The organism is Deltaproteobacteria bacterium HGW-Deltaproteobacteria-6, assembly GCA_002840435.1.
In the GTDB taxonomy this organism is placed as follows: Bacteria; Desulfobacterota; Syntrophia; order Syntrophales; family Smithellaceae; genus UBA8904.
The window spans coordinates 57,672-115,342 of the sequence record PHAT01000009.1; the positions used below are offsets into that span (position 1 = coordinate 57,672).

Below are 57,671 nucleotides of genomic sequence, written 5' to 3' on the forward strand. Positions count from 1 at the left end.
GAAAGCATAAGATCTGTTTGTCGAAAAATCCGCGATATCGTTGAAATAGAAAAGGCCGCCGCGATTATTCGCGGCGGCCTTTTCTATTGTGTTTTTATTTTTGCGCAAAAAACGTTTCAACTTTTTTGAAATTCTCATCCGCAGCGGCCTTGAATTCTTCACGGCCCTTCTTGTAGGTTTTGATCCAGTCATTGATCAGTTTCTTGCCTTCTTCCGGGAAAAAAGCCGTCTGCTGCATCATGCTGTTCACCATTTTTTCAGTCTGATCCTGAATAACGGCCATCGCTTCAAATGAATTATCAAAAGCTGTTTTGTTAAAATCCACCATTTGTTTTGCCATCTGTTTGGGTTCCATAATTTCCTCCTTGCTTAGTTTATCGTTTATTATTGTTTGCCAGTTTTCCTGCGGCTGATCTTTTCTTTCCTAACCGGCGGCTTTCGCTTCGCGGCGGCATTAAGATCGGCAGCAACCTTTTTCGTCAGCTGATCATCGGCAGCTGCATACTGCCCTGCTGGTTTGACAATGGTGTTGAACGACGATTCCATCTGATCCGCGGCGCACAAAAGATATTTTTCAACAAGCTCAAACCGGCTGTCTACATTTGTCCGGAATTCATCCAACCCGTTTCTGTAGGTATGAACCCAGTCCTCGACAATTTTCTTACCTTCTTCCGGGAAAAACGAAGACTTTTCAAAGAATATGCGCGCCATTTTTTCCGCATGCTCCTGAACAGTCACGACAGCGTTAAAGCTGTCGTCAAAAGCCTTTTTGTTGAAATCCAGAATTTGTTTGATCATTGTGGAATCCATGTTCATCACCCTTTATTTAATTTTTTGATTTTGTTTTGACTGTTTCAAGACTGGACGTTAAAACCTCTTCCAGTTTTGAATAACTCTTATCCGCTGCTTCCTTGAAATCCATCGCACCCTTCTTATAGATACTGGTCCATTCAGTGATCATTGACTTGGTTTGAACCGGAATCCACGGGGACTGTTTCAGTAAATTATCTACCGCTTTGGATGTGTGCTCCTGCAACATGACCATCGAATTAAACCCGGTCTCAAATGCCTTCTTGTGTCCATCAATCATTTTCTTAGTTATTTCTTTGTTATCCATAACGAATTCTCCCTTTTTTGTTTTGTCTTGAAGCTAATTATAATCAGTATTCTTCCTTTGTCAATAATATTTTTGTTGCAGTGCAATATTTCTTATTAGTCGCATTATTTATGGCGAAATTTATTTAGCATAATATTTACATATACTTAAAAAACTTTCACCATCAACACCAATGCCGATAATTATTTTATGTTGCAATATTCATTATAATTACGTAAGAAAAGGGAAAGGAATTCCCTAATGGATAAAAACACGCTGCTGCTCAAAAAATACACCAACCGCAGACTTTACGATACGGAAAAAAGTATTTACGTTACACTGGATTACGTAACAGAAACCATCCGTCATGGCCGGAAGATTCAGGTAACGGACGCCAAAACCGGCGAAGATGTCACCCCGGCCATTCTCACGCAAATTGTTTTAGAAGAGGCCCGTAAAAAGAAATTTCTTTTACCCCCTCCCCTGCTCTATCTGATTATTCAATATGGTGAAAATGTGCTCACGGATTTCTTCGAAAAGTATCTCGAGCAGACGATTCGTAATTATCTGTTGTTCCGCAATGTGGCTGATGACCAGTTCAAAAAGTGGCTCGAGTATGGCGAAAATTACCCCAAAATGGATCCACAGGCCATGGCCGGTCTTTCACCATTCAAACCTCTTTTTGATCTGTTTGGCGCCGATGCGCAAAAAAAACAACAGGAAGACAAGTCATAACCCCGGCGCCTGCTTGCACGAAAATGTTAGTTCAAGACAACGGGATACTAATGTACGTCAATAGATTGCAAAGCAATCAGATCAACCATCTTGCCGCAAATTGTCGAGTCATAAATTGACGCACGTCTTGCAGCAGCGGGAATTAATATGCAAGTTCATGCGCATGACACAATTATTGCCTTGACATTATGCCGTGCATTTCTTAACATGCCGCAAATTTAGAAGGTTTCCACTTTTCAGGCTATGTACTCGAAAAAAATAGTTATTCGCTATACACCGGAGGTTGTCCAGCAACCGGTCATTTATCTTTTGTCTCAAAAACACAATCTGGTCTTTAATATTCTTAAAGCAAGAATCTATCCACGCCGCGAAGGCGTGATCGTACTGGAACTATCCGGGCAGAAAGAAGATTTCGACCGTGGCATCCATTTTCTAAAAGAAATGGGATTGAAAGTTGAGTCTCTTTCCAAAAGCGTGAGTCAGAATTGCGATAAGTGCGTTCATTGCGGCGCCTGCACCGGGTTTTGCCCGACCGGCGCCTTATCCTTCGAAAAACAGACGCAAAAAGTTTTGTTTGATCCTGAAAAGTGCAACGGCTGCGAACTTTGTGTTTCCGCCTGCCCCGTGCGCGCCATGGAAATCAATTTAATGTAATCAGAACAACATCTTTAACCGGATGACCTTTCCCGTCTTCATTGGTCCGTATCGACAACATTTCATTTATCAAATGATTTGACCATTTTCTTTTGGATAAAATTATTCAATTGATATATGAAGCAAAAATGTATTTTTAAAATACATCTTTGTTATCTATGCAGACATTTTCGTACAAAATTAAAACCATCATCCAATCTCAGGGAGGCGCTGAAACTTCTTATGGCAACAGGCAAAAATGGATTCGATAATGAAAAATACATCTCACAGCAGACTGAATCAATATTAAAACGCGTTGAAAAATTCAACAACAAACTCTATCTGGAATTCGGCGGCAAGCTGCTCTATGACTATCATGCAGCCCGGGTACTGCCCGGCTATGATCCCAACGTCAAAATGCGTCTCATCAAAGAACTGAAAGACCGGGCGGATATATTACTTTGCATCTATGCAGGCGACATTGAACGAAAAAAAATCCGTGCGGACTTCGGCATCACTTACGATTCGGACGCAATGAAACTGATTGATGATCTGCGGGGCTGGGATATTAATGTAATGGGCGTTGTCATTACCCGGTTTGAGAATCAGCCTTCAGCCATTTTATTCAAAAACAAGCTGGAACGACGCGGTATCCGGGTCTTCACGCATCGCTTTACAAAGGGGTACCCGACCCATGTGGATTTAATCGTCAGCGATGAAGGCTACGGCGCCAACGAACATATTCCCACCGAGAAACCACTGGTGATTGTCACGGGACCGGGGCCGGGCAGCGGGAAGCTGGCGACCTGCCTTTCCCAGCTTTATCACGACTACAAAAGAGGCGTCAAATCCGGCTACGCCAAGTTTGAAACCTTTCCGATCTGGAATCTGCCGCTCAAACATCCCGTGAACGTCGCCTATGAAGCGGCCACCGCCGATATTCGCGATTTCAACCAGATCGATCCGCTGCATCTGGAGGCATACGGCGAAGCCTGGGTCAATTACAATCGTGATGTGGAAGTCTTTCCGGTGTTAAAGAGAATTCTGGAAAAAATCACCGGCGAGGAGTCCTTCTATAAGTCTCCCACCGATATGGGCGTTAATCGCGCCGGATTTGCCATTATTAATGACGACGTCACAAAAGAAGCAGCCAAACAGGAAATCATCCGCCGTTATTTCCGTTACCGCTGCGAATATGCCATGGGATTTTCCGATAAGGAAACGGTGCAACGCGTTGAATTGTTTCTCAGCGATTTCAATCTGAAACCGGAGGACAGACGCGTGGTAATGCCTGCGCGCAGGGCAGCCGAGGAAGCAATGGAACGCGACAGGGGGAATGAAGGAATCTTCTGCGGCGCGGCCATCGAGCTTGCCGACGGATCGATTATCACGGGCAACAACTCCCCCTTGATGCACGCGGCATCCAGTGTGGTGATCCACGCGATCAAACATCTGGCGGATATTCCCGAAAAAATCAAACTACTGCCGGCCAACATAACGGATTCGATCCGCAGGCTGAAAACTGAAATGCTGCACGAAAAGAATGTGAGTCTTGACCTGGAAGAAGCGCTCATCGCGCTTGCCATCAGCGCCACAACCAATCCGGCGGCGGAACTGGCCCTGGAAAAATTAAAGGAATTGCAAAATTGCGAAGTTCACATGACCCACATTCCCACACCCGGCGATGAAGCGGGGCTGAGGAGAATGGGCGTGAATCTGACGACCGATCCGAATTTTTCGACCAACGATCTTTTTATTACATAGCCAATATTATTTGCCGGCGTCTTTCTTTGCGGTATCCAGCAATTTATTGATGTCCCCCGGTGCTTTTTTGGCTTTATCGGCTATGTTTTTGGTATCACGCCATAAACTGCTGAACTTATCCCACACCTGCTCTCCGCCGGTTTTGAAAGTCTGGACGGATTGCTTGATTTTGTCGGACATGGGTGCCGGGTCTTTGAAAAAATTAACCCCGCCAACCAGCAAAATGACGATTAAAAGAACGATCGCTAATTTAACAAATTTACTCAAAATAAAATACAGAATCATGATAACGGCAAAAATCGTCAGCAGCGTAAAAACCGTCGGATGCGCCGTAAAATAAGCTGATATGGTTTCCATGTTGAAAGCTCCCTTCCCTTATTGTTGCTAGTTGTAATTGATAATTTAACTCATTTTTATCATAAAATCCATTTTTTGTTTATCTTGACAAAGAGCAAGTTGCCTCATAGATAAAACGCCGGAATAAAATTAACAAAGGAAACAAACACCATTGAACAACGACGGAACGATCAGGAATGTCGGTCTGGCCACCTTAGGCTGCAAGGTTAATCAGTGTGACGCGGCGGCACTGACGCTTGATTTGCAATCTGCCGGTTTTACGACGGTGCCTTTTAATACCGTCGCCGACGCCTATATCATCAACACATGCAGCGTTACGGCTTTTGCGGATTTTCAGGCGCGTCAGCTCATCCGCAGGGCGCTGCGTTTAAATCCCCGCGCCCGCGTCATCGTGACCGGATGCTATGCACAGACACAGGCCGGAATGCTGTCTCAAATCGACGGCGTCACCTGCGTTGTGGGCAATGATCAGAAGCATCGGATCGTCGAACTGCTGAATTATCCGGACCCCGGCCCGCCGGGCATCCTTGTCGGTGACATTGCGCTGCAAAAGCAATTTCTTTCCGCCCCGGCACCCGGGCTTGCCGGAAGAACCCGCGCATTTTTCAAGATTCAGGACGGCTGCAACGCCTTTTGCAGCTATTGCATCGTGCCTTTCGCCCGCGGCAAAAGCCGCAGCCTGCCCGTGCCTGATTTGCTCGAAGGCGCGCAAAACTTTACCCGGCAGGACTATCAGGAAATTGTGCTCACCGGCATTCATCTGGGGTACTATGGTCATGACCTGCAGCCCGAAACCGATCTGCCCCGGACGCTTGCGACGTTGCTGTCTCAGAATCCAAAGGCAAGATTCCGGCTCAGTTCCATCGAACCAAACGAGATATCGGACGAGTTGCTTCACCTTTTTGGCGTGCACGAAAATCTTTGCCCTCACCTGCATATTCCATTGCAAAGCGGCGATGATGACATTCTGAGAATGATGAAGCGCCGCTATGATACGGCATTCTATCGTTCGCTGATTGAGAAAGTGGCTCGCCGGGTAGCCGATGTCGCCATTGGAATTGACGTCATGGTCGGTTTTCCCGGTGAAGGGGAAAAGGAATTCGGCCACACCTTGCAGCTTCTATCCGATTTACCCTTAGCTTATCTGCACGTCTTCCCCTATTCTGAACGGCCCGGCACCGCCGCGCTCGCCATCCAGCCCAAAGTTCCGGAAAAAGTTAAAAAAGAACGCGCCGCAATCCTGCGGGAACTGGGCGCAAAAAAAAGAGAAGCATTCGCCCTGCGGTTTCTGGGAAAGACTCTGCCGGTGCTGGTAGAACAAACCAAAGACAAAAAAACCGGTCTCGCCAAAGGTTTCTCACACAACTATCTTCCGGTAATACTGGACAAACACCCCTCTTCTTTAGTAAATAAGATCGTCGGGGTCGGGATCGAACATTACCGGGAAGGTAAACTTACAGGCAGGGTTGTTCATGAGTAAAGACAGAGAAAAAAGATTAACCGCTCTTCAGGAAAAGCTGCACTATGTTTTCCGCAATCCCGATCTGCTTTCGACCGCTCTGACACACCGTTCCTATATCAATGAAAATCCGCAGCCGGGCGCAAGCGATAACGAAAGGCTCGAATTTCTGGGTGACGCGGTTCTGGGGCTTTGCGTCAGCGACCTGCTGATGAAAAAGCATGCCGATTCCGACGAAGGCACCCTTTCCAAAATCCGTTCTTTGCTGGTCAACGAAAAACCGCTGGCGGATCTGGCCGTAAAACTTAATCTGGGAGAATGCCTGCTCTTGGGAAAAGGTGAAGAAAACTCCGGCGGGCGCGCCAAAGAATCCCTTCTGGCCAACGCGCTCGAAGCGGTCATTGCCGCAATTTACCTCGATTCCGGTTTCAGCAAAACAAAAACTTTCCTCAAGCAGCTTATGAAGCCTCTCTTGAATGACGAAACCCTGAATTTACAATGTTTCGATTATAAAACAGCTTTACAGGAACTGTGTCAGAGGAAATACAAATCCGCACCGCTCTATACCGTCCTTGACTCAAGCGGCCCTGATCACGACAAAACCTTTGAAGTGGAGGTAGTCGCAGGCGGCGATATCCGGCAAATCGGCCGGGGAAAAAACAAAAAAGACGCGCAAAAACAGGCGGCGCAAAAAGCCTGGGAAAGTCTGCATGAGTGAAGGCAGCGGCTGAAGTCCAAAATCCTGCGAAACCACTGATTATTCCGATCTTTATTATGAACGGCGGGTGTCCGCAGCACTGCATCTTCTGCAATGAAAAGATTGCCGCGGGAGATTTCGCTCCGGAAATTATCAGAAGTTTCTTCGACGCCGAAGTCGCCTCCTATCTGCGCTGGAACAAAGACAAGCGCAGGCGCGTGGAAATCGCCTTTTACGGCGGCAATTTTACCGGCCTGGCCATTGACTATCAAAAGCGGCTCTTATCATGGGCCGACACTTATCTGCAAACAGGGCAGGCAGACTCCATCCGGATTTCCACCAGACCGGACTACATTGATGACAACCACCTGGCTTTTTTACACGCCGCAGGCGTCAGAACCGTTGAAATCGGCGCTCAATCCTTCAATGATGACGTTCTCCGTACCGCTAATCGAGGTCATGACGGGCAAGCCACCATCCGGGCCATGCAATTGCTCAAGGCCCGCGGCTTCCAGGCAGGCCTGCACCTGATGGCCGGCCTGCCCGGCGACACGCGCGAAAGCTTTATGGAAACATTGCTGCGTACGGCTGAACTTCGACCAGATACCGCACGCATCCATCCGGTGCTCGTTTTTAAGGACACACCGCTCGCCTATGAATACCGTCTCGGACGCTATCAACCGCTCAGCCTGACCGAAGCGGTGAAGTGGTGTCATCTGGCCTGGGAGACGCTGACGCCAGCCGGCATCCATATCATCCGTTTCGGCCTGCAAATGACGTCTGAAATGCATCAAGAGGGGGCTGTGCCGGCAGGCCCGATGCATCCGGCTTTCGGCAGCCTGGTCTATTCCGCAATCTTTTTTTCATATACGCTGAGATTGCTGCGGGATGTACCGAAACATACCGGGGTATTACACTTCAGTGTGGCCCAGCGTGACCTGTCCAATTTTCGCGGCCCGGGCAATAAGAATGTCGACGCAATAAAAAAGCTTTACCCTGACGCACGAATTGTTATAGACTCCGTCCGCGAAGGCCTTCTTGGGCACCTGTCGCTGAACACCGAAACAGAGGAATCTTTGTCTCTCGATATTCCAGGAATCGCATAAAATCATTGGAGAATACTTGTGTTTAAATCCGGCTTTATCGCCATTTTAGGACGCCCGAATGTGGGCAAATCAACCTTTTTTAACGCGATTGTCGGCGACAAAATTTCCATCGTCGCCAACAAACCGCAAACCACGCGCAACCGCATCACAGGCATCAAGAACTTACCTGACGCACAGTTGATCTTCCTGGACACGCCGGGAATGCACAAACCGAAAACGCCGCTCAACCGCGCCATGGTTCAGGCGGCACAGGATACAATCGGTGACACCGATCTTCTGCTCATGATCGTCGAAGCGGACAGCGCGATCGGCCCGCACGATCTTTTTCTGATCGAAGCGCTCGCCCCGGCCAGGGCGCCGGTGTTTCTGGCCATCAACAAGATCGACCGGGTTGAAAAACCCGCGCTGCTGCCACTGATCGATCAATACAGCAAACTTCATGACTTCGCCGGCATTTTCCCGATCTCCGCACTGAAAGGCAACGGCATCGACGAGTTGCTTTCCTGCCTGAAAGAGGCTCTCCCGGAAGGTCCGCAACTGTTCCCCGACGATATAGCGACTGACGCCACTGAAAGGTTTATCGCCGGAGAGTTTATCCGGGAGCAGATTACGCTGCTGACGTCGCAGGAGATCCCGTACGTAACCGCTGTAACCATTGACGCGTTCAAGGAAGATGAAGAAAAAAATCTGATTCGCATCAGCGCCACCATTCATGTGGAAAAAGATTCGCAAAAAGCAATCATGATCGGCAAACAGGGCGGCATGCTGAAAAAAATCGGGACGCAGGCCCGGCTGGCGATGGAAAAACTTTTCGGCGCGAAGGTTTTTCTGGAATTGTTTGTACGCGTCAAGAAAGACTGGACCAGCTCCGACAAAATGTTACGTGAGTTCGGACTTATCAAATAGAGGTTTCCATGCAGGCAAAACCCGTCATCGCCATTGTCGGCCGCCCCAATGTGGGCAAATCAACGCTTTTCAACCGTATTGCGGGAAAGCAGAAAGCCATCGTCATCGACGAACCGGGCGCCACACGTGACCGCAACTATATGGATTGCGTCTGGAACGATAAGGCTTTCACCCTGATTGACACCGGCGGATTTGAACCCGTCACGGAAGAGCGCATTTTGATCCAGATGCGCGAACAGACGAACCTGGCCATTGAAGAAGCGGACGTGATCATTTTCCTGATGGACGGCAAAGCCGGCCTCACTCCGACGGACATCGAAATAGCGCGTCAACTGCGCAGCAGAAGCAAAAATGTATTTTACGCCGCCAACAAAGTGGACGGCGCGCGGCATGAAGAATTGCTCACCGAATTCTACCGGCTGGGCATCGATGAAATTTATCCGATCTCCGCTCAACACGGATTAGGCGTCGATGAACTGCTGGCGGTGCTGACGGAGGGTTTTCCCCAGGCTATTGAGAGCAAAGGCGATGAGGAAGAGCCCATTGCGGTGGCGATTGTCGGCAAGCCCAACGTCGGCAAATCATCACTCATCAATCTGATTTCCGGCAAGGAAAGAAGCATCGCCAACCCCACACCCGGCACTACGCGCGACGCCATCGACACGACCATCAAGGTACACGGCAAACAATATCTCCTGATTGACACGGCAGGGATCCGCCGGAAAAACAAGATCAGCCTGACGCTGGAGCAATACAGCGTCGTCCAGGCGTTAAAGACAATCAACCGCTGTGACATCGCCCTCGTGTTGATTGACGCGGAAGAAGGCATCACCGAACAGGACGCTAAAATTGTCGGTCTGGCTTACGAACGCGGGAAGGCCTGTATTATTGTCGTCAACAAATGGGATAAAATCGAAAAAGACAATGCCACCGTGGGCAAGTTTGTTGAAAAAATTCATGATCAAATCAAGTTCATGGATTTTGCTCCGATCATTTTTATTTCCGCGCTGACCGGACAACGGGCGCCGAAAATATTTGACGTCATCAATGACGTTTATGCACAATATACCAAACGGGTGGGAACCTCGCCGCTCAATGATCTGGTGGAAAAATCCGTCCGGAAAAATCCGATGGCGCGTTTTCAGAACCGGGCCATGGGCATTTCTTACGCGACGCAAACCGGCATTAAACCGCCCACCTTTGTTTTCTTTGTCCCCCACGCCAAAGGCGTCCATTTTTCCTATGAACGCTATCTGATGAATTCCATCCGCGAAGAATTCGGCTTCGACAAAGTGCCGCTCAAACTGATCTTCCGCAAAAAGAGATAATACCGGTCATTTTGCCCAACGGAGTAAATGTTTGTGAGCAGCGCGCTTGCCGCTCAATTTAATCGATACGTCACGGCCATTCTTATTTCCGCTCTGACGGGAGGTTTGGGGAAAGGCGCAACATTTTTCACCGTGTCAATCGCATTACGATCCAGCATGGAAAATCCTGAACCATCGATGACTCTTACGTCGCGGACGCCGCCGTCTTCGCAAACAACGAAAGCGATCCTGACCTGTCCGCGCCAGCCCATCTTTCGCGCAATCTCCGGATATAAAATGCTGCCCGTGATCTTGTCACGTATATAAACGAAATGTTCTTTGAGATATACCGCTCTCGATTGTTCTATGCTATCCGGGCGTCCCGGTGAAGATTGAACGGCCCTTGAGGTATCGGCGCCGCTCCGGGATGAATCGGCTGCTGCCGTCCGGTCAGAACCATCCACTGCCGGACGGTCTCCTGAACCGCTCGCCGAAACCGGCAAAAGCGTTTGCACCGCAGTCTCCCGGTTGGTGTTTTCAAAGGCCTGCGCCACATGATCAGCCCGGGATAATTCCGCCAAAGCGGCTTTATGGGGCTGGGAACGAGGAACGCTCTGTTGCCGGGTAATCGCTTTTTGCGGCAGAGCTTCGTCCGGCGGCTGTCGCACGCTTGTCTTCTGATGCAATGAAGACTGATCCATCGCGGAAGATTCATGAACGCCGGCAAAGGTGAAGTCAATAATCATGGTCTTGTTCTTTACGACGGTGAAATATTGCAACAGGAAAAAAGCCAGGATAACTATTCCGTGAATACCGATCGACCAGACAACACCTTTTATTTGTAATGTCATTTTTTCACTTCCGTTTGCAGACTTATTTTTTTGAACCCCCTATTCTTGATCACATCCATCACATCAACGAATACCTGCAGGGCAATTCCCCTGTCGGCATGAATCAGGACGGGCATCTCCGCGCTGAATGACCGGATTTCATCGGTAAGTTTAGTGAGCGGAACAGGTTTCGTGTTTAAATAAACAGCCCCCCGGCGGTCAATCTCAATTGATATGGTTTTAAGGGCGCCTGTTTCACGACTGGTTGAACCGGGCAGTTCCAGTGGGATAGCCCCCCGGGCAATGAACGTTGATGTCGTCAGAACAATGGTCAGCAGCACCAGCATGATATCAATAAACGGAATAACGTTGATGTAATCAAATTCCTTTTCTTCCATTTTTAATCTCCCATTCAAAGACGAGTTCTTTGGCCTGTCTCACCAGAAAATTGTAAAAGGTTAAAATCGGGATAGCCACCATGAGTCCGACTGCCGTCGCTTTCATCGCCAGGGCGAGCCCCACCATAATCTTGCCGGTATCCATAAAACCGTCATGACCCATCGTGTAAAAAGTCAGCATGATACCCAGAACCGTCCCGAGCAGGCCGATATACGGTGCATTGCTCGCAATGGTCGCCAGAATATGAAGCTTTCGGGTAAGCGCCAGCTCCAGGGATTTTTTGTCCGTAAACTCATCGAGGATCAGCCTTCTATAGTAAAGGCGTCTCTCGATAGCGACAGCCAGAGCAATGAGACTCATCGTCACCAGAAGACCGATCACGCCATAATCAACAACCCCTTTCAGCCATTCCATATTTTTTCTCCATGATATTCATTATTATGAGGCGGATTCGGGGGCCTGCAGCATGCAGGACGCAGCCCCCGGGACCATGCCTGTTTCCTGCATTTCCCGCGGTTCACCGCCTCATGTTCATTTTGAGTCAATATTATTTGCATAGGTCCAATGTCATTTGTTTATCCGACCCTCAATGCATCCTTGTTTCGGCGGAATCGCGCAAGTCGTCGCCCTGCTTTTTCTTCCCATCGCACCCATGGCCATCAGAATGGCTGCAGCACCGCCAAAGCCCGCGCACTGAAAGCAGTTTGCGCAGCCACCGGTACAGCCGGCGGCAGGGAAAATGGCCGCAAAGGTTGTACCCAGCGCCGTCAGAAAAACCAGAATTTTACGCCCCCATTTTTTCATACGGCAAAATCCTTTCCGTCAGGATGGATTAGAGAATAGGGCGGAGCATCCTGGACGCGGTCTGCACCAATCTCTTTTTTCAATCCATATCGAATGGCCTGCTGCGGGCATGCTTTCAGGCATGAGCCGCACGGCAGACAGGAAAACTGGTTGATGCGGGCTTTTGCACCGACATCAATAGCCCAGACCGGGCAGGCGCCCCTACAAAGACCGCAGCCATTGCAACGATCCGGGATTACCCGAAATCTCCGGCCATATTTATCTCCCAGCCTGTTGATGAGAGAATCGAGTGCTCCCACGGGGCACAGGAGATTACAGTAGCCTCTGCCTCCTTTGGCCATAAAGCCCAGGCCCACCAGGAGTCCCAGATTGATCACACCGGCGGAACGAAAAAAGAAGGCCATGTCCGCCTGAGAAAAGGCCGCGCCGAACATCCTTGGAACCGTTGCAAAATTACAATACGAACAGCAGAGGCTTCCCAGACCGAGGGCGGGGAGAAGAAGATAAGCCGTCAGATAACCATAGCGCACCGGGGATGCGGGAATGGCATCCAGACGGATTTTAATTTTTTGTGGAACAAGCCGGCTGCCCAGTTCCGATGCGCCGCCCACCGGACAGAGGTGACTGCACCAGATGCGCCCCAGGAAGAATGTGCTGACCAGAACACCCATGACCAGGGCGACACCCATGAAGCTCCTGGCCATCCCCATCAGAAACGCGCCGCCGGTTATGCCGTTACGCCACGTAAAAAACATGCGCGGACACCAGCTCCCGCAGAAGCTGCTGTCCTGAGTGATCTGAAACAGAAACGAAAGAGGCGGCATAAACAGAATGATGCCAAGAATCAATATCCAGGTCCTTTTATTGACGAAAAATAATTTCTTAGTGGTCGTGAGATCCGGCATGTTTTGCTCCCTCCTTTCCCTGGAAGATGATCGGCACATTGAGCACCAACCGGTTGGTGCTTGTGTCGTAAAAGGCCAGGCTGTAACGCCCCCTGACGCCGCTGTTCCCGGCGTACTTTACCGGATTATTTTTGAACGCATTGGCGCAGCCTTCCGAGCAAAAGACATATTCGCGGCCTTCATAAAAGTGCTTCGTGAAGCCTTCCGCATACGCCATACCGCAGACCGGGTCTATCCGGGGCGGCTTCATAGACACCCACAGGGCAACTCTGTCTTTCGGTTCAAGATGATAGAGGATATTATTTTTGAATTCCGGACTCCGGCGAAGACCGAGATCCACGACAGGCGCCGAAAAATAAATCTGATGGTCCATGGAGGGTTCGCCTTCCAGAATGACCCTCGCATTACCTCTGTATGACCCGATGACGGTGGCCGTGGCAATCAGCATGTACCCGTCCTCCCCGCTCTCGAGATAGGCCGGATGCCTAGCTTTGCCGCCTGCCTGCGTGATAAGCCCGATGGAGTGAGCCGAATCACCCCACTTGTAAGTCGCCGCCAGAAACGATATCGCGAAGGCCACAATAAAGAAAATAATGGTTTTGGTTTTCACTGGACCTCCTCAAAATTTATAGCTGATTCTGGCCATTAATGTGCAGGGGCCACCCGGTCGATACCTCGCCGCTCCCCCAGAGTCCTTGGTGACTTCAACGGCATAGCGTGTATTGAAAATATTATAGGCATCCAGCGTCATATCCAAACCCTTCCATTCATAACCGACCAGTGCATTGGTAATGAGGGAATAGCCCTTGTAGGTTTCCGAATTGGCGTTATCCACTTCATATTCTCCCCAGGTGTTTGTTTCCATCCTGGCCCGGAATCCCGATGAATGCTTGTACGCAGTAAACAGAGCGTACTGGTGCCTGGGAATGTAAGGAAGCCGGTTGCCGTCCCTGCGGAAGTTCGTCCCGTTGATTACCTCATTGAATTCCGCAAAGGTGAAATCGCTGTAAGTATAGGCGCCTCCGAAATGCAGGCCTTTAAGCGCCTGAACCTGCGCCGATAATTCCAGTCCTTTTTTCCTCGTTTCACCCGCGTTGCTGTATGAGGATTGGTTATCAGGCAGTTGCGTCTGAACGATGTCATCCTTCACATTAATATAGAAGAGGGCCAAATCGATGCTGTGGCCGCCCTTAAACCGTGCCTTAAAACCGGTTTCATAATTGTAGGTTTCGGACGGCACAAGATCGGGATTTAAACTCAACTCAGACGTCTGAGGCGTCTGGAAACCTGTCGATATGTTACTGTACAGGTTAATGATTGGCGTCAGTTTATAGACAACACCGATTCGTGGACTTATGTGCTCAAAAGATTTATCCCTGATAATCGTTTCACGATTGGTTACATACCGGGCTGTCGCGTAATTGTATTCGCGGAATTGCTCCGTATGGAGGTCAAAGAGGACCTGGTCATACCGGATACCGGTGTCGATGATCCATTTGTCGGTTGGCCTTAATGATTCCTGCAGGTACACACCCCATTTGCTGATGGTGTCTTTTCCATTTTCCGCAAAATTCCCTTTTTCATCCGAGGTCGTATAGAGCAACCGTCCGGTCGGACTTGTCACAAAATCTCTATAGGTATATTTATCACTGTCGGTCTTGTCCATCTGCCCGGCGATGCCCATCGTGGCGATACCTTTCATCCCCCAGATCGTATGTTTAATGTCGGTTTGAAGATCGGCACCATAAACGCTGGCGCCCCCGTCATTGATCAGGCCGGTTACCGGATGGTAGTGGTCCCATTTCTGGAAATAAGCGAGCGGTTTGAATTTGATATTATCCACTGCTATTTCCGCTTTAAGACTGGAATAAAGAATATTGCTGTACCTGCCCGAATTTCTCCATTGTTCGGAGGTGAGCTGACTGATATCGTTATCGTATTGGGCTTTCGTGAGCGTTCCCGGCAATTGCAGATCCGCCTTGGTCAGTGAAATATTTCCTTCCACCATAACTTTTTCACTGAAGACCTGTCCTACTTTCAGGCTGCCCTGATTCGTGCTGAATTCATTCCATTGCCGCCAGGAATCGTTGGACCGGCGGCTCCCGGTAGCGGAAATATAGGTATTCTTGAAATGCGTCCCATATGTTCCATTATACAATTGCGTATTATTGCTTCCGTATCCAACCTTGACGCTTTTGGTCTCTTCAAAAAGACTTTTGGTAATGATGTTGATAACACCTCCGGTGGCGTTTGCCCCGTAAAGCGTTGAATTCGGTCCTTTCACAACGTCGATCCTCTCGACCATCTCGGAATCAACAAAATCCAGCCGGGACATACCGTCGGGGTCGGTAATCGGTACGCCGTCGAGCAGGATCATAATCTCCCGGACACCGTATCTGGCCTTTAGACCGGCGCCCCGGATGATCAGTCGGGCATCATATCCTCCGTTTTTCGATTCGGACTGCACACCGGGAATTCCTGTCAGGGCCTCTTTCAGGTTGAACATTCTCGTGTCATTTATTTTTTCTTTGGTGACCACACTCACGCCTGCGGGAATTTCTTCAGTTGTCCTTTCTGTCCTGGTTGCGGTAACTACAACTTCCTCAAGATCCATCTGCTTATTCCCGGGCTCTGCGGCGTAAGCGTAAAAGAAAGCATGCATCAATATAAAGACAATGAAAGGGCAGAATAGTGCCTTCATGAACTATAACCTCCTTGTTGGAGGCGACGAAAGGTATTTCCCGCAGGAAGAACCGACAGGACTTGCAGCGCAAAGCTGATTGGAAGGCACAACACAAGCGGCAAAGCCACTCTGGGCGGCTTCGATTCGTTGCGTTGAATATATTTTTATCTTGAGAAGGGCGTCTCTTTTAAAAGATCCCTTCTTTACCTTCCATGAATCAGCTTCACCTGAAATCCAACGCCGCTGTACAAAACAGCCGGAACGAGTGAAACCTTCAGCGCCCTATTACTTTTTTGTTAGAAGAAACGCTTTCTCACGACCGGAAACTGCTACATAAACCCTGCCGTCCCTGATCCGGGAAACGGTCCCCAGCTTCAAAGGAACATTGCAGGAACAACGCCCCGGACTGCGGGAAATGCTATTGCAGCACATCATGGGGCAGCCGCAGACATAAACCGCTTCGCCGATTTTTACTTCGTTTAAAACGACTTCCGGTTTATTATTTTGTTCCGTGGCGCAGCCCAAAAAGGCAAGAATGGCCAGCAAAATGATCATCCGCTTTTTCATGGACCCTCTTTGACCAATCAGTATTCAGCTCATGACAGCCGTTTCCGGTTGAGAACAATTCAGACAATGATTAATAAGGTATTTTCAGGAAGACAGAGGCGGCGCACGACCTCTTAAGCATGTGATCGATGTGATACAATCCGGGACTGAGGCCACGGATGGAAAGAACATTGATGCATAAGAGGGCGGTTGGATAGTATCAGCTTCATTTTCCGGCGTTAAAAAAACCATCGAATGGCTGAAGGTGCAAATGGAGCTTTCATGTGAATGATATTGACAAAAGTGATGGTTGCTTCCCAGAAAGACAGAAAAGAAAAAAAACAGTATCAGAAAATAATTTATTTTTTTCCGGATAGCCAAGTTGCCGTCTCCTATTCGGTAAACATAAACGCTCTTATCATAAGCATAAGCAAAACAGGATCAATAAACAATGGTTATATATGGGGAGGCGATTGGTAGCTAAACCCTACCAAAGCAGATACAAACCGGACAACGGGCGCTGAAAATATTTGACGTCATCAATGACGTTTATGCACAATATACCAAACGGGTGGGAACCTCGCCGCTCAATGATCTGGTGGAAAGATCCGTCCGGAAAAATCCGATGGCGCGTTTTCAGAACCGGGCCATGGGCATTTCTTACGCGACGCAAACCGGCATCAAACCGCCCACCTTTGTTTTCTTTGTCCCCCACGCCAAAGGCGCCCATTTTTCCTATGAACGCTATCTGATGAATTCCATCCGCGAAGAATTCGGCTTCGACAAAGTGCCGCTCAAACTGATCTTCCGCAAAAAGCGCTGACACCGTTTCCGCCGGCCATCTCATGCTTTTGGTCGCTTCGACATCGTCGTTGTTATCAACCGCAGGAAGACGTTTTGACCCATCTGAATCAATAACAATTTCTTCCTGCGGCCGGAGTGACAGGAGGCGGACTTGTGTAAGCTCGCGCTAGTCCGCTTCTTCGAGGATGTGTTTCTGGGCTTTTTCCATGTCGGTCGAATAGTGCCGGGCGCTGAGCCAGTAGAAAAATGCGCCGGCGAGCCCTCCCAGCGTTGTTAACAATAATCCGATTTTAATGCCGTAGGCGCCGCCTCCCAGTCCGTCGGATATTGCTCCCACAAGAAGAGGCGACCAGGCGCCGCCGAAAACATAACAGCAGAAAACAGCCATCCCCCACGAAACGCCTTTTAAACTGGGCGGTGTAACATCCTGAGTCGCCGCGCTGATGGACGGCACGGGAAAAATCGAGAAAATGCCGTAGAGAATGCCAATGGCATAACCCAAACCGCGCACGTCATAATAGATCATGAAAAAAAACAGCACTGTCGCGATCAAGAGCGATGTTGCCGCCGTGAGCATACGCCCTCTTGGATTCTTCTTTTGCCACAGGTCCGCCGCCAGGCCGCCGAATATGGCGCCGAAAATCGCCATGAGACCGATGATGCCGACCAGCATTCCGGCCTTCTGCGCATCCACGCCGTTTGTCCGCATGACCAGCGGCGCAGCCCAGACAAGAAATGCGAAACACATGAAATTTTGCAAACCAAATCCAATATACAGCCATTTTAAAGTCGGTATCGAAAACAGAGAGACAGCCGACCGGAAAAAGCTTATTTTCTGACCAAATTCGTCAATGTTCCTTACGGTCTTGTAGTCTTTCATGTAGAGAGCCAGCAAAGCCAGTATGATACCGGGAACGGCAAAGACGTAGAAGGCCATCCTCCATCCGTATTTCACGGAGATCGCGCCGCCGATGATGAGCCCCAGAGCGGATCCCAGCGGGACCGCCATGTTAAAAATGCCCATTACCAGACTTCGGCCTTTATCGGGAAAGGAAGCGCCAATGAGCGGCGTCCCCCCCGAAGTAAAGCCTGCTTCTCCAACGCCAACCAGGAAGCGGGGTATTAAAATACCCAGAAAGCTTTTCCCCATTCCCGTCATAAAGGTAAAGCCGCTCCAGACCAGGGCCATAACGGAGACGGTTTTTTTTCTGCTCCAGCGGTCCACCAGGTAAGCTGCCGGAAAAGCGAAAAACGCCATGCTCAGAAAAAAAAGCGTCTGGATGATGCCGATTTGTGAATCGGATAGACCGAGATCTTTTTTGATAAATTCAGTGGTGATGGACAACACCTGGCGATCCATATAATTGACCGTGTAAAGCAGTGAACATATGATGACAATATACCAGGCCGATAACCTGCTTATGTCAAATTTCTTTGCGGCGCTTTTTGTAATCATCCGTATCCTCCTCGTGTAACCGTTTTTGTTGTCACTTGTGAATTCAACTTCTTTGCAAAAAAACATGCGCAGGCTTCGCTCAAACGAAACACAACTCCCGATTGCTCAGTGGCATTTGACCGCAGCAAGATCCGTCTGATTTTGTCCCTCATGCAAAGGACAATGTCTTCTCTATTTCGGAGCCATGCGCAGGGCGCCGTCCAGCCTGATGACCTCGCCATTCAGATAGGGATTCTGAATAATGTGTTCCACAAGGATGGCGAATTCTTCCGGTTTGCCGATTCTCCGGGGAAAAGGAACAGAAGCGTTTAATGCGTTCAGGGCTTCCGGGGGCAACATTGCCAGAAGCGGTGTTTGAAACATTCCCGGGGCGACAGCCATAACGCGAATTCCCAGAACAGCCAGGTCGCGGGCCATGGGCAGGGTCATGCTGACTACTGCGCCTTTTGAGGCCGCGTAGGCCACCTGTCCTATCTGCCCGTCAAAGGCGGCGACGCTTGCCACATTGACGATCACTCCCCGTTCACCTGCTTCATTCGGCACATTGTCACGCATGGCCTGCGCCGCCCTGCTGGCCACATTGAAAGTGCCCAGAAGGTTAAGCCGAACGATTTGTTCAAAAACCGGAAAGGAATGCGCACCGCTTTTCGAAACGGTTCTTTCCGTCCAGCCGCAACCGGCGGCATTGACACAGCCATGAATAGCGCCGAATTGCTCTCTGGCTCTGGCAATGCTGTTATGGATACTTTCTTCGTTGGTGACATCCGTTAAACAAAAAATAACCTGATCTCCCAACTCGGCAGCCAGAGCTGCGCCTTTTTCCTGCTGCACATCAAAAATGGCAACATTTCCTCCGGCCTTAACGATTTGCCTGACGGTCGCGGCCCCGAGTCCGGAAGCTCCGCCTGTTATCAGGACTGTGCAATTCTTAATTTCCAAGGTGTTTTCCTCCTTTACTTATCTGCGTCCTCTTATTTTAGTTTATCCAGTCCGAATGCTTTACTCATCAGCCGGTCAACCAGATCCACCGGCAGTTTTTTATAGAACGGCATCCGTTTGGATTCCTTGCCAATGCGAATGATTTTGGGAATCTTTGCCCGGGATAGTTTACCGACCAGCACTTTTGAAAATTCTTCGGCCGGCGTCGGGTCTTTTTGCGAGGCAACCGCCCTTGCTTTGATATATTCAATCAGCGGGGCGTAGACGGAATTTTTTGTTTCGATGATGTTCTTGATGGCGGCTTCTCCAATATTGGACTTGATGGCGCCGACCTGAACCACAATGACCGCAATGTTAAAGGGCGCCAGTTCCATACGCAGGGAATCCGAAAGCAGGTGCATGGCGGCTTTCGTCGCGCAATACACGCCGGCAAAAGGAGTAGCACAGATGCCCGACACGCTGCCGATATTGACGATCAGACCGGACCGCTTCTTGATCATATGCGGGGCAACGGCCCGGGTTAACGCTGCGGCCCCGAAGACGTTGGTGTCGAACTGACGCCTCAGGTCATCGGTGGATATATCGATCACCGGCCCCATCTGCATATAACCGGCGTTATTGACCAGCACATCGATTCTTCCGGCTTTGCCGATGACTTCACGAACACAGGCTTCGATGGAATCGGAATCCGTTACATCGAGCGCAGCGGTTTCCATCTTTTCTTGCTTTAATGATTCAATCACCTCAGGCTTTCGCGCCGTGGCAAACACCCGGCAGCCGCGCGATGCAAACTCACGAGCCAGCGCCAGCCCGATTCCAGATGAACAACCGGAAATGAGTACAACGGATGCTTTCTCCATGATCCCCCCTTATAATCGGTATGTTTATCATGTTCCGAACTCCTTCCCGCGACCGTCCGGACTTCAGAGCAGACAACTCGCGGGAGGAAATTCTGTCTACTTGATGATCATATTGGCCCGCCAGGCGGTAATCTTTTCGGCGCTGTATCCCAGATCGGACAGGATCTCGTCATTGTGCTCACCCAAACGCGGCGCAGGTCTGCGGATCGACGTTTTCTCGCCATTGAAACGCACGGGATTGCCCATAATCCAATCCGTGCGTCCGCTCGGCATCTTGTGTTCGATAATAAAACCGTTTTCCAAGGCTTGAATATCGTTCTTGAGCTCTTTCCAGCGGAGATTGACTTCGTGCGCAATATCGGCTTTTTTCAGCCGTGTAACGATTTCATGCTCCGTTAAGCTGCCGAACGTCTCGTCAATAATAGCCGCCAGCTCTTCCCCATGCTGAAACCCAGCCGTTTGATTATTGAAACGCGGATCATCCGCGAGGTCCGGCCGCCCGAGCACCAGTTCAGCGAAGGGTTTCCAGTAGCGATTGTATTCCAGGGCCATAACGGTAATCCATCGGCCCTCCTTTGACTGATACGTATTCATCAGGCCGGAGCGGGGTTGTTTGCGCTTGGTCCTGATCTTGTTATATTCCTCGTCGGTAAGGTGCGCGTTGTTGTTGGCGGCAGCGATATTCAACTGAAGGTTCCACAGGGCGGTATTGAAAAGAGACGTCTGCACCTTGCATCCCCTTCCGGTTTTCTCCCGCTGCAGAAGGGCGGCGCAGATGCCTCCTGCCAGAAAGGTGCCTGTCGGATGGTCCCCGAATCCAGCGAGAGCCGGCAGAGGAGGATTGCCCGGTTCCGGCATTTCAACCAGGATTCCGGAGCGGGCAAAGTAGGCGGACAGATCAAATCCCGGTTTTTCCTTATCCGGGCCGGCATCGCCATATCCGTTTAAGTAGGCATAGACAAGTCGGGGATTTTTCCCGGAGACCGTTTCGTAATCCAAGCCGAGGCTGGTTAGCGCATTGGGACGATAATTCGTGACGAGGACATCCGCCGTTTGCAACAGTTTATTTATAATTTCTTTTCCCTCGTCGGTTTTCAGATTCAGGGAAATTCCCCGCTTATTCCGGTTATCCAATTCAAATTGAATATTGTCGTCGTCCTGAACCGGACAGGCCATGATAAAGCCGAAAAACCGGAACATGTCACCTGAAAGCGATTCTATTTTGATCACATCCGCGCCCCAGTCCGCGAGCGTCATCGCGCAGATCGGTGCGGCGGCGTATGTACTGAAATCAAGTATCTTGATTCCCTGCAAAGGCAGAGTGTTCTCCATTGTCTTCCTCCTCTAATTCATCTTTGTCATGTTGCTTATTCCGCTTTACGGTAGATGTGAGCCCCCAGGGCCGCTTCTTCGACGCCGATCAGACCGCCGCCATTGAGCTGCATGCCGATCTTCGCCCCTTTCACCTGCCTCTCTCCTGCGCGCCCCCGAAGCTGGGTGACCAGTTCGTACGCCTGGGCAAGGCCGGTGCAGCCGACGGGATGGCCGCGCGAAATCAGACCGCCGCTGACGTTGGTCGGCAGATCGCCCCCCAAAGTGGTTGCTCCTGAAGAACAGTAAACCCCGGCGTCTTCCGATTTGCAGAAACCGGCCTGGGCCGTCTGATAAATTTCTCCGAAGGATGTCGCATCATGCAGTTCCAGGACATCGATGTCTTTCCGCTCAATCCCCGCCTGCTGAAAAGCAATCTCGGCGCCTCTCCCGGAAATATCCTGATCATAATCTCCCCGCGATCGTCCGGAGACCAGAACCGATGCGAGGACCAGAATCGGATCTTTTATGTCCCGGTGTTCCCGGAGATATTTTTCGGAACAGACAATGGCGGCGGCACAGCCCTCTCCCGTCGGCGCGCACATGGGACGGGTCAGGGGATAGGTAATGGGTTTGTCTGCCATGATTTGCTCCCAGGATATTTCCTTCCGGTACTGGGCTTTGGGATTCATCGTGCTGTGATGGTGAGTCTTTGAGCAGACCCTGGCCAGTTGCTCCTGGGTGTAGCCGTATTTCTTCATGACCTTCATGGCCTTCACGGCGTAGTAGTCCATAAAGGGACTCCGGTCGCCGCCGACATTCGTTTCCTCATAGGGAATTCCGAGGACTTCCGATTTTTCTTTCCGCCATTTCTCTATGTACAGCTTTTTCCTGTCCTGTTCGCTTCCCATCCAGAAAGCGGAAAGCGTCATATAGGGAAGCGCGGCCACGATCTCCGGGAGGTCCTCCAGATTATTGAGATCGGGCAACACCTTTTCGATGCCGACAGCCAAAGCCAGGTCGGACCCGCCCGCCAGCACATAATGAATCGCCTGGTTCAAGGCCGTGGAGGCCGTGGCGCAAGCGTTTTCCACATTCACAACGGGCATGCTCTCAAAGCCGAGCCGCCTGAGAATCACCTGGCCGCGGATGCAGTGCTGGCTCGTGAGCATTCCCTGGGCGCAATTGCCGTACCAGATGCCGCCGATGGCAGCCTGATCGCCTTTAGGGTTCAGGCCCGCGTCCTCCATGGCTTCGGAAATGGCGATGTCGCATTGCTGTTCAAAAGAACCGCCGTCCTGTTTGACGATGGGGGTCATGCCCACACCAATGATATAAACTCGATCTTTCATAAATCCTCCTGATGTTTTGATGGGTTGATGATTATTCCTCACGGTATCCGTTCATTTCTCAACAAGAGAGGACAGAATGTTGAGGACGTTTTCTGTCGCATTTTCATAATAGCGCGCATCTTTCATGGCGATGATTTCCGGGAACCGTTCGGCAATCTGCTCCAACGTGACGGCCGCGCCGGCTGCGAAGCGCACACCGCTTCCCTCGTTCATTTGCACGCAGGAATAGTAACCGCCCCCGGCGGACAAAATCTTCCCAGTTGACCGGCATTGATCGGAAACAAGATAGAGGACCATCGACGCCACCAGTTCGGGTTTGATTCTGTCGGCAATCTCCGCCGGAAAAGTTCCGCCCGCCATTCCCGTTGCGGCGATAGGGGCGATGGTGTTCACGGTGATATCGTATTTTGCCCCCTCCAGTTTCAGGGCGTTCATCAACCCGACCAGGCCCAGCTTGGCCGCGGCGTAATTGGTTTGCCCGAAATTGCCGTAAAGACCGGCGGTGGAAGTGGTCAGCAGGATTCTGCCGTATTTTGCCTGTTGCATGATCGGAAAAGCCGCCTTCGTGAGATAGACGGCACCGAGAAGATGAACCCGCAGCACCTCTTCGAAATCGTCGAGGGGCATCTTGAGAAAGCTCTTGTCCTTGAGAATCCCCGCATTATTAATAAGAATGTCCAGCCGCCCAAAGCTTTCCATAGCGGCGGCGACGATTTTTCCCGCAGCATCACGGTCCGCCACACTGTCGCAATTGGCAACGGCGCGGCCGCCCTGTTCACGGATCTCTTCTACCACCTTCAGTGCGCGAGATGATCCATCGGGGAGAACACCGGGGTCGTTCACCACCACCCTTGCGCCGCGTGCGGCCAGTTCCAGCGCGTAACTTCTACCGAGCCCGGCTCCTGCGCCGGTGACGATCGCGACGCGCTCGTCGAAGCGGATACTCATATTGTTTCCTCCTGTCTTTTTGCTTTTTCTGATTCTCTGCAATCTTATTCTTGCCAAATGCAATGCCCATGCCGTTTATCTAATATATTGATTTAATTATATATTAATAAAATTTTGCTTTTTAGCACCCCCAAATCCCTTGCTTTATGCAAAAATATCTTGCATGATGCAAAAGACAAATATTTTCGTTGATTTTAGCGTTTGGTTGGGGGACATCCGTGATAACGTTAGAAAAAGATTTTTTAAAGCAAATCGCCCATCCGGCAATACTTGCAGACGAAGAGGGGCACATTCTGATGATGAACGACCCCGCGGAATCGTTGTTGCATTCTGCCGATCTCCATTCCATCAGCTCCATTGCTGAAATTGATCCCCTGTTCGCAAAAGAAGAGCCCGAACCGTCAGACGGACCGCGAACTATCAGGATCGGAAAGATGGCCCGGCGGATCAGGGTTTTTCCGGTCGGGTTTGACAGTAAGAAGAAGAGCCGTTTATATCTGTTCGATATGGCGAACATCCTGAAACTGATGGATTTTGACACCTTCCTGGATTATATCGATGTCGCGATCGGAATTGTGGATCAGGACGGGGTATTGGAGCATCTCAATAATACCCTGTCCAAATATATCGGGGTCGACGCCAAGGAATGGATCGGCAGGGACCTGCATGAACTCGTTGAAGAGCACGCGCTGTCGGACGCGGCCTCCTTGAATGCGCTGAAAGCGAAAAAGCCGATGAACACGAACGTCACTTATGGATCGGGAATAACCCTTCAGTATCAAAGCATCCCCTTTTTTGACCAGCACGGAAAGATCAGGAAGGTGGTCAGCACGGGACGGGACGTCACCCGGATGATCCAGCTGGAAAGTGACCTGTCCAGTTCGGAGACGCTGAAGGACCAGTATTACAAAAGATTGAACTCCCTCGAAGTCCTTCTCGGACGGGACAAGATCGTCTATTCCAGCGAAAAGATGAAGAGAGTGGCTCAGGTTGCGGTCAAGGCGGGCAAATTTGATTCGCCGGTCTTCCTCTGGGGGGAATCCGGCGTGGGTAAGGAAATGATCGCGAAGATGATCCACCAGTCAGGCAACCGGTCGCAGGGGCCGTTTGTCGGGGTCAACTGTTCCGCCATTCCTTCCGAGCTTCTGGAATCGGAGTTCTTCGGCTACGAGGAGGGAGCCTTCACGGGGGCAAAAAAAGGAGGACGCAAAGGCCTGTTTGACGAAGCGGAGAAGGGAACCCTCTTCCTGGACGAAATCAGCGAACTCCCCCTCGGGATGCAGAGCAAGCTCCTGCGGGTCATTCAGGAACATGAGTATATGCGCGTGGGATCCAACAAGACCATCCCAACGGATGCGAGAATCATCGCTTCGACCAACCTCTCCCGGGATCAGCTTGTGGACGGGGTCGGATTCCGACGCGACCTCTTCTATCGCTTGAGCGTTGTCCCGATCCATATTCCGCCGCTGAGGGACCGGCGCGATGATATTCTGCCGCTGATCCGCTTCTTTCTGAAAACCTTGAACCTGAAGTACGGAACCAACATCAGAATCACCAACTCGCTGATTCCCCGTTTCTACCATTACGACTGGCCCGGCAACGTACGGGAGCTGAAAAACGTCATCGAGAGGCTGCTCGTTGTCGCCGGTTCGGACGAGGTCGGCGATGCGGAATATGATCTGGTCAACCAGCTGGAAATGAAAAAAACACCGGAGCAGGAAGAAGATATTTCCATCGCCCGCCTGATGCCGCTGAAAGAGGCGATGGAAAAAGTGGAGGAAATTCTTTTCAAGCGCGCCTATCAGGAGTCCGGCAGCATTGAAAAGACGGCTGAGCTGCTGGGGGTCAATCCTTCCACGATCTACAGGAAGATCAACAAGGGCCGGGTTCGTCTCAAATGAGTGTTCCCGGGAAACAGCAGGCAGTTATCCTGTCCGGATGTGGTTGAAAACCACAGCAGGCTCCTGCATTCCGACCCAGAGCTTTTGCGAAGGTCTGAAACGCTACGGCGTCACGATATTGAACCATTGATCAAATTCGTCCAGACAGGACATCATCTCCAGAAACTTCAGTTTTCTTCCCTGAATGTTGATGTCACCGGCCAGAATCCGGCCGGGAAATGTGGCCTCACCGGCAGTGATTTTATCCAGGACCGGCCGGTCAAGCATCACGGTGGCATCGGGGTTTAAGGCCGGCCGTCCCTTCTTATGATTCAAAACGCTGTTGGCCAGTGTCAATGTGTAGGTTTCCTTGGTATCCGTCATCACCCAGTTGACCGTAATGTGCTTACCCTCCGCCCGGGGGCCGTTTAAACGAACCGCCATCAGGTCAAAGAACTGATCCATCGCCATCCCGCGCAGGATGTCCCGGCTCCTGGCCTGCACGGGAATGTTCCTGTTGACGCCGCTGCGCAGATCCCGGGCGCCGGCCAGGTAAAAATTCCGCCAGATGGGAGATTCGGCCCGGTAGCCCAGCTGTTCCAGCGCGTCGGCCTGCAGTTCACGCGCCTCCCGGTTGTCGGGCTCGGCAAACACCACATGGTTCACCACCTCGGCTGCCCAGCGGTACTCACCTTTTTTCATATCTTCCCGCGCCCGCGCCAGAACGGCCTGTGATCCGCCCATGAACTCCACGTATTTGCGGCCCGCTTCAACCGGGGGAAGCGGATGAAGATGGGCGGGATTGGCGTCAAACCAGCCGAGATACCGCTGGTACACGGCTTTCACATTAAAATTAACCGTCCCGTAAAAATCACGGTTGTACCACCGGCCTGCCAGGCTTTGCGGAAGCGAGATCATCTCGGCGCATTCCGTCATCGTGTATCCCTGGTTCATCAGCCGGACCGTCTGATCATGGATATATTTGTACAGGTCGCGCTGATTTTGAAGATAGCTCACGATCTTTTCATTCCCGAAGCGCGGCCAGAGGTGAGTGGCAAAAAACACCTCCGCCTCGCTGCCGAAGAGGTCGATTGTGTCGTCAATGGACTTCGACCAGGCCTGTCCGTCGCGCACCTGAGCGCCGCGGGGTGTCAGCAGGTTGTGCAGACTGGCCGTGGCATTCTCAGCCACGCACAGCGCTCTCATCTCCGGCAGATAGAAATTCACCTCCACGGGTGCTTCCGTCCGGGGCACCTGCTGGAAAACAAACCGCACGCCGTCGATCATCATTTCCTGAACAGGCAAGACGATTTCCTCGGTCGGCGGAACATAGCTGACCGTTCCGCTGGACGTCGTCTTTCCCATGCCCGCGTCCACCTGGCCCTGCGGCCCCTTGGGCAGCGTCGAACCGAACATGTACATCGCGCGGCGGATCATGGCGTTCCCCGCCATCAAATTTTCGCTGATGATTTCGTTCGTTATCCCCTGAGGGGCAATAATTCTGACTTTTCCCGCCTGGAGGTCTTCGGCGGAAACAACGCCCCTCACCCCGCCCCAATGGTCCACATGGCTGTGCGTATAAATGACGGCTACAACAGGACGCTTCGGAAGTTTTTGATGGAAGAGATGGAGCGCCGCCCGGGCCGTCTCCACTGAGACAAGCGGATCGACAACGATATACCCCGTTTTCCCCGTAATGAAAGTAATATTGGAAACATCATATCCTCTCACCTGGTAGATGCCGTCGGCAACCTTGAAAAGGCCGTGGATGGCATTGCGGCGTGCGTGACGCCACAATGCCGGATGGACAGAGTCCGGCGAAGGCTTATCCCCGGCAAGAAAGTCATAGCGCTTCACATCCCAGACCGGCTTATCTTTTTCAGTGCGGATCAAAAGCGACGGATCGGAAATCATCAGGCCTCTTCCCGCCAACTCGTTTTCCTCGCGGTCATTTTCGGAAAGCCCCTGCGGAAGACGGCTGTTCATTTCACGGGTTTGCGGATCGGCTGCCTTTGCATCGGCGGCCAATGACGGCATCGCATGGCCTGCCGGAATGCCTGTTATCAGAACCATGAGCAAAACGATTGCCATCTTCATGTGCTTCATAAAATCATCCTCCCCCGTTATAATGTTTTTTGCTTTCCCAGGCCGTCATTTGTAATACATTAATATCGTAACCGGCATAAGGGCTGTAACGAAATGGGTGAAAATGTTATTTCTTAACGGCCCCTAACAGCCGTTTTTCCTTCCATGGGCCTTTCTCATAATAAAGCCAGTTCAACCCGACAGCCAGCGCACTGCTCGCCAGCATGGCCATCCAGATGCCGTCCTGCTTGAAACCCGCGGGTCCGGCCAGTATATACGCCAGAGGAATGCGAAGAACAAACATCGCAATAAACGAAAGCGCCAGAAGGGCCATGGTGTCGCCCGCGCTGCGCAGCACCCCCTGGATGGCGAAGATGACGGCGAAGCAGGGAAAAATAAACGCCATCCAATGATAATAATCACTGACGATATTCAGCACCCGAACGCTTTCCGCCGATTCCTTGAGGAAAATGGAGCCGATGTAATGAGGGAAAATAAACAGCACGGCGGCGCAGACAAAGGCAATGGCCAGGCCGAAATAAACCGATATCCGCAGGGTCTGGAAAACACGATCCAACTTTTGCGCGCCGAGATTCTGGCCGGCAATCGTGGTTGCCGCCATGCCGATGGAGATAAACGGGATGGAAGCCAGCATGTCGATCTGCATGCCAATGCCGAAGGCCGCGGTAACCGCCGTGCCGTAACGGTTGACCAGGGCGGCGATGACGACAATGGACAGATTGAACACAATCATTTGCAGCGACGCAGGCACGCCGATAACAAATACCTCCCGGATAATGTGCCAGTCCAGACTGTAGTCCCAGTTGCCCATATTGACATAGGGATTAAACCGTATCAGGTAGATGTAGCCGATGATGCAGGTCGCCACGGCTGCCAGAGCCGTACCCCATGCCGCACCGGCCACGCCCAGAGGCGGCAGAGGGCCGATACCGGCAATACACAGCGGAACGAAAACAATATTGAACACGGCAAGCATAATGAGGATTTTCACCACGGTTCTGGCATCCCCCAGGCCCCGCAGCATTCCGGTCATCCAGTTGATAAAAAATTGAAAGACCAGCGTGGCCATCATGATGGTCAGATAAGACAGGGCCATCTCCTGAATTTCCTGCGGCGCATGCACCCATTCCAGCAACTGCCGGCGGAACAACAGGGCAATGATGGAAATCAGCAGGCAGAATAAAATCGAAGAAAAAAAGGAATTCGCCAGGATTTTCTTGAGCATGGCCTTGTCCTTGCGGCCAAAGGCCTGGGCAATCAGAACATTGGTCGCCATGCCCAGCCCGATGAGAAACGCGGGCATCAGCATGATGATCGGCAGAGAAGCGGCAACGGCGGCAACCGCCTCATGCCCCAGGAGCCTGCCGACCCAGATCAGGTTGATAATGCCATACACGGACATCAGCACGTTGCCGAGCATGATCGGCAGTGTGAAATCAATGACCTGGCTGGCAATATTGCCTTCCGTGAAATCTTTCATAGGTTCCTTACGTGTTTATGGGGAAGCGGCGGCGATAAAAAATTGATATCAAACGGCATTTCGTTTTGCTTTCAAAGCATCCACATCTCCGGTTGCCCGGTTATTCTTATCGAAAAAACCATCAGAATAACGGTCCGGTCCATCAGTGATATCATGACCGGAAAAAGCACGACAGTCCGGGCATCTAATACATCGCCCCGCTTTGATCATTTACAACTTTTTTCCGAACAGGGAATGCAGACTTGCCTCCCGTCGTTTAATTTTACCATCTTGGCCGCCATCGTCATTTCGCCGCATCCGGCGCAAGGTTCGGATGGCGCGAGCGGCGCGTAGAGCGGCTCATCAAAAGGCACCCGGGCGACGGTAAAGATTTCGGTGAAAGGACGCGCCAGCAGATCAGCCACCTTCAAACGTCTTAAATCACGCCGGTCATCCTCCGTCGCCGTCCCGACGGCCAACGCAGCCGAAAGCCGGTCAAAAGCGTTCTTGTCTTTCCCCGCGTATGCGTAATGCGTTTTTCGGGAAAACCGATAGGCCTGACGCTTCGAGCGGCTCAGCACCGTGTAAGCGTTCTTCCCGAAATCCCTGATGATCAGATTGCCTTTTCCCGCCGCTGTGCCCAGCAAAACCTGAAGGGCATCGACGGCGCAGGAATCGTTTTCGCAAACGGCCACCACTTCCTCATCAACGGCGCGCTTGAGCTTCATTAATTTCATGGCCTCCCGGGCTACGCGATAGCCATAGATCAGGCCGGGACAGATGTGTCCGTGAAATTCCACGCACCTTTTCAGATCATCCGGCATCTGCTGTTTTTTATCCGCGGCTGGCATAGAATCCTATCGGCCTCTTTGGCCAGGATGACCCGGCCACCTGACAGTGACACAAGGGTGCGTGGAAAAAGGAGCAGACGAAAAACTTCCTCCGCTCCGATGCACCCCGAAATCAGTCATTCGTTGTTCATTCCATCCAATGGACGAACTCATCGAGTTTTGCTCTGTCCCGTTCAAAATTATTGAGGGGAAATGATGGATCGGGATAGCCCAGGGCGATGCCTACCACAATTTTCTGATTCCCGGGAATCGCCGCAATCTTGCGAATTTCAGCGGAGTAACGCGCGGCGGCGGCTAAAAGACAGGTGCCGAGACCTTTGTCATGCGCGGCCAGACAGATCGTCTGAGTGATGATGCCGACATCCAGCATCTGATATTCAACGAGATTCTCCGCGGAAATACAGGCCAGAATCAGACAGGGGGCGTCAAAAGCGGAAACCATATCCTTATAATATTTTTCCCGCCCCTCCTTATCATCCCGTTTGATGCCCTGCGCGCTTAAAACGACTTTGCCCAGTTCTCCATAACGCGCTTTCATAGCATCAGGCCATTTCTCCAGCATGGGCACATCAGAGGCGATCGCCGCGCCGGCCAGCGTTTGCCGGAGATTCATTTCTTTAAACTTCGCCAGTGTTTCACCCGTTAATACGTACAAGTCCCAGGGCTGCGTATTCCCCCAGGACGGCGACCAGCGGGCCGTATCCAGAATCTCCGTAATGACGCTTTTCGGCACATCCTGCGATTTGAATTTGCGAATGCTTCTTCTTCCTCTGATTGCAGCAGCTAATTCCATGGTAACCTCCTTTGCGGAATCAATCCGCCTGTTATTGGCGCTATTCTGTTTCTTCATCATCCGATTGCAAGCTTAGCACAACGGAAATATTATTTACAATGAGTTGCCTGCGTTTATCCATCCGGAAATCACGGATAAACGGGCGGACGGTTTTCAAAAACAGTCCCGTCGGGCATGACTTCCACGTCCCTGCCGTCAATCTTCACGATCCTGGTCAGCGTGGCGGGAACATGGCGTTTCCTTGCCGCCGCGAGGGCTTCCTCAATCGTTTTAAAACGGGAAAGTTCCTGAAGCGTGATGATCTGGGGCAGAACCATGTCCATCCTGCCTGCCTCGTAATCCTTAAGCGCCGCGGAAGGCCTGAGCCAGACATGGTCCGTCAGTTCCACGCCGTCGTGGGCAACCGGCTGCCCGCCCGGGGCCTCCGCCAGAAAAAAACGGACATCATAACGCAGGGGAAATAATTCCGGCGTAATCCAGTGGGAAAAATAGTGAAGAGCATCCCCCGGAAGAAAGAGATTTTCCGCTTCCAGCATCTCAGAAAATTTTATTTCTCCCGCGTTGAGCAGCCGCCGGTAATTTTCGAACTTTTGGCATTCTTCCTGGGTCGAGATGTTGACCGGCGTGCCGTCTTTTTTCCTGGCCATCAGCAGCCCCACTTCTTCAAATGTCTCGCGAATGCCCGCGACCCAGGCGCCCAGAGCTTTTTCGGACTGTGACATGTCCGTCAGGATTCGGGCGGCCTGGTTTCTGTCGATGCCCCTGATGAATCGTTCTATCCCGGGCTGGTAATCTTCAGGATCAAGACTGCCGCCGGGAAATACATGATAGCCCGGCACAAAGCTGCTCTTTCTATTCCTCAGCACCAGCAGAACCTCGATGTCCTTCAAACCCCTGTCCCGACAGGGCCTCAAAAGCATCACGGTCGTAGCATCGGCAGGTATTGTCTTCACGTTCATGCAACCGCACCAATATCTGTTCCTGACAAATCCGGCATTCTCATTTTTACCCTGACCTTATAGTCTTAATATACCCCCATGGCCTGCCTGGCGTCAATAAACATCTTCACCCCTTCTCCCTGCTGCAATTAACTCATTGAATAATAAAAAATGATTTGATACATTAAACCAGCCGTAAGATCCGCCACTGATTCATTTAAACAGCAAATTCATGAGTGCATCAATGAACAAACATGAAAAAACTAATCAAGAATTGAACGACGAAATATCCGCTTTAAAAGAAAAAATCAGGGAGATGGAGGAAAAGGAAGCCGATCTCATTCGCAGCCGCGAAATCCTGCGGGAAAGCGAAAATAAATATCGGATTCTTCTTTCTGAATCACCCGACCCTACTTTTTCCTTCACCCCGGCAGGACAATACACATTTGTCAACAAAGCTTTTGCCCTGGGCGTCGGCAAACCGGTAGAGGACATCATCGGCAAAACCATCTGGGATGTTTTTCCCAGGGAGGAAGCGGACAAGCGTTTCATCCCGCTTAGCCAGGTCTTCCGCACGGGAGTGGAAAAGGTTATCGAGGTGCGCGTTCCGCGGCCGGACGGCGACCGGTATTATGTAACGACGATCACTCCGATCAAGAATGCAAAAGGGGATACCGTTTCGGCAATATGCTCTTCCAAAGACATCACCGAACGCAAGCGCATGGAGACACAATTGCAGGACAGGGAGCAGCAGATGCGCGTCCTGTTTGAACATTCCGGCACGGCCGTGATCATCATCGAAGATGATACGACCATCAGCCTGGCCAATCAGGAATTCGCATGCCGAACCGGCTATACGCGGGAGGAAATCGAACAAAGAAAAAAGTGGACGGAGTTCGTTTACGAAAAAGACCTCCAGCGGATGATTGCTCAACACCGGTTAAGGCGGGAATCTCCCGAAAAGGCGATCAACAGCTATGAATTTCGTTTTAGATTAAAATCGGGTGAACTCCGGGACACGCTGCTCAACATCAATCTGATACCCGGAACTCGAAAAAGCATCGCCTCACTCATCGACATCACGGATCGCAAACAGGCAGAGGAGGCCCTGCGCGAAAGCGAAGCCCGCTTCCGGATGCAGTATCAGAAAAATCCCGTTCCCACCTTCACGTGGCAAAAAATGGGAGACACCTTTATTCTGAAGGATTTTAACATCGCCGCCAACGTTCTGACCAGAGGTGACGCCGCAAAGTTTGTGAACATGAAAGCCCGGGAAATGTATCAAAACAGACCCGACATTCTGGGTTACATGAATCGCTGTTATACGGACCAGGCAGTCGTGCAGAAAGAACTGCGCTCCGAATATTTCCGGCATGCGCGAATCATGATTGTCACATTTTCATATGTTCCACCGGATCTGATCATCGCCTACCTGGAAGATATTACGGAACGCAGGCAGTCCGAGGAGGCCCTGCGCGAAAGTGAAGAACAGATGCGCAGCTTAAGCGAGAATATTGCCGACGGGATGGTTTATCAGATCAACAGCGGCAAAAACGGGCAACAGCGATTGTTCTCCTACGTGAGCCCTGCCGTGGAGTGGCTCCATGGCCTGAAAGCGGATGACGTAAAACAAAACGCCTCTCTTATCTATGATCAGGTCGATGAGGCGTATCGCGCTCAACTTCTGGAAGCCGAAGCCAGGGCTTATAAAACCATGGCAAAACTGGAATGCGATCTGCCCATCCGGCTTCCCACAGGCGATATCCGCTGGCGCCGCTTTATATCATCACCCCGTAAATATCCGGACGGGAGTGTTATATGGGACGGCATCGAACTAGACATCACCGAGCACAGAAAAGCCGAAGAAGAACGGCTGCGTTTGCAGCAGCGTCTGCAGCAGGTGGAAAAGATGGAAGCCATCGGAACGCTGGCCGGCGGCGTCGCCCACGACCTCAATAATATCCTCGGCATCCTTGTCGGCTATGCAGATCTTATTTTGGTCAATCTCCCGCAGGACAGCCCTTTGCACAAACATGTCGAAAAAATGATGCAGGCCGGCGTCCGGGCGGCGGCGATTGTTCAGGACCTTCTGACACTGGCCCGCAGAGGCGTCCATGCGGAAAGCGTTGTTAATCTTAATGCCATCATCACCGATTTCCGGAAAACGCCGGAATTTGAAAACCTTCAGACGTCCAATCCCTTGATCCGCATGGAGTTCAATCTGGCCCCGGACCTGCTGAATATCAAAGGTTCCACGTCCCACGTTTCCAAAACGTTCATGAACCTTCTGACCAACGCAGTAGAAGCCATGCCCAACGGGGGCCGGTTAACCGTGACGACGGAAAACAGAAATCTGGACGCGCCGGTCCATGGATATGATGACGTCCGCGAAGGCGATTATGTTGCACTGACTGTTTCCGACACCGGTGAAGGCATCGCTGATGAAGACCTGAAACACATCTTCGAACCCTTCTACACGAAAAAAGTCATGGGACGAAGCGGAACCGGCCTGGGACTGGCCGTCGCCTGGGGCACCATCAAGGATCATAAAGGATATATCGACGTTGAAAGCAAGAAGAACAAGGGAACAGCCATGATCCTGTACTTCCCGGTCACCAGGGAGGAACTGCCCGAATCATCGGCCGCCATTCCTTTGTCCGACTATATCGGCAAGGATGAATCTATTCTTGTCGTGGATGATATCAAGGAGCAAAGAGAACTGGCTTCCACACTTCTGGGAAATCTGAACTACCGGGTTGCCGCGGTGGCCAGCGGCGAGGAAGCCGTCGAATATCTGAAATCCCGCCGGGTTGACCTGATTGTTCTTGATATGATAATGGATCCGGGCATGGACGGGTTGGATACGTATATAAAAATTCTTGAAATCCATCCGAAACAGAAAGCCATTATCGTCAGCGGCTTTTCAGAGTCAAATCGCGTACAAACCGCGCAGGCGCTCGGCGCCGGCGCTTATCTGAGAAAACCTTATATCATGGAGAAGCTGGGCATAACCATACGAAAGGAACTGGACCGTTCGGCATGAAAAGCGGAAAACGGAAGACGAATAACTGCCAATGGATATCATAATATTTTCATGCTGACCTGCGACCCCGTATACAGACAGCTTCAAGTTCAAATGGACCGCTATCCGATCGGCTATCCTTCAACCAAAAGCGGCGTGGAAATTGACATTCTGAAATATTTTTTCACACCGCTTCAGGCAAAGGTTGCTTTGTGCCTGACGCTCCGATCCATCCCCGTCTCTTCCATCCGCAAAAGGCTCAGCAATAAGTTCCATGTGGAAATGTCCTATGATGATCTGTCGGCAACACTCGATGGCATGTTCCGGAAAGGCGTCATCAGGCGATCGGAAAACACCGGCGGCCCGCCGCGCTACGGCATTGCCATGCTGGCCATCGGCATGTTCGAATATCATGTCAACGATCTCACCCCCACACTGGTGGAAATGATGCACCGCTACTTTGATGAAGCTTTCGACGCGGAATTTTTTCGCTCATCCCTGCCCCAGCTGCGCACCAGTCCGCATCTGCAGGCGATTGTTCCGGAATATATCGTTGATACTTATGACAACATGCGTCACTTCATCACGCACACCACAGAAACGCTTCATGTGACCAACTGTGTCTGTAAACAGGGCGAGGCCCTGATCGGAAAGCCCTGCAAACAAACGGATAATTTTGAAGTCTGCCTGCTGATCGGATCGGAAAGCTACGCGGCGCGCGGCCGGGCCAGAAAGATTTCCCGGGAGGAATGCCTCGCCATACTGGACATGGCTGAAAAAAAAGGGATGGTGCTGCAGCCCGGAAATTCCAAAAAGCCCAACTGCATCTGCATTTGCTGCGGCTGCTGCTGCGGCGTTTTAACCACCGCCAAAAAACAGCCCCGTCCCGCCCGTTTTTTTGCGACAAATTATTACAGCTGCATCGATGCCGCCGCCTGCACGGGATGCGGCGTCTGCGTGAAACGATGTCCCATGGAGGCCGTCATTCCCGAGGATAAAATCTTCCGGGTGGATTTGGACCGGTGCATCGGTTGCGGCCTGTGCGCCACCCGCTGCAAGCCCGGAGCCGCAAGACTGATCAAGAAAGACAAGGTAACTGTACCGCCGATGAACACGGAGATGCTCTATTTAAGCATCCTGATGGAAAGAGCTGGCAGAAAAAAGATGATCGTCAATATGCTCCGGCTGCTTTTCGGAAAACCCTTATGATTTTTACCGTCCGGGGCACGGAAAATTAACGACGTCATCCTGCGGGCCAAAGTCCGTCGTCTGACAGACGATTGCAGGTTGACATCCGGGTCTTTACTCTTTATAGATACGCTGATCAAGGATCTACGGATCAACCGCAGGGAAGCATGACGCCTATGAATTACAAAAAAACAAGGGAAGTCTGCAGAGGGCTGGAATTCGGAACCTCGCTCAATGTTCAGTTCGAAAATATCGGTTCGGCAAAAACATCCATCATCGGCTTTGAGCGCGGCAAGTTCCTCATTATCCGCCCCCCCGCCCTTGGCGGCATTGAAACCGGCCTGTTCAAAAAAAACCGCACCATCGTCACTTACCTTCACGAAGGGATGATCTATGGTTTCCGCTGCACGATGATCGGACTCATCAAGGCGCCGTTCCCTCTGCTGATCCTGTCTTATCCGGAATCAGCGGAAGAAATCAATTTACGGGGGCAAAAACGATTGTCGTGCATTCTAAACGGACAGGTCACGGTCGACGGTATTTCCCTGCCCATCAGCATCCAGGACATCAGCCTGTCCGGATGCCGCCTGATCATCTCCGACGTTGCCCACGCGCCTTCATCCCTGTATGCCATTGGCTGTGCCATCACAATCACTGCGGATATGGGAAGCGAGATCAGCGAAACGGTAACCCTGACGGCCACGACGAAGAATATTCAGCAGGAAAGCAACTGCCTGAGCATCGGCGCTGCATTCAACACCATAGACAATCAGACAGACAGCAACTGTATGGACAAGGTCAGACAATACATTGCGAGCGTCCAGAAATCGATCACATTCTAGAACACAGCTTTCCCCAGCCCCGGACAGGTCTCCGGGATGCCCTGCTAACGGATACCGCCTGTTCCAAACCAATTCAGAATCATCTCATTCGCCTCCTGCGGATAAGTATGCGAGAGATCCTCGATAACCTTCAGTTTGATATCAGCCCCGGCCTGCTGCAAAATCCGGCTGGCCTGAACCGCCCAGTTCACCGGAAAAATCCAGTCCTGCGCGCCATGCACCCACAGGATACGTTTTCCTTTCGCATATCGTAAATCCACCGGGGGCAGCGCGCAGGAAACGGGAGCAATGGCCGGATAGGAACTGTTCCCGGAGATTCCCAGGGCAAGAGCATAAGTTCCGCCGTCGGACATTCCGGTAAGGAGCATGCGGGACCGGTCAATTGGGACGCGAGAACTGACTTGTTCCAGATGACGATCCAACACCTGTTTATCGACTTTCACATTGGTGATTGACCAGGTCATGGCCTGCGAGGTGGGCGCGAAAAGAACAAACCCTCTGCTGCGGGCAAAGCGGAGCCATGTCCAGATGAAATCCCGTCCATGGCCGTATCCGCCATGGAGGGCCACAACAAGCGGCCAGGAGCGCCCCGGCGTGCAGGTTTCCGGAATATAGAGAGAATAGCCGCCCCGGGCATGCAAGTCCCGGTCAGAACCGATATGAAAAAGACCGGCATCGGCATTTTCGGCTTTCAGCCCGGGTTGTGAAAGCGGGCTGTTTTTGTCTTCCAGAAAGTACCGGTTCACTTCAGGCAATACGGCGCAAAGGGGAAACAGCGCCTCCAGCGCGCGGCAGTATTTTCGTGACGCCCGCAGGGCTGATATGTAAGCGGCCTGCAGGTCTTCCTCATCGGCAAACTTTCTGACGGCGCCGATCGTAAAATCACAGGTGCGCAAAAGCGCATTTAATACATTCTCATCCACGGAAGCTTTATCGGCGGCAACAAGAAGTTGTCGCGCCCCGGCAAGCGGTTCAAGATAAACAAGAAGCCCCTCTCTGATTTCAGACAGGACCACGGGGTTCAGTCTGCGCAGCCCCGCTTCGAATGCGGTTAACGCCTGGATCAGTGTTTTTGCAATAGTTTCCGGATTCATGATTGTCTTTGCCCAGTCCCCAGGATGATATCCACGGCTTTCATTGCTGAGGAAAAACTGATGTCGCCGGAACAGCCGTCGCCTCTAACCGTGTCTCCGATAAAATAAAGCGCCCGTATGGCAGGACACTGGATGTCCGGCCGGCGGGGCCTGGACTGGGCCGGCGTCAGAACATTGCCGTTCATCACCGTCGCAACGATCTTTCTTTGCTCGACAACCATCGGCAGAAAATTCGGAAAGACAGCCGATATGGTATTTTTCAGTTTCTCTTCCGCCTCCCTCACCGCGTGATGATCGCCGTCAAAATGCCATGGCAGCATGATTCCCCAGGTGGACAGGTATTTGCCGCGAGGCGTAAACGAGCTGTCGGCGCTGGACTGAAAGCGCGCCCAGATCGGGACATCGACCCCCAGAATGCCCGAGCGGATATGGGTTACCGGCTTGTCTGTTATAAAATCGATGATAAAGCCGGCGCTGCTTTCAATATTTTTTGCATAATCCAGGGTGGCCGCAGGCAGGAGTGAATGGTCGATCAGTTCAAGAACCAGCGGCAACCGGGCGGCAAAGATGATGTGGTCGGCCCGGTAGGTCGCCTTGCCCGTTTTAACGCCCGTCGCCAATCCGTTCTCGACCATAATTTTTTCAGCTTTTTCATGCAGATGAATCCGGCCGTTTTGCGTAATGTATTTCCTCAGTGTGGTGAATATTCGCAGAGAGCCGCCCCGGGGCTCGCCCACGCCAACGCCTGCTGCAAGCGCCCTTTGCAGAAAATCAATCACTTCGCCGGCGCTGACCTTATGAGGATCGGGGCACATAATGGTCATGCCCAGAAAGGGCAAAAAGGATTCAACCTCGGGATGCTGAAATGACGTTTTATAAAATTCGATCAGGGTTTTGTCATACCACCTGGCGGGATCGGCCTTCTTGATTCGGGAAAGCAATGCCAGAAGCGCAAGCCTTGCCCGAAAGGACAGCATGGGCGTTTTCAAAAAGCCCATGGGGCCTTCCGGCCTTTCCCACAGCTTGTTTTTGAAGATCAGTTTGGCGTCTTTCACCCCGGGCAAAAAATCAATTCCTTCACCGAGTCTTTTGAACACCTCATTGGCGATGCCCAGATGCCCAAGCCGGTGTGAATGCGCTCCGTATTCGCGGATATAGCCTTTCTCGTCCCGCGAGGCGTGAGCCCTCCCGCCGATCACACCCGATGCTTCCAGAACAAGGACTTTCTTCCCGGCATGGGCCAGAAGCGCCGCGGCGCTCATCCCGGCGTAACCTGACCCGATCACTATTGCATCCATCATACCCCCCAAGCCTGATCAACGATTTAATTTTAGCATCTTTTAAAAGCGTAGGAAAGCATTGTCTCATTCCGGAAATAACCGATAATAAAGATCTGATGATTTTTTTCTTGACAATATCCAATCAGCCATATATTTAGTTCACGCTAACTAATTACAGAGAGGGTTTATGCCTTATTCCCTGGTAGAGTTGATTGAAATCATCACCAAACTGATCGGCGACTGGGAAATCCAGTTTATCCAGCAATACGCCGAGGAGGGTTTTACCGCACGTCAGATTGCGTATATCGATGCAATCAGCCATCTGGGACATCCCACATTAGGTGAGATTGCCAGAACGTTAAAGCTGAGCAAGCCGTCCGTCACGGCGATTGTGGATAAACTCACGGATAAAGGATATGTCGAGAAATGCCAGTCTGATGAAGACCGGCGTTCGTTTCATGTCCATCTTTCCGCAAAAGGAAAAAAGCTGGTCAAGATGCATAACGAAACCCATCAAAGGATCGCCGGTCTTTTCATCAGCCGTCTGGACGAAAAGGATCTTAAAGCACTGGTCTCTCTTTTAAATAAGGTGGTCGCGAACAAATAAATTTTTTTGCATTAATAGTTAGTTTATACTAACTAAATAACTGGAGGGTCCTATGAATTACGTTGATTATTTTCAGATGGGTTCGCTCATGGTTTTCCTTTCGATATTCTTCGGAAGGACTTTCTGGTTGAAAAGAAAGGGCACCGAAGTCATCAGACTGGGCAGTGGAAAAAAAGGATTCCCTGCCCTTCTGGAAAAAAGTTTTCTGATATTTTTCCCGCTGTGGCTCCTGCAGATTTTTATCCACTCACTCAACTTGAAAGTTCAGTTTCTTCCGGACCTGGTGACAAAACCGTTTTTCACCGGCGCACTCGTGCAATCCGCCGGAGTCTTCATGATCAGCGCCGGCATACTCCTGTTTATCGGTTCGCTGGTCTCCTTCAAAACCTCGTGGCGCATCGGCATTGACACTGTGGCGCCGGGCGGGTTAATCACCACCGGTGTTTTTTCAGTGTCGCGCAACCCGATCTTTCTTTCCATGGACATGTATTTTCTAGGCACGTTCCTGATCTGCAGCAACCTGTTTTTCCTTTTGTGTTTTATCGGGATGGCCTGCGGCTTTCATTTTCAGATCCGCCAGGAAGAAGCCTTTTTGAATGCAAGATACGGCAATCATTATCGTGAATACATGACACAGGTTCATCGATATTTTTGATACAGGGAGGCTGCATCATGAGATTAAGTGACATTGAATTTAAAGCCATGAATAATCCCGTGCGCCGGTTTTTTCAGAAACACGTGGAATTCCGGAATTTCAGGTCGCTGGGATTAGTGGACAAACACAAAAACATTCTGGAGATCGGCTGCGGTTCAGGCTATGGCACGATACTGCTTTCAACCTTACAGCCAAAGTCTTATCTCGGTGTCGATCTGATGCCGGAGCAAATAGCGCTTACCGGACAATGGCATCTTTCCGAATATGCATTCAAGACGATGGATGCCGCGGACATGAATGAAATTCCTTCCCATAGCCGGGACATTATTGCGATCTTCGGAATCCTCCATCACATACCCCGATGGCGCGAAGTGATTAAAGAATGCCGGAGGGTTCTCACGAACGGCGGCAAATTGTTCATTGAAGAACCGGATAAAAATATCATCGGATATTGCGACAGGTTTTTTCATTACGGGCATCCTGAATCAGATTTCAGTCTGGCTTTGCTTGAAAATGAACTGGTCAATAACTGCTTTAAAATAATCCGGAAAAGAAAAGTACTGGGATTTGGCACATATTACGCGCAGGCATACAGTTTAACAAAAAAAAGACGCCATTAATTTGATTGAAAAAGAAAACATGATGGCTTAAAGGTATTCCACGCTGTTTCATTGGATCAGTCATCTTAATCAGCCGGGGAGCAAACTAAATTGCAGTGGAGCATTGTTCTACTTATTCTTTTGGCGGCCGCCCTGCACGCCGGCTGGAATGTCCTGATTAAAGCAGAGTCGGGCAATTCATCGAACACGATATTGATTATTGCGGGAAGCGCCGTCATCGGAGTGGTGTTCCTGCCGTTTGTTCCTCTGCCGCTTGCCGCGAGCTGGCCTTATCTCGGGGCTTCCGTTGTCATTCACATTTTTTATTTCGGCGTGTTGCTTGCGGCCTATAAAAAAGGAGACATGAGTCTGGTTTATCCGCTCATGCGCGGCCTGCCGCCCGTATTGACAGCTCTTGCCGCTTCCGTCTTGTTTCAGGAGTCATTGTCTCCCGCGGGATGGATGGGTGTCGCGCTGGTGTCCGCCGGAGCCTTAACGCTGATGGCGGATTTCCGTTTATCTGAAAAATTCAAGGCCGCGCCCGTTCTGCTGGCCATCGGGGAGGCGGCGATCATCGTGATCTACACTCTGGTGGATGCCCGGGGCGCGCGGCTTTCCGGACACGCCTTCAGCTATACCGGCTGGATGCTCTCTCTGCTGGCCTTATTTTTTCTGGTGGCCATGCCGGTGATGGAAGGACGCCAGGTTTTCGTCCGGATCATTAAGAACTGGAAGAAAAGCCTGATCGGCGGCTCGTTTACTTTTGCCTCTTACGGCATAGCCCTCTGGGCCATGACTTACGCACCGGTTGCGCTGGTGGCCGCGCTGCGTGAGGCGTCCATTCTCTTCGGCACCATTTTTTCCGTCCTGATCCTGAAGGAACGGGTTACTCCGGTGAGGATTCTGTCCATTATCATGATTGTGGCGGGAGCCGTCGCCATCAAAATGTCCTGAGACCTTGCATCATTGCTTTTTTTGTCATCGCGGCCTGTGCTTGACGGCGTTTTCACTTTCATGATAGCGTCCGCCAGCAAAACTTAAAAAGGGCATGGAATGACCGCATATTTAAATATTCCGCAATCAATCACGCAAGATGGAGCTCCCCGATGACCACAAGGCAACCTTCCTGGATTATCAAGCTGTTTACTCATATTCGCGATTCACGCCTGGTTTGGGATGTGATGGGGTCCATATACAACCGGCGGATTTATAACGCCGTTGTCGAGCTGTATGCCCATATCACCCAGGAGCTGCAGATTCAGGGAAATGCCCGTATTCTCGATGCGGGTTCAGGCCGGGGTTATATTTCCTTCATGCTGGCCGTGAAAAATCCCCGGGCCATGATTACGGGAATCGATTATTCTTTTATGCAGGTTCGTGAAGCGGAAAAACACCGCCAGCAAATGAAAATCGTGAATTGTTCTTTCAGCCGGATCAATGTAATGAATATCGGTTTTCAGGATGATCTCTTTGACGCCGCTGTCAGCGTCGGATCCATCAAGCACTGGCCGGACGCTCTTCAGGGTCTGAGGGAAATCCACCGCGTTCTCAAACCCGGCGGCCAGCTGATCATCTCGGAGACCGATCAGGGGGCGACAGATGACGCTCTCCGGCAGTTTCTCAGCCGGTTCAGAGTCTGGTTTATACCCGACAGACTTCTTTTCTGGGGGTTGCGTCATGTCGTTTTCGGACAGAGCTATTCGGAATCAACATTGGCCGCCGCCGTTCACGAAGCGGGTTTTCGCCATGTTGAATGTCAACGGGTGGCCACTTGCCCCTATGTTATCGTAAAAGCGCAAAAATAGATGATCAAGACTCCAGTGGACAATTTCCGTGGGAATCGCCTGACAGGTCTTGACATTTTCCGTTATAATCTCTAGATTAAATCAAATACATGCAAGGATGTAATGTTATGCCGATTTACGAATATCAATGCGATAAATGCAAAAAACAATTCGAAGTGGTTACGCTGAGCTTGAGCGAAAAACCGAAAGCCGTCTGTCCGAAGTGCAAATCAAAGAAAACCAGCAAAATAATCTCCAGAGTCGGAAAAGGCAAGTATGGGGCCCTTCGTTCCGGCGGTTCCGTGAGCAGCAGCGCCCCCAGCAGTTCCGGTTGCTCTTCCTGCTCCTCATCAAACTGTTCTTCCTGCGGGCATTAGGCCGTTCGATAGGGAAAGATTCACAGGATTCCTCAATAAAAACCGGTTCACCGCAAGCAGCAGGCCGGTTTTTATTCCCTGTTTGACGTTTCTCTTAAAAGAGGTATAATTACCGCAAGATCTGATCAATATTGACACCACTTCCCCTCAATTCTCCTGCGCCGCCTTATGCTGGCAGCCACCGGTTACAGATAATTTTCACACAGCATTTTCGTCACTGACATTTCTTTGAACATTTCACATTTGTTTTCATCGCCGTCGCTCTTACATCGCCTTTTCATTGCGGATAACGGACTTACGGCATAAACATTTCTGAGGAAAGGCCCTGCTTTATCCATTATTGCCGGCCGAGAAGACCGGTGTGCAACGTTTAGAGACTTTCAACCCGCTAAAGAGAAAGGAGAAAGATGATGAGCAGCATTTATAAAGTCATTGAGATTATCGGGGGCAGTGAAAAGTCATGGGAAGACGCGGCTAAAAAAGCCGTGGAAACGGCGGCAAAGAGCCTTAAAGACATCCGGATTGCGGAAATCAAGGAACTGGATATGCGGGTTGATAAAAACAAAGTGGTGGAATATCGCGTAAAAATGCGGGTGTCGTTCAAGTATACGCCCGGTTAATATAATTTTACAGGATCACAGCCTCGCCGGACGCGGAAAATAAACATATCACAGATGAAAGCGGCGGAAATTTTTCCGCCGCAGCGCACGGGTTTGCGTCCGCAAAACATCGTCCTGTCAACGTTGCGCGGGCACATGAGTTAAGACTGAATTCCCCCGGCGATAAACATGGCGATGCCTCTGCGGACAATCATCACGCCGATGGCTGCCAGAAGCAGGCTGATGATTTTGGATATGGCTTTTGAACCGGTTTTGCCCAGCACCCGGTTAATCAACGGCGCCATGAAAAACATGACGCCCACAATTAAAATGTTGGCGGCAATAGCAAGCGATGTAATCACCGCGCTGTGCTCATTAATCAGCAGCAGGGACGTAGTCAGTACGGCGGGGCCCGTAATCAGGGGAACGCCGATCGGCACGGCCCCGACACTGTCCAGATCGACAATATTGATTTTTTTCTCGCCGGCAAGGATATCACGGATGGAAATAACAAAAAGAAGCGTGCCGCCCGCGATCATAAAATCAGCAACAGTAATATTCAGAAGCCGGAAAATAGCCGTACCCACGGCGATGAAAACAATAGCCACCACCAGTGCCGTGATCATCGATTGAATGATAATTTTTCGAATTTGCTTTTTTTCAATGCCTTCGGTCAAATTAATAAAGAGCGGCAAAAGTCCTATGGCGTCAACGGCCACAAACAGCGGCACAAAACATAACCAGAATGATTTCATTGAATTCGCACCTTTCCGTAAACACACTTTATACCAATATTTGCATCGTAGCACATTCCGTCAATAGGTTAAACAACAGTCCACTCGAGCGCCCGTTCAAGAAATGCTGCAATATCAGCATGGATCAACCACCGTGCAGCAAGCGGTCGAGGTAGGGATGAACGTCTTTATATCACAGCAAGCTGCGGCGAATTAACACTCGTCCCGCAACAGCGGGATTAAATCTCCTTGCAGCGCCATCAGGGATATGTTACCCATCCGCCACTTAAAAAAGAGGGTCGCACAATATGATTCATTTCAGCGGCATTTCCAAACAACACGGTCCGCAGATCCTGTTTCGAAATGCCAGTTTTCAGATACTGCCCGGCTCACGCTCGGGCCTGGTTGGCCCCAACGGCGCGGGCAAAACCAGCATTTTCCGCCTGATCATGGGCGAAGAAGAGTTTGACGAAGGCGAAATCACCAAAGCCCGCAATACCGTTTGCGGCTATTTTTCACAGGATGTCGGCGCCATGTCCGGCCGCTCGGCGCTTGAGGAAGTCATCTCCGCTTCGGAAGATGTCGTGAAACTGGGTGTCCAAATTCAGGAGATGGAAGCGGCCATGTGCGAACCGCAAAGCGAAGAAGACATGGCCGGCCTCTTGGAACGCTATGGGAACATTCAGGCCGAATTTGAGCATCGCGACGGTTACGATCTGGAAAGCCGCGCGCAAACCATCCTGACCGGCCTGGGCATCGGCCCCGACGACTACCATCACCCCGTGGAAACATTCAGCGGCGGCTGGAAGATGCGCATCGCGCTGGCCAAAATTCTTTCCATCAATCCCGATGTCCTTTTACTGGATGAACCCACCAACCATCTGGATGTGGAATCAATCATCTGGCTGGAGGAATGGCTCTCCACGTCATTTAAGGGCGCGCTCTTGATGACCAGCCACGACCGCGAATTTATGAACCGGGTCGTCACCCGCATTATTGAAGTAGCCAACCGCACCATCACAACTTACAGCGGCAATTACGACTTTTATCTGCGTGAACGGGAAATAAGGCGCGAACAGCTTCTGGCCAGCCACCGCCGCCAGCAGGAAATGCTGGCCAAGGAAGAAGATTTCATCGCCCGTTTTGCCGCGCGGGCCTCACACGCGTCGCAGGTGCAGTCGCGCATCAAGAAGATTGATAAAATCGAGCGCATCGAAATCCCGCCCGAACAGCGCAGCATCAAATTTGAATTTGCCGAGCCTCCGCGCAGCGGCGATGATGTGGTCAAGCTCGACGGGCTTGGCAAAGTATGGCCCCGCCCCGACGGAGGCGAAAAATCGGTTTTTGGCGGCGTCAGCGGCATGATCCGAAGGCAGGATAAAATCGCCGTCGTGGGTGTCAACGGCGCAGGCAAGTCTACCTTCTTAAAAGTGCTGGCCGGTCAGGCCGCGCCTTCATCCGGCAGTTTGAATCTGGGCGCCAACGTTTATCCCGGCTATTTCAGTCAGCATGCCATGGATATCCTGCAGCCGCAGAAAACCGTGCTCGAAACCGTACAGGATGCCATGCCCCAGGCGCATCTGGGCACCCTGCGCAACCTTTGCGCTGCTTTCCTGTTTCACGGGGATGATATTTACAAGCGGATCGACAAATTGTCCGGCGGAGAAAAAAGCCGCGTGGTTCTGGCAACCATGCTGGTGCAGCCGATTAACCTGTTGATCCTGGATGAGCCGACCAATCATCTTGATATCCAGTCACGTGAAACGCTGCTTGCCGCGCTGCAAAACTTTACCGGCACCGTCGTCTTGGTCAGCCACGACCGCCACTTTCTGCGCTGCCTCATTAACCGCGTTTTTGAAATTGATCACGGCGAGATGCGGATCTACAACGGCCATTACGAATACTACCTGGAAAAGACCGGACGGGAACACCGGGCGGCTTAAACAGAATGACTTGCGGAAATGATACCATCCGCACACCCGCATAAGGCGCGACGTTTGACGCCATGGCGTACAAGGATCAGCAACAACCTCGGAGCAGATTTAAATGGCCATCCACAAAATACCGGTCGATCAGCTGAGTGCTGAAGCCTTAAAGGGTGTAATCGACGAATTTATTACCAGAGATGGAACTGATTACGGGGCAATTGAGGCTTCCCCTGAAACAAAATTCAAACAGGTAAAGCAAAAACTGGAAAGCGGTTGGGCCGTTCTTGTTTATGATGACGAGACGGAAACCACCAACATCTTCATGAAAGACGACCCTCTGTTAAAAAAGATGGATCACTTCAATGAATAAAATAAATCAAAAAGACACCCAATCCACGCTGCGCGTCACACGTCCGGTCAAGCTGCTTGAATTTCTCTGTGAATCATTTCCTGACCGGAGCAGAAAATCCGTAAAAGCGCTTCTTGAACAAAAGCAGATCATGATCGCAAGTCAGATCGTCACCTGGTTTAATTATCAGCTCGAACCGGGAATGGATGTCATGGTCCTGAAAAAGAAGGCGTCACAGAACACGACGCTCCGGAAAATGAATCTGATCTATGAAGATGAACATCTGATGGTCATTGAAAAGTCAGCGGGACTCCTCTCGGTCGCCAGCGAAAAAGAAACCGGTGAAACAGCCTTCAGTATTTTAAAAAGTCATGTTAAAAAATTTTCTAATGACGCCCAGCTTTATGTTGTGCATCGTCTTGATCGTGACACCTCCGGCGTCATGATGTTTGCAAAGGATAAGGCAATTCAGCAGAAATTGCAGGATAACTGGGATGCTGTTGTTACGAAGCGGATATATTATGCCGTAGTTGAAGGCCATGTCCATAAAGCGGAAGGCAAAATCGTTTCTACGCTTAAAGAAAACAAATCATTGAAAATGTATTCATCCGGCACAGCGGAAAACGGACAAAAAGCGGTTACCCGATATCGTGTTTTGAAAAGTAATGCGCGATACTCACTGCTGGAAGTTGCTTTGGAAACCGGCAGAAAAAACCAGATAAGGGTTCATCTTCAGGACATCGGCCACAGCATCGCCGGTGATAAAAAATACGGGGCATTAACCAATCCGATCCGCCGTCTGGGGCTGCATGCCGGGATTCTGGAATTTTTCCACCCGGCCACCGGCAAACGCATGCATTTTGAAACGCCGGTTCCGGCATGTTTTGAAATACTGTTCGGATAGCGGCTTCAGCAATTCGGAAATGGAACTAATGTAATGCGTAAGAGATGTCTTTCTGTCATAACCTTTCAGGTCAAGCGTTCCCGACTTGCAGCCTGTGTCGTAATTGTAACAATTGTCATTCCGAATCCCGATACAGTCGGGATGAGGAATCTTAAGAAATCCAACATATAATAAAGATATCTCCCGTTGGTCGATATGACATAAAAATGAATTGCCCCGCAGACCGAGGGTCTGTTCGCAATGACTTGAATGCGACTTGGTATCAGCAGCATCCACGCAAAAAGGCCGCTCCATCCAATGATGAAGCGGCCTTCGTTGATTTAAATCATATCTTTAAAGATATCTGCGTGCCTATCGCTGAGCGAATGAAATGATTAATCCAGAACCACCATCACCCGGCATTTCTGCAGGAAGGTCAGGTTATCTTTTGCAGAACGGATATTTTTGGCATCTTCATTACTGATGACGAATTCCGACATTCCGGCGCCCTGCACACGGATGGCCTTGACCGTCAACGGACTGCTTGTCACTCTGGCGTTACTCTGCGCGGCGGTCAGGTCACGGGCGTAACCGCAAATACCCTGTTGGATGGCGTAGTCCTTTTTGACGATGAGGGTTCCGTAAACTTCAGCGCCGTTTTCATCAAAGACTTTAGGAGACATCGCCGGACGGGCCTGAAGACCCCGGCCATCGATTACCAGACCGGTATAAACTTCATCCCTTGGCGCGGACTTCTTGGAAAAAGGCACGGGTTTATGCTCTTTCATGTCCTGCTTTTTATCATCGGCAATGGCCTGAGGAAGAACCGCTTTGGCCACACCGGACAGGGGCATGCGCACAGTTACTTCCACTGTTCCGTCCGACAAATATTCCTTCTTTACAATCTGCGCGCCCTTCACCATGCCGCTGATGGCCGTATTGATGACATCGCTCTCCACGGCAAAGTCTTTAACGGTTGTTTTAGAATCAATCTGGACACCCTGCACGGTTTCCAGCAGATTTCTCAGTGCGTCAACCTGCGCCGCCCTCAACGCCATGGGACGCGCCTGGGGCTTTCCGTAATACTGCTCCGGAGGAGCGCCGGTACCGACAGATTCTATATAGCCATCCTCATAATTCACCAATCCCTTGTCGCCGACCTGATTCGTTACCTTGGATTCGATAATCTTTGTCCATTCCGACACACCGACTTTGCCGTCCTTGTTCTCTTGGGCAAAACTGATGCCGGCGCACAGAAGAATAATGCTGATGACGATTGAAATTCCCGCTTTATGCAACGACTTCATAAAATACCTCCTCTATTCAAATGTTAAATAAACAATCTAATTCATCACGTTAATATGCAAAGTTCTATATCATATCTCCAGCCAAATTCCTGAATTATTTTTTGGGGAAATCAATATTGCCGGTGCAAAGAGGCAAGCCCGGCGCCGTGTGCCGGGCCGGACATGAACGAAAAAATCTTTTCTGATTGGAAGTCTCCTGCGCACATTCAACATTTATTAGAGGTTGACCGTCAAGCCGGATTCACGTATTATTCGACTGTTTTAACACCCAGTCACTCGATCCTTGACCTTTCTTAAAAGGAGAAACGTTATGAAACGTATCTTATCCGCCGTGATAATTCTTTTCTTATCCTTTTTTTTAAATCTTTCGGGATTTGCCGGTGAACTACCCGCCGTGGATTTTTTCAGCCCTCAGGGAACGGTAAAAGGCATCCGCCAGGTCAGCGTCCGCTTTTCCGGACAGATGGTGCCTTTTGGCGACCCGCGCAGTCTGACCGACCCTTTTGATATCGCCTGTCCCGCTCCGGGCGCCGGGCGCTGGGCGGACGGCAAGAACTGGATTTATGATTTCAACGCGGATCTTCCCGCAGGCATTTCCTGTACATTTTCACTGAAACCGGGCCTGAAGAATCTTGCAGGCATTGAACTTAGCGGACAGAAGATTTTCACTTTTTCCACGGGCGGCCCCGCCATCATCCGGACAAATCCCTATCACGGCAACACCATCGATGAGGAACAGATTTTTATTCTGACACTGGACGCCGAACCGGATACCCGGTCCGTTCTGGAACATGCATCCTTTTCCGTCGAAGGTATTGCAGGCGCGATCGGCATCCGTTTGATCGAAGGGAAGGACAGAGAAAAAATACTGGCGGCAACCTTTTACAAAAGAGCGCAACGCGGGAAAATCGCGGGCGCCGAACCGCCTGTTGTTTTAATCCAGAGCAAACAGCGATTTCCCAACCATACCGCTGTCAGACTCATCTGGGGCAAAGGGGTAAAATCCAAAACCGGTGTGGCCACCTCGCAGGATCAGATTTTCACCTATGAAACGCGCAAAGAGTTTATGGCGGAATTCTCCTGTGACCGGGAAAATCCACAGGCGGGCTGCATTCCCTTCCTGCCGATGACGCTTAATTTCACTGCGCCGCTCTCGAAAGAGCAGGCCGGTAAAATCATTTTGCGGGCATCCGATCCCAAAACACTGCCGGCACCCACGGGAAAGAAGTTGGCCGCCGCTTCGAATAAAGCAGTCTGGAAAGCGCAATTTGATCAAAATCAAGCATACATCTATTCGGTTACATTCGCCGGACCGTTTCCCGAAAACGCAAAATTCACACTGGAATTGCCGCCCGGCCTGAAAGATGACGCCTCGCGAAAACTGGTCAACGCCAATCAATTCCCGCTCGCGGTCCGCACCGGCGATTACCCGCCGCTGGCAAAGTTTTCCGGACGTTTCGGCATTCTGGAGTCCAAAACCGGCGCGCTGCTTCCTGTCACCGTCCGCAATCTGGAAGCATCCCTCAAACTGTCAACGCTTAATGCAGCGGGAGACGTCTCCGGAAAAATTATGAATATCAAGACAGACCGGGGTAAAGATCTTCAGGCATGGCTTCGCAAAGTCGCTACGGTATCGCGTACGCAATCCATCTTCACCGGCAGCCCCGCAGTTAAAAGTTTTTCTCTCCCCAAGCCCGGCGGCGCCAAGGCCTTTGAGGTCATCGGCGTTCCTCTCGGGGGGCCCGGGTTTTATGTCGTCGAACTGGAAAGCCACGTGCTGGGCAAGGCGCTCCTGGACAAAGATTTACCCATGCGTGTTCAGACAACAGCGCTGGTGACCAACCTGGCCGCTCATTTTAAGCAGGGCCGTGAATCATCGCTGGTGTGGGTCACCACGCTGGATAGCGCACAACCTGTCAAGGGCGCGGATGTAACCATTCGGGACTGTCAGGACAAGATTATCTGGCAGGGAAAAACCGATTCCGCAGGCATCGCCTCCATTAAACGCAAATTAACCGACGAAAACAAGTTGCCCTATTGCTCCTTTAAGGAAGATGAAAACCACGACTGGCGTTATGATGAAAGCTACCAGCTGTCGGGATTGCAGGGCGGCCTGTTCATCACGGCGCAAAGCGGCGCTGATTTGACCTTTGTGCATTCCAGCTGGGATCAGGGTATTGAACCCTGGCGCTTTCAGCTCCTTGAGGAATTTCACCCCGCGCCGACCATCGCCCATACCGTTTTCGACCGGACGCTCCTGCGCGCGGGTGACACGGTGCATATGAAGCATATCCTCCGTGAACATACCTCCTCCGGTTTCCGTTTCAGTCCGAAGACCAGCTGGCCCGCCAAGGCCACTATTACGCATTCCGGCAGCGGGCAGAAATATGAATTCCCCCTGAAATGGGACGCCAAAGGCGTTGCCGAAACTACCTGGGCCATTCCTAAAGAAGCCAAGCTGGGCCGATACGATATTCATCTGCAATCATTTTCTTCCGGTAATTTCCGCGTCGAGGAATACCGGATTCCGCTGATGCGCGGCGCCATCAAACCGCCCGTCAAACCTCTGATCAAAGCGCGTGAAGCGGCACTGGACGTGAGCGTGCAATATCTGGCAGGCAGCGGCGCGGGAAATCTGCCGGTTAAAATGCGCGCGGAAGTCCGGCCCAAACACCTCTCATCTTTTGAGAGTTATGATGATTTCACTTTTGCCAACGGCGGCATTACCAGCGGCGTGAAAAGGCGCGGTGACTATTCGTCCGACGACAGCGAGGAAAGCGACAGTGGCAAAACGGTAAAGCTGCCCCTTCGGAATATTGTTCTGGATGCGGCCGGATCGCTCCGTGTCAACATCGACCGGCTGCCGCAGGCAGACCTTCCCCGCGAACTGGCAGCCGAGATGGAATTTGCCGATCCCAATGGAGAAATTTCCACAGTCTCGTCGCGCGTCCCCCTGTGGCCTTCACAATATCTGATCGGCATCAAGCCGGATTCCTGGGCATCCTCCAGAGAAAAACTTAAATTTCAGGTTGCGGTTCTCGATATTTCCGGCGCGCCCGTAACCGGCGCGAAAGTAAAAGTGGATATTCTGGAGAGGAAAAATTATTCCCACCGGAAAAGGCTGATCGGCGGCTTTTACGCCTACGAGCACATAACCGAAATCAAAAAAATCGGCCTGATTTGCGAAGGGAAAACCGGCGCGCGCGGCCTGCTTGTTTGCGAAGCGAAATCCCCTGTTTCGGGCAATGTTATTCTACAGGCGGAGAGCGCCGACCAAACCGGCCGCAAGACCGTCGCCAATCGGGACATCTGGGTGGCGGATAAGGAAGACTGGTGGTTTGATGCAAGCGATCATGACCGGATTGATCTGATCGCGGAAAAGAAGCGCTACGAGCCGGGCGAAAAGGCGGTCTTTCAGGTGCGGATGCCGTTTCGCGAGGCCACCGCGCTGATTTCCATAGAGCGCGAAGGAATTCTGGATGCCTGGATTAAACCCGTCTCCGGGAATAATCCAATCATTGAGGTGCCGGTCAAAGCGTCCTACGCACCCAATGTCTTCGTCTCAGCGCTTGTCGTGCGGGGGCGTGTGGCGGGCATCCAGCCCGGAAGCAAGGTTGACCTGGGTAAACCGGCCTATAAACTCGGCATTGCCGAAATCAACGTCGGCTGGAAAAATCATGAACTGAAATTGTCCGTCACCACGGATACCAAAGTCTACAAGGTCCGCGACAAAGTAAAAGTAAAAATAAAAGCGCTGACCGCACAGGGCCAGGCGCCGCCTGCAGGCAGTGAAGTAGCGGTGGCGGCAGTTGATGAAGGACTTTTGGAATTAATGCCCAACCGCAGCTGGGAGCTGCTTCAGGCGATGATGGGACGGCGCGGCACCAGCGTAAAAACCGCGACCGCACAGATGCAGGTTGTGGGCAAACGTCACTTCGGCCTCAAGGCCCTGGCGCAGGGGGGTGGCGGAGGACTGGCTTCCGGCCACGAACCCACCCGCGAAATGTTTGACCCGCTGCTGTCATGGAAGGGACGCGTCACGCTGGACGCTAGAGGCGAAGCCTCAATTGATGTGCCGCTCAATGATTCGCTGACCAGCTTCCGTATTGTGGCTGTAGCCACGGCCGGCGCGGGTTATTTCGGAACAGGACACACATCGATCCGGTCCACCCAGGACCTGATGGTTCTTTCCGGCCTTTCTCCTGTCGTTCGCGAAGGGGACAAATACTTCGCCGGGTTTACCATTCGCAACACGTCGGAACAGCCCATGGATGTTACCCTTTCCGCTTCCGTTGCCGAAATGAAATGGCAGATTATGCCGCTTGGCGCGACGCTTGCCGCAGGGGAATCCAAGGAAATCGGCTGGAATACAACAGCGCCTTTCGGCATTGAAAAAATGACATGGACCATTGACGCGAAAGACGCAAAATCCGGCACCACCGACCGGATCAGAGTCACGCAAAACATTGTTCCCGCCACGCCCGTAAGAACCTATCAGGCCACGATCACCCAGCTCGACAAACCCTATCAGTTGGAGGTGGAGCGGCCGGCTTCTGCCATTCCGGGGCTGGGCGGCGTGAAAACGACCCTGAAACCGAAAATATCGGATGGACTCGACGGGGTCACGGATTATATGAAAAAGTATTCTTACTCCTGCATGGAACAAAAAGTCTCCGTGGCCGTGGCGCTTCGCGATGAAGCGCTCTGGAAGGAGACTATGGGCAAACTGCCCGCGTATCTGGACAATACGGGACTGATTAAATTCTTCCCGTTGAGTTTTTTATGCGGCTCTCCCACGCTTACCTCTTATATTCTGGCCATTGCCGATGAAGCGGGTTGGCCCATTCCGGAAAATGCCAAACAAAAAATGCAAAACGGCCTCACGCATTTTATTGCCGGAAAAGCCACCTGTTCTTCGTGGTTTCCTGCTGCGGACTTGAGCATCCGCAAACTATCGGCCATCGAAGCCCTCTCCCGTGATGGAAAAGCCTCTGTCGCCATGCTGGACTCAATCAGCATCGAACCGAATCTATGGCCGACCTCGGCCGTGATCGACTGGCGCAATATCCTGCGCAATATCCCGGACATTCGCGATAACGCGGCGCGCGTGAAAGAGGCCGAGCAGATTTTGCGTTCCAGACTGAATTTTCAGGGCACGACCATGGGGTTTTCCACGGAAAGATCGGATGTTCTCTGGTGGCTGATGGTGTCAGTGGACGTCAATGCCGTCCGCGCACTGATCACGCTGATGAATGAACCCTCCTGGAAGGAAGATATGCCAAGGCTTGCACAGGGCGCGCTGGCCAGGCAAAAGAAAGGCCATTGGGATTTGACCCTGGCCAATGCCTGGGGCGTTCTGGCAATGGAAAAATTCTCCAAAACCTTTGAATCGGTTCCGGTGGCCGGTCAAACCGCCACCACTTTGGGCCAGCAAAGCAGGACGCTCAACTGGAAGACCAACCCCAAAGGCGGATCTGAACGATTAGCCTGGCCTCAGAGAAAATCGCCAATCAGCATATCGCATGCAGGCGCCGGTAAACCCTGGCTGACCGTCACAAGCACAGCTGCGATACCGCTTGTCAAACCTTTTTCCAGCGGCTACAAGATTACAAAAACGATTTCTCCCGTGTCGCAGAAACGGCCGAATCACTGGACAAAAGGCGACGTTCTGCGCGTCCGTCTTGATCTGGAGGCTCAGGCGGATCAGACCTGGGTAGTGGTAAATGATCCGGTGCCGGCGGGAACGACCATACTGGGCGGCGGCCTCGGCCGGGATTCACAAATCCTGACTGCCGGTGAGAAGAATGAAGGCCGGGTCTGGCCGGCGTTTGAAGAACGCACGTTTGAGGCGTTTCGCGCCTACTATGAATATGTCCCCAAAGGGAAGTGGCGCGTCGAATACACGGTCAGGCTCAATGCCAGCGGCACTTTCCAGCTGCCCGCTACCCGGGTGGAAGCGATGTATTTCCCGGAAATGCTGGGAGAGTGGCCGAATGCAGCGGTAACGGTGGAGAGGTAGTCAGGTTCAAGTCTGAAGTCTGAAGACTGAAGGAAAAAACGTGGCGCTGCATGCAGCTACAGGGAATGGTCGAGTCCAAAAGACTCGGCCCAACGTAAGTTTTGTCACAATAGCAAATAATGTCATTCCGAATCCCGCATCGGTGGGATGAGGAATCTTAAGATCCCTCCCTACGCTCGGGACATGGATTTCTCCCTGCGTTCGAAATGACATAACCTGGTTATGATGCAGTCTGACAGGACGGCGTCCTGAAAGTTAATGATGAATAATCTGTTTAAATACTTATTTGCGGTTTTGGCTTTGGGCATTCTTCCGGCGGACAATGCTTATGCTCTGCCATCGTTTGAAGAAGTACGGACAGCGCATGTCAAGTCGGATTCGTTGCTTCTGGATCGGCATGGCGAGCTGTTGTATGAATTGCGCACCGACAAACAGGGGCGGAGACTGGACTGGACAAAGCTTGACGATATTTCCCCGTCTCTGAAAGAAGCCGTCATCTTTTCCGAGGACAAACGCTTCTATTCCCACGCCGGTGTTGACTACCAGGCGTTCGGCGCGGCGGCGCTGGGATTTTTGTCCGGCTCCGGTTTGCGCGGAGCAAGCACGATTACCATGCAGCTGGCTTCTTTTTTAAACAAGAACACTGCGATCAAAACAAAGCAGCGGACACTGCAGCAAAAAACAACGCAAATATTGATGGCCCGCGAGATCGAAAAACGCTGGTCGAAAAAAGAAATTCTGGAAGCCTATCTGAACCTGGTGACCTTCCGTGGTGAATACACGGGCATCGCCGCCGCGTCGCAGGGCTTGTTCGGAAAAAATCCTCATGGTCTGAACCAGCCGGAATCGCTGGTTCTCGCTTCCCTCATCCGTGCGCCCAATGCAAACGTCAAAGCGCTGGAAGCCAGAGTGCTTCATCTGAACCAGCGCCTGCAATGGCCCGTACCGGCGCCAATCGCACTAGGTAAAGTTCAGGAAATTTACCCGGGGATTGATCACATAAAGCCGCGTGCCAATCTGGCGCCGCATCTGGCCAGACAGCTATTGAAAAACCAGCCGGCCGGAACCCATCTGCAATGCACCCTTTCCGCCCGGCTGCAAAGATTCGCCGCGGAACAACTGGCACGCCAGGTGGACGCGCTTGCTGACCAGAACGTCAGCCAGGGCGCGCTGCTGGTTCTGGATAATAAAACGGGCGATGTCCTGGCTTATGTCAGTTACAGCAGCCAACCGTCGGCAGGAACCTTTGTTGACGGCATTCAGGCGCCAAGGCAAACCGGCTCAACCCTCAAACCGTTTCTTTACGCGACGGCGCTCGACCGGCGCATTCTCACGGCCGCGTCCGTCCTGGATGACTCCCCCCTGGATATTGCCATTCCCGGCGGCATTTATCAGCCGGGAAATTATGATTCGACTTTTCGCGGCCCGGTAAGTCTACGGCTTGCGCTGGCATCATCGCTCAACGTACCGGCCGTGCGGACGCTCATGCTCGTCGGCCCGGAATCTTTTTTGAATATTTTACGGCAGCTGGGTATTCGCCATCTTGAGGAGTCGGGCGATTATTACGGCCTCTCGCTGGCGCTGGGATCGGCCGACATGAGCCTCTGGGAATTAACCAATGCCTATCGGGCGCTGGCCAATGGGGGCGTGTGGCGCCAGGCGCGCCTGACCCCGGACCCCGGACAACCGGCCGGTCCCCGGAAAAAAGTATTTTCTCCGGAGACGGCTTTCATTGTGTCGGATATTCTGGCGGACCGCGATGCGCGCAGCGATACGTTCGGTCTGGAAAACCCGCTGGCCACACGTTTCTGGACGGCCGTAAAAACCGGCACCAGCAAGGATATGCGGGATAACTGGTGCATCGGTTATTCCAGCCGGTACACAGTCGGCGTCTGGGTGGGGAATTTTTCAGGGGCCTCCATGTGGAATGTGAGCGGCATCGCCGGAGCGGCGCCCGTCTGGAGCGCCGTGATGAATGATCTGCATGGCCACAACGCAGGCTTCCATCCAAAAGCACCCAAAGGCCTCGGCAGGATTTCACTGGCCGGAAGAGAAGATCACCCGGAATGGTTTCTGGCCGGAACCGAGCCGGATCGCCATCCGGCAGGCATTGTTCGGAGAAATCATCGCATTATTTATCCACCCTCCGGAACCATCATCGCGCTCGATCCCGATATTCCCGATCATCTGCAAAAAGTCGGGTTTGTTGCGCAGACCGGCAAAGAGGATTCCCTGCGCTGGACGTTGAACGAGAAGCTATTGGCAGACCGGGGAACAACCATTCTCTGGACGCCGAAAGCCGGCAAGCATGTATTGGCCATCACCAATAAGCAAAATGTGATTGTTGATTCGGTGCAATTTGAAGTAAGATAGATCCAACAAAAATGAAAGGGGGGCGGTAATCATGCCTAAATACAGCGTGGAAAACATTATAAAGCATGCCATCGAGATTGAAGAAGCGGGGCAGAAATTTTACGCGC

Annotated in this window: 54 protein-coding genes (1 of these 54 only partly in view); 27 read left to right on the top strand and 27 right to left on the bottom strand. The window is 51.4% G+C overall.

All coding sequences use genetic code 11. From position 1 onward, the window contains the following. Window positions 1-10 carry the 3' portion of an enoyl-CoA hydratase gene (locus CVU71_17035; GenBank protein ID PKN17235.1) on the top strand. The gene continues 422 nt to the left of window position 1, outside the view, so the window shows 10 of its 432 coding nt (coding positions 423-432); its start codon lies beyond the left edge, outside the window; the stop codon is at window positions 8-10. Between the two features lie 84 nt (window positions 11-94). Here CVU71_17035 and CVU71_17040 read toward each other — a convergent pair whose 3' ends face one another. From CVU71_17040 to CVU71_17050, 3 genes are read right to left on the bottom strand one after another with little or no spacing between them, the layout of a single operon-like run. Beyond that, on the bottom strand, window positions 95-355 hold the full coding sequence (locus CVU71_17040) for a hypothetical protein (GenBank protein PKN17236.1): 261 nt from the start codon (window positions 353-355) through the stop codon (window positions 95-97). A gap of 29 nt (window positions 356-384) precedes the next feature. Then, window positions 385-810, bottom strand: coding sequence for a hypothetical protein (locus CVU71_17045; GenBank protein ID PKN17237.1), 426 nt, complete (start codon window positions 808-810; stop codon window positions 385-387). 16 nt (window positions 811-826) lie between these two features. After that, a complete protein-coding gene (locus tag CVU71_17050) occupies window positions 827-1,117 on the bottom strand; it encodes a hypothetical protein (GenBank protein PKN17238.1) in 291 nt (96 codons plus the stop codon). Window positions 1,118-1,357: 240 nt separating this feature from the next. Between CVU71_17050 and CVU71_17055 the strand changes: the two genes are divergently transcribed. The 3 genes from CVU71_17055 to CVU71_17065 all read left to right on the top strand — a co-directional run bounded on the left by CVU71_17055 (window position 1,358) and on the right by CVU71_17065 (window position 4,228). Then, window positions 1,358-1,831, top strand: a complete 474-nt coding sequence (locus tag CVU71_17055) for a transcriptional regulator (protein ID PKN17239.1) — start codon at window positions 1,358-1,360, stop codon at window positions 1,829-1,831. 243 nt (window positions 1,832-2,074) lie between these two features. Next, on the top strand, window positions 2,075-2,485 hold the full coding sequence (locus CVU71_17060) for a (Fe-S)-binding protein (protein ID PKN17240.1): 411 nt from the start codon (window positions 2,075-2,077) through the stop codon (window positions 2,483-2,485). A gap of 222 nt (window positions 2,486-2,707) precedes the next feature. Beyond that, window positions 2,708-4,228: a hypothetical protein gene (locus tag CVU71_17065; GenBank protein PKN17241.1), complete on the top strand. Its 1,521-nt coding sequence runs from the start codon at window positions 2,708-2,710 to the stop codon at window positions 4,226-4,228. Window positions 4,229-4,234: 6 nt separating this feature from the next. On the opposite strand, the gene CVU71_17070 is transcribed toward CVU71_17065, so the two are convergent. Next, window positions 4,235-4,585, bottom strand: coding sequence for a hypothetical protein (locus CVU71_17070; GenBank protein ID PKN17242.1), 351 nt, complete (start codon window positions 4,583-4,585; stop codon window positions 4,235-4,237). Window positions 4,586-4,736: 151 nt separating this feature from the next. Between CVU71_17070 and CVU71_17075 the strand changes: the two genes are divergently transcribed. The 5 genes from CVU71_17075 to CVU71_17095 are packed head-to-tail and all read left to right on the top strand — an operon-like array spanning window position 4,737 to window position 10,081. Then, window positions 4,737-6,065: a tRNA (N(6)-L-threonylcarbamoyladenosine(37)-C(2))-methylthiotransferase MtaB gene (locus tag CVU71_17075; GenBank protein PKN17243.1), complete on the top strand. Its 1,329-nt coding sequence runs from the start codon at window positions 4,737-4,739 to the stop codon at window positions 6,063-6,065. Then, complete coding sequence (gene rnc / locus CVU71_17080) at window positions 6,058-6,762, top strand: ribonuclease III (GenBank protein PKN17244.1); 705 nt, start codon at window positions 6,058-6,060, stop codon at window positions 6,760-6,762. The genes CVU71_17075 and rnc overlap by 8 nt, the downstream gene beginning before the upstream one ends. Then, window positions 6,759-7,847, top strand: a complete 1,089-nt coding sequence (locus tag CVU71_17085) for a radical SAM protein (protein PKN17245.1) — start codon at window positions 6,759-6,761, stop codon at window positions 7,845-7,847. The genes rnc and CVU71_17085 overlap by 4 nt, the downstream gene beginning before the upstream one ends. Window positions 7,848-7,865: 18 nt before the next feature. Next, on the top strand, window positions 7,866-8,753 hold the full coding sequence (locus tag CVU71_17090) for a GTPase Era (GenBank protein ID PKN17246.1): 888 nt from the start codon (window positions 7,866-7,868) through the stop codon (window positions 8,751-8,753). Between the two features lie 8 nt (window positions 8,754-8,761). Then, entirely contained in the window at window positions 8,762-10,081 is a 1,320-nt protein-coding gene (locus CVU71_17095) for a ribosome biogenesis GTPase Der (GenBank protein ID PKN17247.1), read from the top strand. A 53-nt stretch (window positions 10,082-10,134) separates the two neighbouring features. Here CVU71_17095 and CVU71_17100 read toward each other — a convergent pair whose 3' ends face one another. The 8 genes from CVU71_17100 to CVU71_17135 all read right to left on the bottom strand — a co-directional run bounded on the left by CVU71_17100 (window position 10,135) and on the right by CVU71_17135 (window position 16,248). After that, window positions 10,135-10,911: a hypothetical protein gene (locus CVU71_17100; GenBank protein PKN17248.1), complete on the bottom strand. Its 777-nt coding sequence runs from the start codon at window positions 10,909-10,911 to the stop codon at window positions 10,135-10,137. Further along, window positions 10,908-11,288 carry a biopolymer transporter ExbD gene (locus CVU71_17105; GenBank protein PKN17249.1) on the bottom strand — a complete coding sequence of 127 codons (381 nt, stop codon included), beginning with the start codon at window positions 11,286-11,288 and terminating at the stop codon, window positions 10,908-10,910. The genes CVU71_17100 and CVU71_17105 overlap by 4 nt, the downstream gene beginning before the upstream one ends. Continuing rightward, entirely contained in the window at window positions 11,269-11,703 is a 435-nt protein-coding gene (exbB, locus tag CVU71_17110; GenBank protein PKN17250.1) for a TonB-system energizer ExbB, read from the bottom strand. Before exbB ends, CVU71_17105 begins: the two co-directional genes overlap by 20 nt. Before the next feature lie 153 nt (window positions 11,704-11,856). Then, window positions 11,857-12,093 carry a hypothetical protein gene (locus tag CVU71_17115; GenBank protein ID PKN17251.1) on the bottom strand — a complete coding sequence of 79 codons (237 nt, stop codon included), beginning with the start codon at window positions 12,091-12,093 and terminating at the stop codon, window positions 11,857-11,859. Continuing rightward, window positions 12,090-13,037: a 4Fe-4S ferredoxin gene (locus CVU71_17120; GenBank protein ID PKN17252.1), complete on the bottom strand. Its 948-nt coding sequence runs from the start codon at window positions 13,035-13,037 to the stop codon at window positions 12,090-12,092. Before CVU71_17120 ends, CVU71_17115 begins: the two co-directional genes overlap by 4 nt. Next, window positions 12,976-13,248: a hypothetical protein gene (locus CVU71_17125; GenBank protein ID PKN17301.1), complete on the bottom strand. Its 273-nt coding sequence runs from the start codon at window positions 13,246-13,248 to the stop codon at window positions 12,976-12,978. The genes CVU71_17120 and CVU71_17125 overlap by 62 nt, the downstream gene beginning before the upstream one ends. A gap of 369 nt (window positions 13,249-13,617) precedes the next feature. Continuing rightward, on the bottom strand, window positions 13,618-15,660 hold the full coding sequence (locus tag CVU71_17130) for a TonB-dependent receptor (protein PKN17302.1): 2,043 nt from the start codon (window positions 15,658-15,660) through the stop codon (window positions 13,618-13,620). A gap of 306 nt (window positions 15,661-15,966) precedes the next feature. Beyond that, on the bottom strand, window positions 15,967-16,248 hold the full coding sequence (locus CVU71_17135) for a hypothetical protein (protein PKN17253.1): 282 nt from the start codon (window positions 16,246-16,248) through the stop codon (window positions 15,967-15,969). 267 nt (window positions 16,249-16,515) lie between these two features. Between CVU71_17135 and CVU71_17140 the strand changes: the two genes are divergently transcribed. Together CVU71_17140 and CVU71_17145 are read left to right on the top strand one after the other, a co-directional pair. Next, entirely contained in the window at window positions 16,516-16,707 is a 192-nt protein-coding gene (locus CVU71_17140) for a hypothetical protein (protein PKN17254.1), read from the top strand. Window positions 16,708-16,726: 19 nt separating this feature from the next. Continuing rightward, the gene (locus CVU71_17145; GenBank protein PKN17255.1) at window positions 16,727-17,050 is read left to right on the top strand and encodes a hypothetical protein; all 324 of its coding nucleotides are present in this window, start codon (window positions 16,727-16,729) and stop codon (window positions 17,048-17,050) included. A 147-nt stretch (window positions 17,051-17,197) separates the two neighbouring features. Here the strand turns inward: CVU71_17145 and CVU71_17150 are convergent, their stop codons facing one another. The 6 genes from CVU71_17150 to CVU71_17175 all read right to left on the bottom strand — a co-directional run bounded on the left by CVU71_17150 (window position 17,198) and on the right by CVU71_17175 (window position 23,897). Then, window positions 17,198-18,553: a hypothetical protein gene (locus CVU71_17150; GenBank protein ID PKN17256.1), complete on the bottom strand. Its 1,356-nt coding sequence runs from the start codon at window positions 18,551-18,553 to the stop codon at window positions 17,198-17,200. A gap of 105 nt (window positions 18,554-18,658) precedes the next feature. Further along, window positions 18,659-19,426, bottom strand: coding sequence for a 3-hydroxyacyl-CoA dehydrogenase (locus tag CVU71_17155; GenBank protein PKN17257.1), 768 nt, complete (start codon window positions 19,424-19,426; stop codon window positions 18,659-18,661). A 32-nt stretch (window positions 19,427-19,458) separates the two neighbouring features. Further along, window positions 19,459-20,286: a short-chain dehydrogenase gene (locus CVU71_17160; GenBank protein PKN17258.1), complete on the bottom strand. Its 828-nt coding sequence runs from the start codon at window positions 20,284-20,286 to the stop codon at window positions 19,459-19,461. A 96-nt stretch (window positions 20,287-20,382) separates the two neighbouring features. Further along, complete coding sequence (locus CVU71_17165) at window positions 20,383-21,618, bottom strand: hypothetical protein (protein PKN17259.1); 1,236 nt, start codon at window positions 21,616-21,618, stop codon at window positions 20,383-20,385. A 35-nt stretch (window positions 21,619-21,653) separates the two neighbouring features. Then, entirely contained in the window at window positions 21,654-22,949 is a 1,296-nt protein-coding gene (locus tag CVU71_17170; protein PKN17260.1) for a thiolase, read from the bottom strand. 51 nt (window positions 22,950-23,000) lie between these two features. Further along, window positions 23,001-23,897 (bottom strand): 3-oxoacyl-ACP reductase, encoded by an 897-nt coding sequence (locus tag CVU71_17175; protein ID PKN17261.1) that lies wholly within the window; start codon window positions 23,895-23,897, stop codon window positions 23,001-23,003. Between the two features lie 218 nt (window positions 23,898-24,115). On the opposite strand from CVU71_17175, the gene CVU71_17180 reads away from it, so the two are divergent. Next, window positions 24,116-25,798: a transcriptional regulator gene (locus tag CVU71_17180; GenBank protein ID PKN17262.1), complete on the top strand. Its 1,683-nt coding sequence runs from the start codon at window positions 24,116-24,118 to the stop codon at window positions 25,796-25,798. Window positions 25,799-25,900: 102 nt separating this feature from the next. Here the strand turns inward: CVU71_17180 and CVU71_17185 are convergent, their stop codons facing one another. The 5 genes from CVU71_17185 to CVU71_17205 form a co-directional block, all read right to left on the bottom strand. Further along, the gene (locus tag CVU71_17185; protein PKN17263.1) at window positions 25,901-27,883 is read right to left on the bottom strand and encodes a hypothetical protein; all 1,983 of its coding nucleotides are present in this window, start codon (window positions 27,881-27,883) and stop codon (window positions 25,901-25,903) included. Between the two features lie 106 nt (window positions 27,884-27,989). Next, complete coding sequence (locus tag CVU71_17190) at window positions 27,990-29,363, bottom strand: hypothetical protein (GenBank protein ID PKN17264.1); 1,374 nt, start codon at window positions 29,361-29,363, stop codon at window positions 27,990-27,992. A gap of 206 nt (window positions 29,364-29,569) precedes the next feature. Next, the gene (locus CVU71_17195; protein PKN17265.1) at window positions 29,570-30,193 is read right to left on the bottom strand and encodes a formylmethanofuran dehydrogenase; all 624 of its coding nucleotides are present in this window, start codon (window positions 30,191-30,193) and stop codon (window positions 29,570-29,572) included. Window positions 30,194-30,320: 127 nt separating this feature from the next. Continuing rightward, entirely contained in the window at window positions 30,321-31,046 is a 726-nt protein-coding gene (locus tag CVU71_17200; protein PKN17266.1) for a hypothetical protein, read from the bottom strand. Window positions 31,047-31,114: 68 nt separating this feature from the next. Next, a complete protein-coding gene (locus CVU71_17205; GenBank protein PKN17267.1) occupies window positions 31,115-31,945 on the bottom strand; it encodes a hypothetical protein in 831 nt (276 codons plus the stop codon). 211 nt (window positions 31,946-32,156) lie between these two features. On the opposite strand from CVU71_17205, the gene CVU71_17210 reads away from it, so the two are divergent. From CVU71_17210 to CVU71_17220, 3 genes are all read left to right on the top strand, one after another. After that, window positions 32,157-34,967, top strand: coding sequence for a hypothetical protein (locus CVU71_17210; GenBank protein ID PKN17268.1), 2,811 nt, complete (start codon window positions 32,157-32,159; stop codon window positions 34,965-34,967). A 51-nt stretch (window positions 34,968-35,018) separates the two neighbouring features. After that, entirely contained in the window at window positions 35,019-36,155 is a 1,137-nt protein-coding gene (locus CVU71_17215; protein PKN17269.1) for a 4Fe-4S ferredoxin, read from the top strand. Between the two features lie 146 nt (window positions 36,156-36,301). Next, entirely contained in the window at window positions 36,302-36,976 is a 675-nt protein-coding gene (locus CVU71_17220; protein ID PKN17270.1) for a hypothetical protein, read from the top strand. 44 nt (window positions 36,977-37,020) lie between these two features. Here CVU71_17220 and CVU71_17225 read toward each other — a convergent pair whose 3' ends face one another. Further along, window positions 37,021-38,070, bottom strand: a complete 1,050-nt coding sequence (locus CVU71_17225) for a hypothetical protein (protein PKN17271.1) — start codon at window positions 38,068-38,070, stop codon at window positions 37,021-37,023. Beyond that, a complete protein-coding gene (locus tag CVU71_17230; protein ID PKN17272.1) occupies window positions 38,067-39,371 on the bottom strand; it encodes a hypothetical protein in 1,305 nt (434 codons plus the stop codon). The genes CVU71_17225 and CVU71_17230 overlap by 4 nt, the downstream gene beginning before the upstream one ends. Before the next feature lie 166 nt (window positions 39,372-39,537). Between CVU71_17230 and CVU71_17235 the strand changes: the two genes are divergently transcribed. From CVU71_17235 to CVU71_17265, 7 genes are all read left to right on the top strand, one after another. Beyond that, a complete protein-coding gene (locus CVU71_17235; GenBank protein PKN17273.1) occupies window positions 39,538-39,957 on the top strand; it encodes a hypothetical protein in 420 nt (139 codons plus the stop codon). A gap of 52 nt (window positions 39,958-40,009) precedes the next feature. Beyond that, the gene (locus CVU71_17240; protein ID PKN17274.1) at window positions 40,010-40,612 is read left to right on the top strand and encodes a hypothetical protein; all 603 of its coding nucleotides are present in this window, start codon (window positions 40,010-40,012) and stop codon (window positions 40,610-40,612) included. Window positions 40,613-40,629: 17 nt separating this feature from the next. Continuing rightward, window positions 40,630-41,232, top strand: a complete 603-nt coding sequence (locus CVU71_17245) for a hypothetical protein (GenBank protein PKN17275.1) — start codon at window positions 40,630-40,632, stop codon at window positions 41,230-41,232. 90 nt (window positions 41,233-41,322) lie between these two features. Continuing rightward, complete coding sequence (locus tag CVU71_17250; GenBank protein PKN17276.1) at window positions 41,323-42,165, top strand: EamA family transporter; 843 nt, start codon at window positions 41,323-41,325, stop codon at window positions 42,163-42,165. Window positions 42,166-42,317: 152 nt separating this feature from the next. Continuing rightward, on the top strand, window positions 42,318-43,016 hold the full coding sequence (locus CVU71_17255) for a hypothetical protein (protein PKN17277.1): 699 nt from the start codon (window positions 42,318-42,320) through the stop codon (window positions 43,014-43,016). 107 nt (window positions 43,017-43,123) lie between these two features. Next, window positions 43,124-43,372, top strand: coding sequence for an FmdB family transcriptional regulator (locus CVU71_17260; GenBank protein PKN17278.1), 249 nt, complete (start codon window positions 43,124-43,126; stop codon window positions 43,370-43,372). Between the two features lie 407 nt (window positions 43,373-43,779). Continuing rightward, the gene (locus CVU71_17265; protein PKN17279.1) at window positions 43,780-43,992 is read left to right on the top strand and encodes a transporter; all 213 of its coding nucleotides are present in this window, start codon (window positions 43,780-43,782) and stop codon (window positions 43,990-43,992) included. 140 nt (window positions 43,993-44,132) lie between these two features. On the opposite strand, the gene CVU71_17270 is transcribed toward CVU71_17265, so the two are convergent. Next, window positions 44,133-44,726, bottom strand: coding sequence for a MarC family protein (locus tag CVU71_17270; GenBank protein ID PKN17280.1), 594 nt, complete (start codon window positions 44,724-44,726; stop codon window positions 44,133-44,135). Window positions 44,727-45,013: 287 nt separating this feature from the next. Here CVU71_17270 and CVU71_17275 point away from each other — a divergent pair, with 287 nt between their 5' ends. From CVU71_17275 to CVU71_17285, 3 genes are all read left to right on the top strand, one after another. Beyond that, on the top strand, window positions 45,014-46,648 hold the full coding sequence (locus tag CVU71_17275) for a glycosyl transferase family 1 (protein ID PKN17281.1): 1,635 nt from the start codon (window positions 45,014-45,016) through the stop codon (window positions 46,646-46,648). 103 nt (window positions 46,649-46,751) lie between these two features. Next, window positions 46,752-47,003, top strand: coding sequence for a cytoplasmic protein (locus CVU71_17280; GenBank protein ID PKN17282.1), 252 nt, complete (start codon window positions 46,752-46,754; stop codon window positions 47,001-47,003). Next, window positions 46,996-47,886, top strand: a complete 891-nt coding sequence (locus CVU71_17285; GenBank protein ID PKN17283.1) for an RNA pseudouridine synthase — start codon at window positions 46,996-46,998, stop codon at window positions 47,884-47,886. Before CVU71_17280 ends, CVU71_17285 begins: the two co-directional genes overlap by 8 nt. A gap of 374 nt (window positions 47,887-48,260) precedes the next feature. On the opposite strand, the gene CVU71_17290 is transcribed toward CVU71_17285, so the two are convergent. Then, window positions 48,261-49,172, bottom strand: a complete 912-nt coding sequence (locus CVU71_17290; GenBank protein PKN17284.1) for a hypothetical protein — start codon at window positions 49,170-49,172, stop codon at window positions 48,261-48,263. 310 nt (window positions 49,173-49,482) lie between these two features. Between CVU71_17290 and CVU71_17295 the strand changes: the two genes are divergently transcribed. Together CVU71_17295 and pbpC are read left to right on the top strand one after the other, a co-directional pair. Further along, the gene (locus tag CVU71_17295; GenBank protein ID PKN17285.1) at window positions 49,483-55,191 is read left to right on the top strand and encodes an alpha-2-macroglobulin; all 5,709 of its coding nucleotides are present in this window, start codon (window positions 49,483-49,485) and stop codon (window positions 55,189-55,191) included. 258 nt (window positions 55,192-55,449) lie between these two features. Beyond that, window positions 55,450-57,564: a penicillin-binding protein 1C gene (pbpC, locus tag CVU71_17300; GenBank protein PKN17286.1), complete on the top strand. Its 2,115-nt coding sequence runs from the start codon at window positions 55,450-55,452 to the stop codon at window positions 57,562-57,564. Window positions 57,565-57,671: the final 107 nt, after the last annotated feature.

Excerpts from the sequence above, each read along its gene's own strand:
- CVU71_17175 (PKN17261.1), bottom strand. The coding sequence starts at position 23,897 with ATGAGTATCCGCTTCGACGAGCGCGTCGCGATCGTCACCGGCGCAGGA.
- CVU71_17295 (PKN17285.1), top strand. The coding sequence starts at position 49,483 with ATGAAACGTATCTTATCCGCCGTGATAATTCTTTTCTTATCCTTTTTT.
- CVU71_17210 (PKN17268.1), top strand. The coding sequence starts at position 32,157 with ATGAGTGCATCAATGAACAAACATGAAAAAACTAATCAAGAATTGAAC.
- CVU71_17135 (PKN17253.1), bottom strand. The coding sequence starts at position 16,248 with ATGAAAAAGCGGATGATCATTTTGCTGGCCATTCTTGCCTTTTTGGGC.
- CVU71_17160 (PKN17258.1), bottom strand. The coding sequence starts at position 20,286 with ATGGAGAAAGCATCCGTTGTACTCATTTCCGGTTGTTCATCTGGAATC.
- CVU71_17245 (PKN17275.1), top strand. The coding sequence starts at position 40,630 with ATGAGATTAAGTGACATTGAATTTAAAGCCATGAATAATCCCGTGCGC.
- CVU71_17205 (PKN17267.1), bottom strand. The coding sequence starts at position 31,945 with ATGAACGTGAAGACAATACCTGCCGATGCTACGACCGTGATGCTTTTG.
- exbB (PKN17250.1), bottom strand. The coding sequence starts at position 11,703 with ATGGAATGGCTGAAAGGGGTTGTTGATTATGGCGTGATCGGTCTTCTG.
- CVU71_17095 (PKN17247.1), top strand. The coding sequence starts at position 8,762 with ATGCAGGCAAAACCCGTCATCGCCATTGTCGGCCGCCCCAATGTGGGC.
- CVU71_17190 (PKN17264.1), bottom strand. The coding sequence starts at position 29,363 with ATGAAAGATTTCACGGAAGGCAATATTGCCAGCCAGGTCATTGATTTC.
- rnc (PKN17244.1), top strand. The coding sequence starts at position 6,058 with ATGAGTAAAGACAGAGAAAAAAGATTAACCGCTCTTCAGGAAAAGCTG.
- CVU71_17275 (PKN17281.1), top strand. The coding sequence starts at position 45,014 with ATGATTCATTTCAGCGGCATTTCCAAACAACACGGTCCGCAGATCCTG.
- CVU71_17115 (PKN17251.1), bottom strand. The coding sequence starts at position 12,093 with ATGAAAAAATGGGGGCGTAAAATTCTGGTTTTTCTGACGGCGCTGGGT.
- CVU71_17120 (PKN17252.1), bottom strand. The coding sequence starts at position 13,037 with ATGTGCCGATCATCTTCCAGGGAAAGGAGGGAGCAAAACATGCCGGAT.
- CVU71_17225 (PKN17271.1), bottom strand. The coding sequence starts at position 38,070 with ATGAATCCGGAAACTATTGCAAAAACACTGATCCAGGCGTTAACCGCA.
- CVU71_17230 (PKN17272.1), bottom strand. The coding sequence starts at position 39,371 with ATGATGGATGCAATAGTGATCGGGTCAGGTTACGCCGGGATGAGCGCC.
- CVU71_17270 (PKN17280.1), bottom strand. The coding sequence starts at position 44,726 with ATGAAATCATTCTGGTTATGTTTTGTGCCGCTGTTTGTGGCCGTTGAC.
- CVU71_17200 (PKN17266.1), bottom strand. The coding sequence starts at position 31,046 with ATGATGAAGAAACAGAATAGCGCCAATAACAGGCGGATTGATTCCGCA.
- CVU71_17040 (PKN17236.1), bottom strand. The coding sequence starts at position 355 with ATGGAACCCAAACAGATGGCAAAACAAATGGTGGATTTTAACAAAACA.
- CVU71_17125 (PKN17301.1), bottom strand. The coding sequence starts at position 13,248 with ATGAAGCCGCCCCGGATAGACCCGGTCTGCGGTATGGCGTATGCGGAA.
- CVU71_17130 (PKN17302.1), bottom strand. The coding sequence starts at position 15,660 with ATGCATGCTTTCTTTTACGCTTACGCCGCAGAGCCCGGGAATAAGCAG.
- CVU71_17060 (PKN17240.1), top strand. The coding sequence starts at position 2,075 with ATGTACTCGAAAAAAATAGTTATTCGCTATACACCGGAGGTTGTCCAG.
- CVU71_17045 (PKN17237.1), bottom strand. The coding sequence starts at position 810 with ATGGATTCCACAATGATCAAACAAATTCTGGATTTCAACAAAAAGGCT.
- CVU71_17165 (PKN17259.1), bottom strand. The coding sequence starts at position 21,618 with ATGGAGAACACTCTGCCTTTGCAGGGAATCAAGATACTTGATTTCAGT.
- pbpC (PKN17286.1), top strand. The coding sequence starts at position 55,450 with ATGATGAATAATCTGTTTAAATACTTATTTGCGGTTTTGGCTTTGGGC.
- CVU71_17260 (PKN17278.1), top strand. The coding sequence starts at position 43,124 with ATGCCGATTTACGAATATCAATGCGATAAATGCAAAAAACAATTCGAA.
- CVU71_17100 (PKN17248.1), bottom strand. The coding sequence starts at position 10,911 with ATGACATTACAAATAAAAGGTGTTGTCTGGTCGATCGGTATTCACGGA.
- CVU71_17050 (PKN17238.1), bottom strand. The coding sequence starts at position 1,117 with ATGGATAACAAAGAAATAACTAAGAAAATGATTGATGGACACAAGAAG.
- CVU71_17265 (PKN17279.1), top strand. The coding sequence starts at position 43,780 with ATGATGAGCAGCATTTATAAAGTCATTGAGATTATCGGGGGCAGTGAA.
- CVU71_17220 (PKN17270.1), top strand. The coding sequence starts at position 36,302 with ATGACGCCTATGAATTACAAAAAAACAAGGGAAGTCTGCAGAGGGCTG.
- CVU71_17055 (PKN17239.1), top strand. The coding sequence starts at position 1,358 with ATGGATAAAAACACGCTGCTGCTCAAAAAATACACCAACCGCAGACTT.
- CVU71_17215 (PKN17269.1), top strand. The coding sequence starts at position 35,019 with ATGCTGACCTGCGACCCCGTATACAGACAGCTTCAAGTTCAAATGGAC.
- CVU71_17140 (PKN17254.1), top strand. The coding sequence starts at position 16,516 with ATGATATTGACAAAAGTGATGGTTGCTTCCCAGAAAGACAGAAAAGAA.
- CVU71_17255 (PKN17277.1), top strand. The coding sequence starts at position 42,318 with ATGACCACAAGGCAACCTTCCTGGATTATCAAGCTGTTTACTCATATT.
- CVU71_17235 (PKN17273.1), top strand. The coding sequence starts at position 39,538 with ATGCCTTATTCCCTGGTAGAGTTGATTGAAATCATCACCAAACTGATC.
- CVU71_17185 (PKN17263.1), bottom strand. The coding sequence starts at position 27,883 with ATGAAGCACATGAAGATGGCAATCGTTTTGCTCATGGTTCTGATAACA.
- CVU71_17280 (PKN17282.1), top strand. The coding sequence starts at position 46,752 with ATGGCCATCCACAAAATACCGGTCGATCAGCTGAGTGCTGAAGCCTTA.
- CVU71_17240 (PKN17274.1), top strand. The coding sequence starts at position 40,010 with ATGAATTACGTTGATTATTTTCAGATGGGTTCGCTCATGGTTTTCCTT.
- CVU71_17285 (PKN17283.1), top strand. The coding sequence starts at position 46,996 with ATGAATAAAATAAATCAAAAAGACACCCAATCCACGCTGCGCGTCACA.
- CVU71_17105 (PKN17249.1), bottom strand. The coding sequence starts at position 11,288 with ATGGAAGAAAAGGAATTTGATTACATCAACGTTATTCCGTTTATTGAT.
- CVU71_17150 (PKN17256.1), bottom strand. The coding sequence starts at position 18,553 with ATGTTTTTTTGCAAAGAAGTTGAATTCACAAGTGACAACAAAAACGGT.
- CVU71_17195 (PKN17265.1), bottom strand. The coding sequence starts at position 30,193 with ATGCCAGCCGCGGATAAAAAACAGCAGATGCCGGATGATCTGAAAAGG.
- CVU71_17290 (PKN17284.1), bottom strand. The coding sequence starts at position 49,172 with ATGAAGTCGTTGCATAAAGCGGGAATTTCAATCGTCATCAGCATTATT.
- CVU71_17170 (PKN17260.1), bottom strand. The coding sequence starts at position 22,949 with ATGAAAGATCGAGTTTATATCATTGGTGTGGGCATGACCCCCATCGTC.
- CVU71_17065 (PKN17241.1), top strand. The coding sequence starts at position 2,708 with ATGGCAACAGGCAAAAATGGATTCGATAATGAAAAATACATCTCACAG.
- CVU71_17070 (PKN17242.1), bottom strand. The coding sequence starts at position 4,585 with ATGGAAACCATATCAGCTTATTTTACGGCGCATCCGACGGTTTTTACG.